This is a genomic window from Thermosyntropha sp. (assembly GCF_017656155.1).
In the GTDB taxonomy this organism is placed as follows: domain Bacteria; phylum Bacillota; class Syntrophomonadia; order Syntrophomonadales; family Syntrophomonadaceae; genus Thermosyntropha.
In genome coordinates this window covers 57672-115342 of the sequence record NZ_JACDOH010000006.1, presented here as the reverse complement: position 1 = coordinate 115342, position 57671 = coordinate 57672, and the positions used below count along the sequence as shown (strand labels likewise).

Below are 57671 nucleotides of genomic sequence, written 5' to 3'. Positions count from 1 at the left end.
TATTTAATCGCAAATACCACAACTTTATATTGCTCACAGCATCAACTACATTGCTGGTTATTTGATCAGAATATTCTGTTAAACTGGGAAGCATACCTGAAATTTCACGGACTACCTTAGTAATGAGCAGTGAAATTATATAAGTAGAACCTCCTACTACCAATATCAAACTTACTATAACAGCCAGGCTCCTCTTTAAACGCAGTTTTTTTTCACAAAAAACCACTACCGGCTCAATCAGAACGGCCAGTATAACAGCAATTATAAAAGGCATAAACAAAACAGGCACATAAGAGAGTATTTTGCCAATTATAGGAAAAACATAGGTAAAAATGAGATAAAAAGCCACCAAACCCATTACAAAAATAGATAATTTAGCTAAAATCTTAAGGTATTTGAGTAATTCCGGCTCCACTTTCTCCCCACCTCATTTATCCTAAAAAATAAAACCAATAATAAACTAAAGGAATAACCAACATAAAGCTATCAAATCTGTCTAATATACCTCCATGTCCCGGAATAATATTGCCAGAATCTTTAACCTGAAAAAACCTTTTTATGCTGGAAGCAAACAAATCCCCAATCTGAGCTATTATACTGGTTGAAAGTCCTAATAAAACAATATATATTATATTAAATTCAAAAATTCCTGTAATCTTAAAAAATGCGAGCACAGCTAAATCAGCTAAAAAAATACCTCCTGCTGCACCTTCCCAGGTTTTTTTAGGACTCAGATTGGGAGCCATTTTATGTCTCCCCCATCTTTTTCCAAAAAAATAACCTCCAATATCAGTAGACCAGGTTAAAATAAAAGCCAAAAGCATTATAGCAAAACTATGTTCAAAATTAAGTATCTTCAAGGCATAGCTTAATAAAAAGCCAACATATAAAGAGGAAAAAATGGTCAATGCAACCGAGTCCAACTTTAAATTATCAAATCTCAACACAGTTTCCAAAATAGCTAAAAATAGCGCTAAAGCTAAAAATAACGTTAGATTAAAAAAATCTAGTCTGTTGCTAAAAAAACATAAAAACATAAAAAAATAACCAGCTGTAAATAAAGGTTTAAATCCGCGCAAACTCATCATTCTATATATTTCAAAAAGCCCTAAAATAGCCAGCAGTAAAAAAAAGCCCTGCCACCATATACCACCCAAATACAATATCCCCAATATAAAAGGAATTCCAATCACTGCACTTAAGACCCGCTCTTTAAGCATTATTATCACCTTCTTTGTCGAGGATTAGTCCTCCAAACCTTCGTTCTCTTCGCTGATAATCTCTTATAGCTTGAAGCAGGTCTTCTTCAGAAAAATCAGGCCACAATTTGTCAGTTATCCACAATTCAGAATAAGCGATCTGCCATAAAAGGAAATTGCTGATTCGCATTTCCCCTGCTGTCCTTATAAGCAAATCAGGATCAGGCATTTCTCTTGTAAACAAAAAATTAGAGAAAAAAGACTCATCAATATCTTTCGGTAAAACCTTTTCTTCTTTTACCAAAACAGCAATTTCGCGGACTGCTTTTATTATTTCGGCCCGAGCCCCATAGTTTAAAGCAATGTTAAAAATCATTCCAGTATTGTTGGTAGTTAAAATTAAAGCTTTATCTATAGCATCCTGACACTGCCGGGGAAGACAATAATAATCTCCCAGTACATTAATACGAATATTTTGCTCATGTAATTCTGTTAATTCTTTATTTACAAATTCCACCAATATTTTCATCAAATAATCAACTTCATCTTTAGGTCTTTTCCAATTTTCAGTAGAAAAAGCAAAAACAGTGAGCACGGGTAAATTTAATTTTACACAAGCCTGGACTATCCTTTTTAAAGCAGACATACCGGCACGATGTCCCATAGTGCGTGGCATCAGCTTCTTTTTGGCCCAGCGTCCGTTACCGTCCATAATTATTGCAATATGTTTTGGCATATTCATATTATTAACGGTTTCGGTTATGTCCTTTTTTTCAATTACCATTGCCCATCTTCCTTTATTATTTTTAAATTAAAAACCCCCATTATCCTGGGGGTTTTTAATTATTATAAACTCATTCTTTCTATTTGTTAATAAAAATCTAAACTTCCATTATATCCTTTTCCTTAGTCTGGAATATAACATCTATTTCTTTTACATACTTATCAGTTAATTTCTGAACTTCATCAATTGCTTTCTTAGCTTCATCCTCTGATATAACTTTATCTTTTTCAGTCGCCTTAATCGTATCATTTGCTTCCCTGCGTATATTGCGCACAGCTACTTTAGCATCTTCTGCTCTTTTCTTGGCGACTTTTACTAATTCTTTTCTTCTTTCCTCAGTAAGCTGAGGAATTGCTACCCTTATTACATTTCCATCATTAGTCGGGTTTACCCCCAGATCTGACTTCAAAATAGCCTTTTCAATTTCAGGGATACAGCTTTTATCCCATGGTTGAACTACAAGCAATCTGGCTTCTGGCACAGTTATATTTGCCAGTTGATTTATGGGAGTAGGTGTACCATAATAGTCTACCATTACCTTATCCAGCATAGCAGGATTAGCCCGACCTGCACGCAGTGATGCCAGATCCTGCTTAAGATGGTCAATGGCTTTTTTCATCCTTTCTTCTGCATCATTAATGATATTTTTTATCATCAACCTTACCTCCCAACATAAGTACCTATCTCTTCACCCATAACTGCCTTAAGAATATTACCGTTTTTGGTTAAATCAAAAACGATAATAGGAATTTTGTTATCCATGCACAATGAAGTAGCTGTAGAATCCATAACCCCTAATCCTTTATTTAAGACTTCTATATATTCTAAATCAGTAAATTTTTTGGCATTGGGATTTGTACGCGGATCAGAGTCATATACTCCATCAACCTTTTTCGCCATTAAAATCACTTCTGCTTCTATTTCAGCTGAACGCAGAGCTGCTGCAGTATCAGTTGAAAAATAAGGATTACCAGTTCCAGCTGCAAATATAACTACCCTTCCTTTTTCAAGGTGCCGAATAGCCCTTCGCCTTATGTAAGGCTCGGCAATTTCTTTCATTTCAATAGCCGACATAACTCTGGTTTCCATTTCAAGGTTCTCCAAAGCATCCTGGAGTGCCAAAGCATTAATAACAGTAGCAAGCATTCCCATATAATCAGCTGTAGCACGATCCATACCGCGTGCACTCCCGGCCACCCCACGCCAGATATTGCCGCCACCAACAACTATAGCTACTTGAACACCCAGCTCTACAACCTCTACTACCTGTTTGGCAATAGAATTTATTATTTCATGGCTAATTCCGTATCCTTCTTCACCAGCAAGAGCTTCTCCGCTCAGCTTTAAAACTATTCTTTTATATTTAGGCTGTTGCAAATGATTACCTCCTAGCCGCGCTTTACTTTATCATTTTTACTTATCTTTACGTATATTTATAACCCATTTAAATTTATTATTCACTTTTAATTTGAGCCATTACCTCAGCTGCAAAATCAACTTCTTCTTTTTGTATACCTTCTCCTACTTCATAGCGTACAAATCTTCTAATATTAATGTTCTCCCCAATTTTAGCTATATGTTCATGCACCAGTTCCTGTACAGTTTTGTCGGGATCTTTTATAAAAGGCTGTTCTAACAGGCACTTTTCTTTAAAAAATTTTTCCATACGTCCTTCAATCATCTTTTCAATAACTTTTTCCGGTTTTCCTTCTTCTAAAGCCTGAGCCTTTAAAACTTCACGCTCACGAGCTACAACATCTTCTGGAACATCTTCTCTTTTTACATATTCAGGATTTGCTGCAGCAATCTGCATAGCAATATCATGTACCAGGTTTTTGAACTCTTCTGTTTTAGCCACAAAATCAGTTTCACAGTTAACTTCTACCAGAACTCCAATTCTGCCTCCAGCATGAATATAAGAATCAACTACACCTTCACTGGCAATTCTACCAGATTTCTTAGCAGCTTTAGCCAATCCTTTTGCACGTAATTCATCTATAGCTTTCTCTATATCACCATTAGTTTCCATTAAAGCCTTTTTACAATCCATCATTCCTGCGCCTGTTCTTTCACGCAGTTCTTTTACCATTGCAGCTGTTATCACTTCTTTTGACCTCCCAGTATTTTTTATATATTCGTAAGAAAAGGGGTGCATAAAAAAACAGTCACCCCTTCAAAAAGGCTAAGCCATAACCTGTTCTCCCTGTTTAGCTTCCAGCACTGCATCTGCAATTTTGGATGTAATAAGCTTAACTGCCCTTATTGCATCATCATTACCAGGAATTACATAATCAATCTCATCCGGATCGCAGTTCGTATCAACTATAGCTACTACCGGAATATTAAGTTTGCGTGCTTCAGCTACAGCAATTTTTTCTTTTCTGGGATCGACTACAAAAAGAGCACCAGGTAGCTTGTCCATATCTTTTATACCACCCAAAAATCTTTCCAGTCTTTCCCTTTCTTTCATCAACTTAGCCACTTCTTTTTTTGTCAAAACCTCAAAAGCGCCTTCTTCTTCCATTCTTTCCAGTTCTTTAAGACGCTGAATCCTTTTTTGAATAGTCTTATAATTGGTAAGCATACCGCCTAACCAGCGCTGGTTAACATAATACATACCACAGCGCAAAGCTTCTTCTTTGATGCTCTCCTGTGCCTGTTTTTTAGTTCCAACAAAAAGAATACCTTTGCCTTCTGCAACTACACTTTTGATGAACTCATAAGCTTCATCAAATTTTTTAACCGTTTGTTGCAAATCAATGATATAGATTCCGTTTCTCTCCATATAAATATATGGAGCCATCTTAGGGTTCCATCTGCGTGTCTGGTGTCCAAAGTGAACTCCTGCTTCCAGGAGCTGTTTCATGGTGATTACTGACACCGACCGCACCTCCTCTCTTCTTGTTTTATTCCTCCGCCAAATTCATCTTTTCTGAAGACTTCATATACGAAGCACCCTTCAGAAAATCATCCAGCGTGTGTAATTACCAAAAGATAATATACCATAAGTATTTAAGTCTTTGCAATATAGAGAACTAATAATTTTAATAATATTTTTCCATCATTTTATTAATATTCTACCCGTTAAAAAGCTTCCTAAACATAAAATAAGGTGAAGAAATTACGCTTTTCTTCACCTTTTTAGCTTTAAACAGCTCTATTTTTATAAGACAGATTCAGTAAAATTTGAATTTCTCCCTGTCCTCTTCCCAAAAGTTTAGCCATTTGCTTTACTGTATACCCTTTTTCATGAAGAAGACGAACCGCTATATAAGGATGGACATTCTTAAGGTCTTCTATCTGATAAAACTCAGTATCAACTACGTTATTTGCCTGTAGATTAGTATTTTCAATCGATGAAGTTGACTTAAGTCTATCTTCGTCATTGCTTTTTTCGTCTAAAATATTTATATTTTCAGTTTTAATCTTTTCCAGTACTGGAATATCAATTGTATTAAGCTGATTATTTACTTTATAATCCATATGTTGCAATACATTAATCAAATCCTTCTCATTAATACCTAAATATTTCTCAACTTCATATACACACACTTTCTTACTATCAGAAGCATTTTCTTCTATCCGCTCTTCAGGTTTAACAAAATATTCGCCTGATAACTTTTTTTCCAGATTTTGATTTATCATTTCGGATATTTTAACCGCATTATCTAACATAATATTTAAATCTTGTTTTACTTTATCAGCTTCGTCAACAAGATTTTCTAAATCCTCAGCATAGTTTTCCCAAAAAGCTCTTTGCCGGCTTAAACTCATAAAAGCCAGCACTAAAAACAGAACAGCTAAAGAAAGTATAAATGTAACTATGCTCAACACCACCTTATATTTTTATGTCAATATTATTTCCTTTATCAGAATTAATTTCATCTTCTTTTTTAGAATCTACAATATTATTGTTCTCTTTTTTCTTCCCTTTATATCTAGACTTATCTTTTCTTTCTTCTCTTTCATGAACGAATTTTTTTTCAGCAGCCAAAGCTTGATGGACTGTCTTGCTGTACTTTTGGGTGTCCTGACTAATCTGCATTATAAAATCCTGTTGACGATTATTGGCATTAGACTGCTCCGCCTGTTTAATCTTCGCTACATCCCCAATCTTCTGAACGAGAACCTGCATATCAATGCTCTTTATGGTCACCGATATCATCTCCTCTCCCTAGGACAGCGGAGCTAAGCGGACTTCCCCATCCTCCAGGACAAAAGCTGAATATTTTATAGGATCATTTACTATATATATAGACTGTCCCAGTGTAATACGAACTCCAGGATAAACTACCTCCCATACCTTAACTTTAGCCTCAGCTACTTTTTGCAATTCTTCATTTAAAAAGGCAAGTCTTTCTTCAATATCCGATATTTCCTTTTTCAACTTCTTAGCTTCCTCAAGCATCTTCAGTAACATTAAGCGCCGGCGTTCATCCAAATTACCAACTGTTCCAATCGACTTCTGAAGAACCCGCAGATTATGGGTTATATTTTCCAAAACATTCCTTTTTTGTGGCAGTTCCTTTAAAAGCTGCTGATATTCCTGACGATACTGCGGATTAACTCCTACTTCAATCACAGTCTGGGTTGCTAGCTGTGATCCTATATATCTAGCTTCAACCTCACAGCAAGCCTGAACAATACCGCCAATGATTGACGCTTTACGATCCGTTACCCGGACACTTCTTCCTGCCCTTACTACTGACTGCATTATAGATTCTCTTACAATTACATCATTTTCTGCCTCAACTCTCGAATTTTCAATAAACCTGGCATATATGTTGCCTTTAGCCTTTATAAAACCGCGGTTTCCAGTCGTAATACCACCTTTTACTACCACATTGCCTCCAGCAACAATTTCGGCACCTTCAACAAATCCTTTAATTTCAACATCCCCTGCAGCATGAACTTTAAAACCCGTATTTACATTTCCTTTTATAACTACACTTCCTACAAAATCTATATCTCCTGTAGAATAGTCAATATCTTCATTAACTTCAAATACAGGAGAAATTACAACCTTGTGGTCAATAATAGTAACATTCCCGTCAATAGCCGCAAAAAGGCGCAGATTATCTTCATCGGGTATGGTATTCTTGCCTTTAGGAAGTGGAAAATCCCGTCCCCTTTTAGGAACAATTTCTTTTCCGGTTATATCATGTCCGGGAACCCCTTCAGTTGCCGGAATCTTTTCCAACAATAAATCCCCCATTTTAACATTATGTATGAGTCCTAAATCATGGAAATTGGCATTACCTTTTTCATCTATCTTGGGGCCTACTCGTTCTGATGGGAACGGGAAATGGTATATAAATTCCGCATCTTTTCCCGCTCTAGCCGCTTCCCCTTGGGCAATTAGAATCCTTTTTCCCCAGTTTTCCGGCTCCAGAGCCTTATTTATATTTTCCCCAATAATTCCATATACTATATTTTTCTGACTCAGAACTTTTTGCACATCATCTAAAGTACATGGTTTGCCATTACCCATAGGGGGAGTTATCTGTAAAAATGCCTGCAGTTTATCTTTAGTTATAAAAACTTCTGCTTCTCCATCCTTATCTATTTGCCCATTCACATTTACACTATCGGTATTTTCTGCCATAACATTCCCCCCAGCCTTTAAACTCAAATAATCTGTTGCTTTTTTTTTCCCAAACTCCCTCTGAGTCTCAATATAGCCTTGGTATGTAGCTGTGAAATTCGGGATTCCGACAGGTTTAAAACAGCTCCTATTTCTTTCAAAGTCAAGCCTTCATAATAATAAAGATATATAACCAGCTTTTCTTTTTCCGGCAATCTGGAAATGGAATGGGCTAATATCTCTTTTGTTTCGGTAAGTTCTAGAATTTCTAAAGCACTCGTTCCATCCTGGTCTTCAATAATCTCTCCAATCCGCTTCTTTTTATCTTCTCCTTCCTCTCCTGAAATAAAATCATCTAATGATATTATCGTTACAGCAGCAGTTTCCTTTAGCAGCTTACCCAGTTTATCGATACTTATCCCTAGTTCCTGAGCTACTTCTTCATCAGTAGCTGCTCTTCCCAATCGGGCTTCAAGTTTTGCATAGGTTTTTTCAAGCTCTTTTGCTTTCTGTCTTACAGAAACAGGAACCCAGTCCATTGCCCTGAGCCCATCAATAATAGCTCCCCTTATTCGGGTAATTGCATAAGTTTCAAACTTTACATTTCGTCTATGATCAAATTTTTCAATAGCATCAATTAATCCTTCAACACCATATGAGTAAAGTTCATCAATCTCGACTAATGAAGATAAGTTTATAGCCAGTCGGTTAGCTACATATTTTACCAATCCCGCATAATTCAGGATAAGTTCATCCCTGGCCGTAGTATCATTTTGCTCTTTATAACGCACCCAGAGCTCATCATAAGAGGGGCTCATTTAAATTATTCTCTCCCCGTGTCCTATAGTTCTAATCAGCAAATCTCCGGTATCCGGATCATAAGTAATCGTTCTTCCATGATTTCCTCCCACATCTTTAGCCAGTATCCTTATTTTATATTTCTGCAGATATTCTTCTACTGCTTCAGCATTACGCTGTCCTATTTTCATAATATCACTTTCCCCAGAAAACTTAAACATTTGAGCTCCGCCTGCAAACTTTGCCTCCAGCCTGGATATATCTGCTCCATTTTTTTTCATTTCCTGAATTAACAATTCTATTGCCGTATCGGCAAATTTAGCCTTGTTCTCAGCATTCCGGGCCTGGGTACTCAAAGGAAGCATAATATGGGCCAAAGCACCCAACCTTTGATCTTTATCCCGAACACATATGCCAATACATGAACCTAGTCCTGCTGTCATAAGTTTGTCCGGGGCTTTTGCCAGTTTAAGATCTGCCATCCCTACCTGGATAATTTTACTCATCATATGCTCACCCCAAGCGATTGTAATATAATCTTAAGTGATCCAGGTTCAGGAAGCAGAATAAAATGTCCTACAATATCTACAGACTCCTTTTTAAAATCTGTTTCCAAAACCAGAACATGGTCAGCCACTTCTCCAAATTGTGCCAGCACAGCATCCATAACTGCCCCAGCCATGTCTATACCCAATGCTGGAACAGAAGGGAGCAGTTTAAGTCCGGTAAAAGCGGCTAAAGCATTAAGATAAGTTGCAGAAATAATATTGCCGAGTTCCATCATCGCTGACATTTCCATGTCTCCAAAACTCTCCATACTGGTAGTTCCTAAAGGCTTGGACATGAGCATATCCACCAACAAACATGCCTGTTTAATTGGAATAACGAATAAAATACTGGATGGTGCTGAACCTTCTATCCGAAGGTAAATACCTACTACATGTTGCTCAGAGCCTCCTACCAATTCCGGCACTTGTGAAAAAAGCAGTATTTTAGCCTGGGGAACACTCATATCTATTTTTGAATTTATCATCTGAGCCAATGCAGTTGCCGCATTACCTGCTCCTATATTTCCAATTTCCCTTAAAGCATCCAACTGCAGGCTGGAGAGTTTATCAAAATCTTCTGCCATAAAATTCACCACCTGTAATATTACACTTCTAAAATCCTAGCAATATCCAAAAGTATCAAAAGGCGATCATCTACTTTAGCTATTCCCTTTATATGGTCAGTGCTTATAGAGCTGTATACTTTAGATGCATCCTCAATATTCTCCCATTTAAGTCTTAACACCTCAGATACTTCATCTACGATAATTCCAGCTTTAGTGTCATCAAACTGAAAAACAATTATCCTCTTATCTTCCACCTCTCCTGACGCTTTAATATTAAATCGTTTATGCAGATTAATAACTGGAATGATATTTCCCCTAAGATTAACTACCCCTTCAATGTAATGAGAGACTCGAGGAACCCGGGTAATATTTAAAAGCCTATTAATTTCCTGAACACTTAAAACATCTACTGCATATTCCTCTTTGCCTAATTTAAAGGCAACTACCTGTATTTCCTCTTCTTCAATATTAGCATTCTGGGTTTTTTCATTTAAAGTTGGCTCCATAATTTCACCTCGCTAAAACAATGTTGCAACATCCAAAATAAGCCGGACATTTCCATCGCCAGCAACAATAGCACCAGCTATTCCTGGTATTCCTGATAAAAGTTTGCCTAACGACTTTATGACTATCTCCTGTTGTCCAATTAAGGTATCAACTACCAGTCCTATTTGTCTGTCAGCCTTTCTCACCACTACTACATACATTTCCTCATCATTTAGAGCTCCTCCAGGAGTTTCTAAAATCTCAGCCAGGCGGAATATAGGGAGAACATTACCCCTGAGCATAATCACTTCCTGTCCCTGTACAATTTTTATATCATTTTTACTTATCATAGTAGTTTCGTCAACCGAACTTAAAGGAATAGCATAAATTTCATCGCGTACTGCAACCATAAGCGCCTGTATAATAGCCAGAGTGAGAGGCAGTTTTATTTTAAATCTCGTTCCTTTATCCGGTTTTGAATCTACTGCAATTTCGCCATTTAAAGCCTCTATTTTGGTTTTAACTACATCAAGCCCTACTCCGCGTCCTGAAATATCACTTACCACACTGGCGGTGCTAAATCCAGGGTAAAACAGAAGCTCAATTGCTTCATCCTTATCCATTTTTTCAGTTTCTTTTTCAGTTATGAGTCCTTTTTCAACTGCTTTTTTCTTGACTTTTTCAACATTAATTCCTGCTCCGTCATCTTCTACTTCAATATAAACATTATTTCCTTCATGTCTGGCTCTAAGCATTAAAGTTCCCGCCGCTGGTTTGCCTTTTTTTATTCTTTCTTCTGCTGGTTCTAATCCGTGATCTACCGCATTGCGCAGCAAATGAACAAGTGGATCTCCTATCTCATCTATAACTGTTCGGTCAAGTTCAGTTTCCTTACCTTCCATAAGGAACTCCACTTCTTTATTAAGCTCTTTGGCTAAATCCCGTACCATGCGTGGAAAACGGTTGAAAACCTGCTCAATTGGTACCATACGCACTTTCATAACTACTGATTGCAAATCTGCAGTTATGCGATCAATCTGTTCAATTGTTTCATTAAGTTCTACCATTTTGGTGGTAGCCCCTATCTGTTCTAAACGCCCTTTGTGCATAACAAGTTCGCCTACTAAATTCATTAAGTTATCCAGGCGTTCAATATCCACCCTTACAGTCTGTTTTACCTTATGGGATTTTTTCTTATCTTCTACATTATTGGCTTTTTGTTCAATATTAGCAGAAACAGAAGAAACCTTTTCATTAAAAACCGGCTTCTCATTAGAAGAAACTATTGCCTCTATTTCAATATCCTCTATATTCAATACAGTTACTTCCGAAATATTATTTATATTATTCACAATCTGCTCTTTGTTTGCTGAAGTAACTAAAAAAATCTCAAAACTATCTTCAAATTTTCCTTCATCCAGTTCCTGAGCTGGAGGATTAGATTTAATGATTTCCCCTTCTTCCTCTAATGCTTTGAAAACCATAAAAGCACGCACTGACTTCATGAGGCATTCCGGAGCAATTCCAACTTTTACATAAAATATTTTCATACCCTTGCTCTTGGCTTCTTTAAAAACTGTTATATCATATTCATTAAAGGAAAAATCCATATTCTTATCAGTATTTGCCGATTTAATGTCATCAATCATTAGCTGATCTGTATGCTCAGATTCATATGCTACAGCTGCTGCTTCTAAAGCACCAGTTTTCACATTATCTAAAACTGCAATAAGGTCACTGTTATCGCTCACCCCGGAACCTGTAGTTTCTATTTGCTCTATTATAGTTTGAATGCGATCCAAACACTGAAAAAGAACATCAACTATCGGTGTACTTATTTCAAGTTTACCTTCCTTCAAATCTGATAAAACATTTTCCATATGATGCGTAAGATCGGCTAAGTCTTCAAATCCCATAGTAGAAGACATACCTTTTAAAGTATGAGCTGCACGAAAAATCTCGTTCAAAGCAGACATATCATCGTGATTCTTTTCCAATTGCAGCAGCTTTTGATTTAGATTTTCTAAATGTTCCTTACTCTCCTCTAAAAAAACATCTAAATACTGGGACATATCCATATTCATACTGACCACCCCTTTAAAGTAATAAATTCTTCCCTCAGAGCATCTTCACTATTTCATCACTTATTTCATAAAGTGGTGCAATTTTATCAACTTTACCAGTCTCTATGGCGGCCTTTGGCATACCATATACTATACAGGTTGATTCATGTTCTGCAATTACTTTAGCTCCTTTTTCTTTGACATAAGATAAACCTGCTGCCCCATCATGCCCCATTCCTGTCATAATAACTACAATAATCTTACCCCAGTAATTTTCGGCAACTGATTCTAATGTTACATCAACTGCTGGTCTGAGTCCCCCACGTGGGGGGATAGATTTATCACTAATAATAAATAATTCTCTATAATTTCCTGTATTATGAGCTTTAACACATAAATGATGGTCTCCTGGAGCTATATAAACACACCCTGGAATAATTTTCTCTCCATCTTCTGCTTCCTTTACTTTTAATTCTGACACAGAATCTAATCTTTCAGCTAATGACTTAGTAAAACCTGGAGGCATGTGCTGAACTACTAATACACCTGCATCGAAGTTACCCGGCAGCTTGGGTATTACCTGATGTAAAGCTTTAGGCCCCCCGGTAGAAGTTCCAATCACTACCAGATTATTTAAATTTTTATCAGGTAAAGTTTCTTTATTTATTGATTTTAAAATTGTCTTTTCTTTTATCTGTACTATATTATTCAATTTCGCCAAATTCCTCTTAGTACCTGCTGCAATTTTTATTTTTCTGACAATATCATCTCTTATTTTATTAATGTCCAGGGATATCTGGCCCGACGGTTTAGTTACAAAATCTACGGCACCCAGCTGTAGAGCTTTCAATGTTAAATCTGCTCCACTTTTGGTAAGGCTGCTCAACATAATAACAGGTACGGGATGTCCGCGCATTATCCTTTCTAAAGCGGAAATACCATCGAGCTCCGGCATTTCAACATCCAAAGTTACTACATCAGGATTAAGCTCTTTTATTTTTGAAATAGCCTCATTGCCGTTTCTTGCCTTATCTACAACCTCTAAATCAGGTTCGCTGTTGATTATGTCCCCGATCACCTTTCGCATAAAAGCAGAATCGTCAACTACCAAAACCTTGATTTTATTCATAAAAAATTTTTACCTCCTTTTTACATCCAAGAGGCCTTTTTTTATCCACTCCCGCTGTTTTTCGAAAATAAAATTAAAAATCTGATCCCTCTGATTTTCACTTATATCCTTAAATTCTACTGCAATCTTGTAATTTCCAGCACCACTTACTTCTGGTGGAATATATCTCTTAACCTCAGCCTGACAAATAATCTTAGGCCTATTAGGCAAGTTTAACTCCAATTCCAGCTTTTGCCCCGGCTCCAGCTTCGACTTTGATAAAAAAAGCGTCCCTCCTGCACTTATATCTACTGTTTGCCCTGGTTCATAATCCTGTCCATCAGGTATAGCTCTATAAAAAACAGGAATAGATACCGGAATCCTTACATATGAACGCCTTTGAATCTTTACAATTTTATCCGGTTTAGAAACTATCAATACTGGTACCGGCTCCCGCTTACGACCTAAAACATTCGCAATAAAAGCATAGGAATTATTTTCCGTGGTAAAACAAACCTTAATCTTTTGGTCAATATGTATAGGAACCAGCTGACCTTTGCGTATAGGAACTGCCAGATGGATATTCTCCTCATTTATCCCTTCTACCCTACTTGGAAGATACTCTACGCCATCCTCTCCTTGATATTCAATCTCAACCAACTGATTAAGCCGGACATCTTCCATAAATCTTTATTCCCCCTGTGTTTTAGTAAAACTCATCAGCTTTTTAAAAAAGTTTTTAATCCCTTTTGGTTTTATTTCTTTTCCTGCTTCTCGTTCACAAGTCTGCAAAACTAATTTTTCTGAGATCTCATATATGTTTCTGGTCGCAACACTCTGAGGAAAAACTTGAATAAATGATTTCTGTCTTTTTATTGCCTCCTGAACCATAGGCTCATTGGTTACATAACCTAAAACCTTTATATCCAGGTTCAAAAATTTCTGACATACCAACCGAAATTTTTCTGCCACCAGAACCCCTTCACGGGAATCAGCTACCCTGTTAACTACCAAAAATAAATTTCCTTTAAAACGATTCTGGCTCAAACCTTTTACGATGCCATAAGCATCAGTAATCGATGTAGGTTCTGGAGTAGCAACTACCAAGACATCATCTGAAGCAAGGAGAAAAGACATTACATTATCAGATATGCCTGCTCCTGTATCAATAATCATAAAATCATATTCTCCATCTAGTGTTCCAAGTTCAATTAATACCCTTTTCAGCTGTTCCTTTGATAAATTGGCCAGTTCACTTATACCAGAACCACCCGGAATAATATCAATACCAGAAGGATGAGATAAAATTATCTCCCGCAAAGTTTTCTTTCCTTGTATCATATGATAGATATTGTACTGTGGAACTATCCCCAGCATAATATCTATATTAGCAAGACCCATATCTGCATCCAGCAAAATTACATTTTTCCCATGCAAGGCTAAAGTAATAGAAATATTAAGAGCCAGAGTGCTTTTACCTGTTCCTCCTTTCCCACTGCTTACCGCTACTACCCGGGTATTTTTAACCATCTTGCTCATTTCGCTCTCAATCTGCTGTTTAACTGTCAATGCTATTTCTCTTAACCTGTCAGCTTGACTCTTCATAATGCTTCATCCTCTCTTAGAAGCATTTTAGCTAAATAAAGAGGGTCAGGAACTTCAATATCGTCCGGAACATTCTGCCCGTTGGTTATATAAGCAATTGGTTTGCGAATTTCATAAATTGCATTTAGAATCTGCCCATAATTTTGTGCTTCATCAATTTTAGTAAATATAACCTTATCAATTTTAAAAAGGCTAAAACGGTTGTATATATTTATAAGCTCATTGCTCTGGGTAGTAACACTTAAAACTAAAATAATTTCATCCGGACATGCTACCTCAATATAAGTTTTAAGTTCTTCTAGCTGTTCGTCATTATATGGACTGCGTCCTGCAGTATCTATAAAAATTACATCTTTATCTTTATATTCCTCTACAGCTTCACACAATTCTACCTGGTCAAAAACTACACTTATAGGAATACCAATAATCTCAGCAAATGTACGAAGCTGTTCAGCAGCTGCAACCCGGTAAGTGTCAAGGGTTATCAGGGCTACATCCTTTTTATCCATAAAAGTAAGGTTAGCCGCCAACTTAGCAATAGTGGTAGTCTTGCCCACCCCGGTAGGTCCAATTAGCATCACAACTGTACCTTTGCAGCTGGAATTTATTTCAATAGGTCTTACTTCCTTTACATATTCCTCTAAGGTGTTAATTATTAAATCTCTTACCCACATTTTGTCATCTGCACGATCACGCGGCAGTCTGTTTTCTACTTTATTAATAATATTTAAAGCGATATCCTTATTTACATTATTTTCCACGAGTAAATCAAAAAATTTCTTAAGCTGTTCAGGCATTCCTTTCATCAGCTCTACTTCATACATCTTACCGCGTATTTCTTCCATCATCATTTTCATGCTAGTCAATTCTTTAAACAGGTTGTCGTTGTAATCGGTTTTCAAATGATTAGCAGGAACATTCTTGCATTCTTCTTTTGCTTCAGGGAAAAGCGGCTGTCTTGTTTTATCAGTTTTAACTTTCAAGGTATCATCTACTGCTACCGTAATTTCAACTCGAGGTGGAGAAAACAAACCAAGGATTCCTTTTTTTTTAATTTTTTCCGTTTGCAAAATTATAGCATCCGGCCCCATTTCTGCCTTGGCCAAGTTAAGTGCAGTCTGATAATCTCTGGCAGAAAACTTTTTTATTTTCATACAGCTATCATCCCCACAACTTCAATATTAACATTGCCGTCTACCTCATTATAAGAAAGAACTGCAAAATTACTGATAAACCTTTCTATCATTCTCTTGAAATAAATTCTGAGAATTGGAGCACATAATATTACAGGGGTTATTCCTCGATTCATCATATCCTGGTAATAAATATTAAGCTTATCTATCAACCTTTGAGCCAATTCAGGGTCCAAAGCAAGATAAGACCCAAATTCGCTTTGCTGCAGGGATTCCCGCATCTTTTCTTCTAAAGCAGGATCAAGAGTTAAGACCTTCATTACACCACTTTCATCTGTATACTGTCTGGTAATCTGTCTTTTTAAAGTTTGCCGCACATATTCAGTCAGGACATCTGTATCCCGCGTTAATTTCGCATAATCAGCTAGAGTTTCAAGAATAGTAAGCATATCGCGAATTGAAACTTGTTCTCTTAAAAGATTAGCCAGAACCTTTTGAATTTCACCTACACTCATAAGGTCAGGTATAAGCTCTTCTACAACAGCAGGATTCTGCTCTTTTATAAAATCAATCATATTCTGAACTTCCTGTCTACCCAAGAGCTCATGAGCATGATTTTTAATAACCGCAGTAAGATGAGTAGCTAAAACAGAAGGAGGATCAACTACCGTATAACCTTTCATTTCAGCTAAATCCTTGTGCTCAGTTAAAATCCACTTTGCCGGGAGCTTAAATGCCGGTTCAATTGTATCAATACCATAAAGCTCAGTATCATTCTCTATGTCTGCACCAATAGCTAAATAATTTTCTAGCATCAACTCACCATTTGCTATTTCCATGCCCTTGATTTTTATAACATAGGTATTAGGCTTAAGCTGCATGTTATCCCTTATACGAACAGGAGGCACAATAAATCCTAGTTCTACTGCACACTGCCTCCTTATCATAACTATACGGTCTAACAAATCCCCCCCTTGTTCAACATCCACCAGGGGAATCAGACCATACCCCAGCTCTATTTCCATTTTTTCAACCTGCAAAAGTTCCATTACATTTTCAGAACGTTTTATTTCCTCTACTTCTTCTACTTCTTCTTTTTCCTCCACTTCGGCGATTTCTAAGGCAGAACGACGAAAAGCAAAAAACAGAAAACCAAATAGTGCTGCCAGTAAATACATTGGAAACTTAGGCAGCCCAATGGTCCCTAAAACTGCAAGTATAACTGCTGCAATACCTAAAGCCCTAGGATGACTGAAAAGCTGAGAGGTTACCTCCCGGCCTAGGCTAAATTTGGAAGCACTTCTGGTCACAACTATCCCAGTTGCAGTAGAAATCAATAAAGCAGGTATTTGAGTTACCAATCCATCTCCAACGGTAAGAATAGTGTAAGTTTGAATAGCTTTGTCGAAAGTAAAACCCTTCTGAGCTAAGCCTATAATTAATCCTCCTATTATATTGATAAGGGTTATTATTATTCCGGCAATAGCATCACCTTTTACAAATTTACTGGCTCCATCCATAGCTCCATAAAAATCTGCTTCACGCTGAATTTTTTGTCTTCTTTCCTTTGCTCCCTGTTCGTCAATAAGCCCTGCATTAAGATCTGCATCTATAGCCATCTGTTTTCCCGGCATAGCATCCAACGTAAAGCGAGCAGCAACTTCTGCTACTCTTTCAGCACCCTTGGTTATAACAATAAACTGAATTACTACCAGTATTAAGAAAATAACCATTCCTACTATCATATTTCCGCCTACTACAAAAGAACCAAAGGTATAAATAACCTGCCCTGCTTCCGCATTTAATAAAATCAACCGAGTAGAAGAAACATTAAGGGCTAGGCGAAATAAAGTCATAATTAAAAGTAGAGAAGGGAAAACCGAAAATTCCAAGGGATCACTATTAAACATGGAAACCATAAGGATTATTAAAGCAAAACTTATATTAAAAGTGAGCATTATATCTAAAAGAGCTGGCTTCATGGGAATCAGCATCATAAGAACAATGCAAACTACTAGAATTGCAATTATTATATCACTTCGCTCCTGCAATAAATTCATCCAACCTGCTCTTGTCTCCATAAAAATAAATCCTCCGGATCTTTATACAATCTTTTTTTGTTTATATACATAAGCTATTATTTCGGCCACTGCCTGGTACATTTCTTCCGGAATCTGTTGTCCTATATCTACCGCAAAAAAAAGAGTTCGCGCTAAAGGCGGATTTTCAACAATTATTACATTATTTTCACTAGCAATTTCTTTAATTTTCAAAGCGATAAAATCCTTCCCCTTGGCAACAACTACGGGAGCTTCCATTTTTTCAGCTTCATATTTTAAAACTACTGCAAAATGAGTAGGGTTTGTTATTACCACATCTGCTTTGGGAACCTCTGCCATCATTCTTTGCATCGCAGCCTGCCGCTGAATCTGGCGCTGCCTCGTTTTTATCTGAGGATCTCCTTCTGTTTCCTTATATTCCTGTTTTATCTCATATTTGCTCATTTTTAAAGATTTTTCATATTCATACCACTGGTAAATATAATCTAACACACCTATAACTATAAAAACTACACCTACTTTTAAGGCGATTTTAAAAATCATACTGCTTAAAACCTTTAGTGCCGGTAAAATATCCATATCAACCATACAGGCAAAAATCTCCAAATCTTTTCTTATTTCACTGTAAACTATGTCCCCTGTTATTATTACTTTTAATAATGACTTTAAAAGCTCTACCAATGCACGCTTGGAAAAAATTCTTTTAAATCCTTCTACTGGATTTAATCTTTCCAGTTTAGGGACAAGAGGCTCTGTGCTGAACACAAAACCAACCTGTAAATAAGTAACTAAAAGAGCAGTAACAAAAGTAGCCAAAAAGATGGAAAAAAGCATTTTTCCCATAACCCATAAAGTCTCAATCCAAAGATCAAGTGCATATTCATTCGTAAAATCCTGCATACTTCGGTCTAATATAAATAAAGCAGTAAAAGCCTTAAAACTCTCCAAAACATGAGGTAATGTCAAAAATATTGCCACTGATCCAACTGTTAAAATAACTGCCGAATTTAAATCATTGCTTTTAAAAACCTGCCCTTTTTTGCGGGCTTCTTCACGCCTGCGCGGAGTTGCCTGTTCTGTTTTTTCCCCTGCATCACCATCAGCAAAAAGCTGAAGGTTGATCAATATAATAGGTTCTTCTGCCATATTCTAAAGCCCCATCACCATGATGACATTATCTAAATAAGCAAAAAAATGCGAAAACAAAATTCCATAAATCCATATATAAACTGGCAGCAAAATTATAAGCATAAACAAACCTAGCAATATTTTCAAAGGCAGTCCAACAATGAAAACATTCATCTGGGGAACAGTTCTAGCAATAAACCCCATAGCAATATCAGCAGTAAGCAAAGCTGCAACAAAAGGCATAGCAATCTTAACAGCAATTACAAACATATATGCGCTTATTGCAACCAGTAAATCCCAAAAATCTTGGTTAAAATGAAAACCTAATACCGGCACAACCTGATAACTTTGAGCTAAGGCCTGTAAAAGATAGTGATGACCATCAATACATAGATATATAAGCAAAGCCAAAGTCTGCGTAAGATTTCCCATTAAGGGTATCTGGGTTCCAGTTTGTGGATCTACCACATTAACAATTCCAAAACCCATTTGCATATCCATAATCTGTCCTGCCAGCTGGATTGCAGCAAAAACCAAATATGCTACAAAACCAATAGTAAACCCTGTTATTATTTCCACTACTATAGCAGCTACAAAATACCCCGGAGTCTCTATGGTAAATGCATACTCAACTGGAACAAAATAGGCCATAGTAGCTGCCAAAACTAAAAGAACAAAAATTTTCACCCTTGCTGGTATTTGCCGGCTGCTAAAAATAGGAGCAATCAGGAATAAACCTGACATTCTTGACAATACTAATAAAAAGCTTTCTAGTGGCATAGGTATAAAACTCCTGAGCCTTCCTTAGAGAGAAATAATTTGGGGAATAGTTGCCCACAGATTATGAGCAAAACCAGTTACAATATTGAGCATCCATGGTCCAAACAGAACTGTAATCAAAAGTACGACTACTATTTTAGGCACAAATACGAGGGTCATTTCCTGCATCTGGGTAGTCGCCTGAAGTATACTAATAAGCAAACCCGTAAGAAGTGCTGCCCCCAGTATAGGAGCAGAAACTAAAAGAGTCGTTACAAGAGCCTGATGAGCAATTCCCAGGACAATATCTTCGTACAAAATTTCGCCTCCTTAAATACTACTTAAAGCTCATAATCAGCGACTGAATCACCAGGTTCCAGCCATCTACCAGAATGAAAAGCAATATCTTAAATGGCAGAGAAATCATCATCGGTGGAAGCATCATCATCCCCATGGACATAAGGGCGCTTGCCACCACCATGTCAATAACCAAAAAAGGAATAAAGATTATAAATCCAATCTGAAAAGCAGTTTTTAGCTCACTTATTACAAATGACGGTATGAGAACATAATTAGGAATATCATTAAAATTATGTGGCCTTTTAATCCCTGACATCTTTACAAAAAGAGCCAGGTCTTTTTCCCTGGTCTGTTTAAACATAAACTCTCGCATAGGATCCATAGCTTTTTTAAAAGCTTCTTCTTGACCTATTTTCCCTTGCAAATAAGGTTGAAGAGCATTCTGATTAACTTCTTGAAAAGTTGGAGCCATAACAAAAAAAGTCAAAAACAAAGCCAGTCCTATTAAAACCTGATTTGGCGGCATTTGCTGGGTTGCCAGAGAAGTTCTTAAAAATGACAATACTACAACTATTCGCGTAAAAGAAGTTAATAAAATAGCTATAGCTGGCGCTAAAGATAATACGGTTAATAATATTATAATCTGTAAAACTGTTGATAAATTCTGAGGATTATCCGTTTCGCCCCCTATCTGCAAATTAACCGGGGGAATAGTTAAAGGTTCGGCACTGACCGGGGCTGAGAAAAATAATACCGCCCATATAACTGAAAAAAATAAAATAAAGATTAAATATTTATTATTCCATATTTTTTTCATTTTTCTCACTTCTCACATGTGATGAACTTTGATTATGCTCATTCGATATATAATATTTGCTTAACTCCTGCTGCTTTATCAATTGTTGTTCCATCAAGCTGGAAAACTTATTTTTTTGTGATATATTCTTTGGCTTTCCTTTTAGTAAACTGATTATTTGATTTCTGATAAATTCATTAAATTTATTATCTTCTTTTAAATATCCAGTATCAGCTTGGCTAACCTCCTCTAAAAGCTTGGGATTAGTCACCTCAAACAAAAGGTTGATATTGTGGTCAGTAATGCCTAATGCATAGAGCTTCTCACCAATTTCACAGAGGACAATACCGCGATTTTGCCCCAGCATAACTTCATCTACAACATTAATCCATGTCCCCTGTGCTCTTATATTCATCTGTTTGCTGAAAATGTGCAAAATAGACCAAGCTGCTCCTATTATTAAACCTAAAGCCAAAATAAGCTTAACAAAACTTAAAAACAGGCTGGGGCTTTCAGTTTTAACTTCTGTCTGCTGTTTATTCAACTCTTTATTTAATTCATTCATATCAGCCGCGTTTAAACTGGCAGTAAAAGCAAATAATAAGGCCAAAATTATAAACAAAATTATATATCTTTTTTCTTTAAAAGATATCATTATAATTCACATCCAGAAGACTACAAATCTAGTCTAGTTAATAGCCTTGTTTACTGCTTCCAATACCCTTTCAGGCTGAAAAGGCTTTACAATAAAGTCTTTAGCTCCTGCCTGTATAGCATCAATAACCATTGACTGCTGCCCCATGGCACTGCACATAATTATTTTAGCATCAGGATCAATTGCTTTTATAGCCTTTACAGCAGCTATGCCATCCATTTCTGGCATAGTTATGTCCATTGTAACTAAATCAGGTTTTAACTCCTGATATTTTTCAACTGCCACCTGCCCATTTTCTGCTTCTCCGACAACCTCATAACCATTTTTTGTAAGAATATCTTTAATCATCATTCTCATAAATGCAGCATCATCAACTATCAAAACTTTCTTACCCATTTTGTTCCTCCCCATTTTAATTAATTATTGTAATTTATTCATACGATCCATCGGACTTATTATAGTAGTAATTCTTATTCCATAATTTTCATCAATGACTACTACTTCACCTTTGGCAATAAGCTTTCCATTTACGAGCAAGTCAACTGGTTCACCAGCCATCTTATCAAGCTGAATTATTGAACCTTGGCTTAACTCTAAAACTTCTTTTATTGTTTTTTTAGTCTTGCCTAATTCTACACTGACCTCAAGAGGGACATCCATTATAAGGCCTATGTTGTTAGGCATCTGGGAACTGTGACTCTCTTTTAAAGGTGCAAATTGAACAGGCTGCACCGTAAAATTTTCTCCTTTCTTGACTCCAGAGGGCATATCAGCATACATATAATCACCCCAGTTATCCTGCGAAGGTGGAGGTGGCGGCACACTATCTCTTATCGGCTCTGCTGCTGCCGGCCTTTCAGATACCTGCTCTTTAGGAGGCGATTCTATTTTGTCTTTCTCTACAATGGCAGCAGCGCTTAATTCTTCTGCAGTATTTCCCATTAAAGTATTAATCATATTTTTAGCCACTTCCAGAGGAATAATCTGGATTATTTCGCTATCTACTAAATCGTCAATCTCCATTTTAAATCTTATAGCAACAATATCATTATAGTCAGTAGATAATTGCAAATTCTCCCGTCCCAAATCCACTATAGTAAGTTTAGGAGGAGCTATATCAATTCGGGTATTGAACATAGAAGATAAGCTGGTAGTAGCTGATCCCATCATTTGATTCATGGCTTCGCCAACTGCACTAAGCCTAATTTCATCTAAAGTTGGATCTGAGATTTTCCCTTCTCCTCCCATCATTAAATCAGCAATCACAGCCGCATCTTCCTGTTTAATAGTTAAAATATTGGTTCCACTTAAGCCTTCAGTATACATGACTTCAGCTATCACATAAGGAAGTGGGTAATCCGACCGTAGTTTTTCCCTGTTCGTTACCACAACATTGGGAGTAGTTATGGAAACCCTCTTTCTGAGCAGGGTAGAAAGTGTAGTCGCAGCTGTCCCCATAGTAATATTTCCTATTTCTCCCAGGGCATCTTTTTCAAAACTGCTTAAACTAGTAGTTTCTTCAGCTGAACTTTTGTCAGAATTAGAAACTCCACTTAAAAGGGCATCTATTTCTTCCTGCGACAAAATGCCGTCATTCATCCTCATTTCCCTCCTTTACCACTTGGGAAACCTGCACCGCATATCGATTATTATAAGTCCCTGGTTTACCTAGAAATTTGGTATGCTGGCCTATCATTACTTCCAAATCGTCAGATATACTCCTTTCTAAAGGTATCACATCGCCCGGGGCTAATTCTAAAAGGTCTTTAACTGTAATCGTGGTTTTTCCTAAAACTGCCTTAACTGTCACATAAGTTCGTTCCAGCCTATGCTGTATAACAGCTATATTCTCCGAAGATGTTTTCTGTCCGAAAGAAGCATAATAATAATGCACACTGAGTTTATCAATTACCGGTTCCAATACTAAAAAAGGAATACCAATATTAATCATCCCTAAAATATCAGCCATCTGAGTTTCTAAAGATATAATTATCATTATCTCACTCGGTGAAACTATTTGTGTAAACTGCGGGTTTGTTTCCACCCGGTCTAACGAAGGTTCAAGTTCAATTATGCTTTCCCACGGCTCTCTAAGATAGTCCAGCATTTTTTGAACTAATCTTTCCATAACTGTTTGTTCAATTTCAGTCAAAGCCCTGGTTTTCTCAGGAACCGTTCCCGGCCCACCTAAAAGCCTGTCGATAAAAGCAAAGCCTAACTTGGGGTTTATCTCTATAACAGAGCTTCCTTCCAGTGGATAGAGGGAAAATATATTCAATATGGTAGGATTAGGAATGGAGCGTATAAACTCCTCATAGGTTGTCTGTTCCACTGAAAGCAGCTCTATCTGCACTGGAGACCTGAGCTGAGCTGAAAGCAAAGTACCTAAAGAGCGGGCATAATTTTCATAGATAACCTGCAGGGTATGTATCTGATCCTTGGAAAATTTATTAGGGCGCCGAAAATCATATACCCGCACCTTTTTTTTGCTTTCTTCTTTTTTTAGTTCATTGGCATCAATAGTTCCACTTGTCAACGCAGCCAAAAGCTGGTCAATTTCATTCTGGGACAGAATTTCACTCATACAGCCATCCCCTTTTTAAAGCCCCTTTATTGCATAATAAAGCTGGTAAAGTATACGTTAAGAATGATTTCTTCGCCCAGTTTTTGGTTAAGCCTATCTTTTATTTCAGCCTTCAACTTTTCACGGTATCTTACATCCAGATCAGTTGCAGTTTTAGAAGATAAAATGCTCAATATGGTATCTTTTATAACCGGCATAAATTTATTGATCTCTTCAACCTTTTTCTTATCTTCTACTTCTATATATACTTCCACCTTCACAAATCTGTTTCCTGCCGGGTCATTGATATTAGTCGTAAATTCTCCGGCAGAAACTAAATTAGCAGTCAATTCCTTGGTTCCCTTTTTCTCCTCTTCAGGCATGAAAGGTGCGATAAGGCTTTTAAGCATAAAATAAGAAGCCCCCATTGCAACAAGGAATATCAAAAGCCCAATTAATATAATTTTAAAGTCAAAACCAGATTTTTCTTTTACTTCATCATTTCTTTCTTCAGGCAAAAAATTCACCCCTTATCAGTTTATTTTTTCAGATTAGTAAATGATGCTTTCTTAAATTTTATAACTTCTTCCCGAATGTTTTCCATAGTTTCTCTTACCACAAATTTACGCCCGGTAGTCAAGGTTACAACCGTATCCGGTGTTTCTTCCATAAATTCTATTAAATCGATATTCACCGCAATTTTTTCACCATTCAGCCTGGTAAGGTAAATCATTCATTCCACCCCAAATTATCCAGCTTAAGGGGGCCAAAAAGCCCCTTTAAGTCTTTTATCGTTTCAGATTAACTAACTCCTGCAGCATTTCGTCAGAAGTAGTTATTACACGTGAATTAGCCTGAAAACCTCTCTGGGTTACAATCATATCTGTAAACTCTTCAGAAAGGTCAACATTGGACATTTCTAGGCTTCCGGGTAAAATACTTCCCATTCCTTGATCCCCTGGAGCTCCAACTAAAGGATCCCCGGAGTTGTTCGAAACCTGGTAAAGATTGCTGCCTGCCTGCAAAAGTCCAGCTGGATTCTGGAAATTGGCCAGGGCAATACGGGCTAAGTTGCGGGTTTCACCATTATCATAAACCCCAGAAATAGTCCCATCTATACCAATAGTGAAGCTTACCAAATTGCCCATCTTGTAGCCATTCTGATGTTCAGCCCAGGCAGTAGATTTTGTTTCCCACTGAGTAAGACGGCTGAAATCCACATCAAATTGAATATCTTTTGCCCCATTGGTCATTACAGCAGTCAACGTCTGCACAGGCGGGAAGGTATAACCTGGATCAGCAATACCAGTTATCTGATATTTTTTCCCATCAACAGAAACAGTCTGTGGATAATTGCCTTCTGTATCAAAAATAATTACATTTTCAATAGTTTGGGTTGTAGTCAAATCACCCGGAGGTCCTCCAGATGGTGCAGGAAAATTAGGATCAAAAGAAACATCACAGTTCCATTTATTTATTGTAATTGCAGTTGTCTGCTCAGTACCAGTATCATCATTGTATTTTACATTAAGGGTTTCATTTTCAGCTACTTTATAAAATCTAAAATAAATTGTATGTTTATTTCCCAGGGAATCATAAATTTCTTTAGAAGTTATAACCACATTATCTGAATCAACCGCCGGATTAGCTACTACCGAAAGATTAGAATTCAGATTGCCGGAAAACTTAACTTCCGTAGTTGCATTCGGTTCAATAGTCTTAAAAGCCGAAATATCTATGGGCTGGGAAGCTTTTACCGTATCTATTTTCCAGTTGCCCTGGGCATCAAACTGAGTTTTATCGGCCATCCAACCATGAACCTTATAACCATTAGAGGTATTTACTAAATTGCCCATTTTATCAAAATCAAAATTGCCAGCCCGGCTGTAAAATATTTGTCCACCGTTTTCCAGTATAAAATAGCCGTTGCCATCAATTGCCAGGTCGGTAGTCTTGTTGGTCGTGGCAGCTGGAGCTGGAGTATGAATCTGGTCAATACTGCTTAATGTCATCCCTAAACCTATTCCCATAGGATTAGTTCCTCCCCTAGCATCAGTAGGACGGGAAGCGCCTCTTATGCTCTGATATAAGGTATCCTTGAAAACTACCCGGCTTTTTTTGTAACCGGTAGTATTAACATTAGCTATATTATTGCCGATTACATCCATCTTGGTCTGGTGATTCTTAAGCCCGGAAACACCAGCATACATGGAGCGCATCATATTAAAACGACCTCCTCTAGAGTTTAAACTTTCGATTTTCTTTAAATACGCATCTATCCGGATGCTTCAGTCATTCCACATCCGAAGGCTTCCTCTAAAGAGGTCCAGCCTTATACTATCACTGCACTGTCAATATTTGTAAAAACATTCTCTTTCAGATTTTCGCCATTTACTGCGGTAATCACTGTGTTATTTTTTATGCTTACCACCAGCGCCAGATCATCCATCAGTATCAAGGAATCACGTGCTCCTTTGCTTCTGGCTTTAGCTACAGCCTCCTCTAAACGGGCTATATCAGTCGGACTTAATTCTATATTACGCGATTTCAACCTCTGCTGCGCATGGCTGGAAAATTTCAGTGGTTCGTTTATTTCTTTCTTCAATACCTGGCTGAAACTGGTTTTCCCGGCATCAGTTTTTAAAGATACATTACTGTTCTTTTTAGGTGATAGCGGAGTTATTGGCTGGGTTTGAAAAAATATTTTATTATTCATTTACTTCACCTTCTTCTGAAGTTGAGGCCTCTAAAATATCTTCTAATTTTCCCAGAATAGATTTTAAAATATCGCTTTCTTCATTCTCAAACCTGCCAAATTCGACTACACTATCCACCTCAACCAGCTCGCCGCTTATATTATAATAAAGCTTGCCTTCCTTAATAACTACGGAATCAACTACCCCCACTAAAACCTGTTCACTCTCTGATTCTTCTGAACTAATATAGGCTACCTTTCTTCCTACGGCTGAGCTTGCCTTCTGCCATTCAATATAAGAACCCAACTGGTTGCTCAGTTTTTCAAAGCTGGTATTCAAGTTTTTCATCTGCTCTAACTCGCTAAAATTAGCCATCTGAGCAATGAATTCCTTGTCATTTACCGGTTCTAAAGGATTCTGGTACCTAAGCTGAGTAATCATGAGCTTTAGAAAATCGTCTTTTCCCAGAACATTTTTGTCACTCTGTTTGCTAGTTTTTTTACTGTCCTCGTTGTTTGTACTGTTCCAGGGAATAAATTTATACTGGCTGTTTACAGCTGTCAATTTTTCACCTCCTGATATTAAATTATTAAATTCATACTGCTGGTTTTATCATAAATTCCATACAAGCCTTCACCAGTAGATTCATATGGTTCGACGACATCAGCCTCAGATTTTTCTTCTCCCTTTAAAATACTGCCTTCAGCAATTCCCATGAAAAATTCTGGTCTCTCCCACATAAACTGTCGGCTGTTTTCGGAGCCATCAAACATTCCTCCATTATTGAGCTGAACGCTTACCTCGGCTTTTTCTACTTTTAATCCCTGGTTTTCCAAAGTCTGTTTCAGAGTATTAAGATTATTTTCCAGTAAATGTTTTACCTGATAATTTTCAGCTATAAATCTGGCTGTAACTGCTCCTTCTTCTACCAAGATCTTTATAGTCATCTTGCCAAGAAACTCAGGTTTAAGCTCAATCTTCATTTCCGACAAGCCCTGCTTTAGCATAAGCTCTGCTTTTTGAACAATTTGTTCAAATACCTCTCTGGTATTCTGCGGCATCCGGCTCAAGAAAGCTGAATTGGAAGCCAAAGTTCCTCTAAAACTGTTAACCAGCTTATCTGACCAGGGGACATTGCTTTTACTTCCTTCAGCATCAAGTGATGAATCAAAATTTTCAGCTTTGACACGCAATGATGATTCTATCTTTTTCCCGGCAAGCTTAAAATACTCAAAATCTGCTATGCTTTTTGTCTCATTTCCTTGTGCTTCAGGAAATAAGACCCTTAAATTTCCCTGCTTAGCCTCTGTAGGCTCATCAGATACATTTCGCATATAATAGTAAAATGCAGATTTCGTTTTTTCTTTCGTAAGCATCGGGAATACATCAGATTTTGTGCCATCATCTTCAGCATTAACAGTTTCTCTTAAAATTGATATCAGCTTATTAAAATCTTCAGGCATTCCTTTGGCTAAAACTGAATCTTTAACTAAAGGAACAAGTTTTTCAGGTAAATTTCCCCTAAAAATCTCTTTCAGTTCTAGATAAACTTTGCTTATTTCCACAGGCTCTTTTTTTAATTCCTGTTCAAAATTGGAATAAAGCCGGGATGCCAATTGCTCAACTTCAAATTTTTCATTGCCATCAGCACAATCCAGTAACTCCTCTAAAATCTGTACCAATAAAAGCAAATTATCCTGAGAAAAAACTATATCTTTTTGCTCAATTCCTGCCTTTTCTTTTACATAACTTTCTGTTTCTTCATTCTGCTGGGCAGAAGAAGTTGCCTTGAGGTCATCAGGTTTAGCACTATCTTCACCATCAGACTCTCCGGAAACTGAAGATATCATGGAATTCGTTTTTTCCCTGTTAAGGCAGTCGCAAAAATCCTTTTTAAAGCTATCAGCTTTAACTTTGCTTTCCCGGGAGTAAGCTGACTTAGAATCTGAAAACGCCTTCATTTCTAGTGAAAATGCATTTTTTCCTTGCACTGCAGCATTTATCACATTTTCACCTCCTTTCTTCTTGTTCAATCTTTATAAATCAGGCGAGGAAAACTGTACTAAACTTTAGCACAATATACCTCGCATCTGACCTTATTGAGGACTCACCACCAGCATTTTTTTTGTTATATCAGCTGCTCTTTCCTTATCCATATTTTGAAGTATTTCAGCAGCCGTTTCATCTTCCATCTGGGTCAAAATCCCTATTATATCTTTATCGTCCAGCCTGCTTATTATATCGGCCGCATCCTTCATCTTCATGTTGCTGAAATAACTAGCCATGTCTTTATAGGCAGCCTCCTGGCTTTTTCTGGTTTTATCGGCCAATTTAAGCTCATCGCTTAACTTTATGAGCTCTTCATCCATTTCAGCCATGGTTTTCTTTTCCTGTTCCAATTCTTTTTTAAGCTTGGCATAATCATTCTTAATCATTTGAATTTCTTCGTTTTTACTCTCTAATTCTTTTTTAAGCCTTTCATTTTCCTCCTTTAATAATTCCACTTGGCTTTTGGGCTCTGTTTTTTCCTTTCCAACCAACTTGCCTATTACAGGAATATCTGTAATAAAACGCGGAGGCTTTATAATATCAAAGAATAATAATCCATAAAATATGCCACATGCTATTATAAGAATCAAAATAACAATTCCTAAAGCTTTAATTTTTCGGCTCATATCTCCACTCCCGGCAGTAAAACATACCTTATTTGAATCGGTTAAAACTTAATTTATTCTTTATTCTTTTGTTTGCGAAAATAACTGTTACCTGCTACCTCATCGATAAACTTTTGTTCTTCCAGGTTTAAATCATGCAAATATCGAAGCCATTCTCTTTCTTTAATTTTCTCTAAAGTTTTAACTTCACGCCTCTTTTCAATTAAATTGCTTTTTAATTTTTCCAATTCTTCTTCTACCCTAGCTAACTTCTGCCTGCACTGGCTAATCTGTTCTTTCAAAATCGGAATATATTCACGGCTCATCAGGATAAGATAGACTGAACCGGCACAATTAACCGCATTGCGGGCAATGTTTTCTACTCGGACAAGCTCTGATTCTAAAAAATTCAATTCAGCCTCAATGCTTTCCTTTTCTCTAATCTTTAATTGAAGCTTTTCCCGGGCTATGGCTTCTTCACGAGAGCTTATATCAAGCTTAACCTGAAGTTTAAATTTAAAAGGTTTCATTTTAATTACCTCTTAACTGCTTCATTGAGCCTTAAAAGAGTATCTTCAAAACTTATTTCTTCATAAATATCCTGCCGAGCAAAATCCCAGCATTTTTCAATTAAAGCAACTGCTTCATCTATTCGAGGGTTAGAACCTTTTTTATAAGCCCCAATCTCTATAAGATCTTTAGCCTCTGCATAAACCGCCAGTATGCTTCGATAGCGATTAGCCAGCTCTAAATGTTCCTTAGATACTATATCAATCATAACCCTGCTGATGCTGTTATTTACATCTATAGCAGGATACATATTCATCGCTGCTAATTTTCGGCTTAAAACAATATGTCCGTCTAAAATCCCGCGAACAGCATCAGTTACCGGTTCGTTCATATCGTCACCTTCAACTAAAACTGTATACATGCCTGTAATAGTACCTTTATGTGAACTGCCTGCCCTTTCCAAAAGCAACGGAAGCTGAGCAAAAACGGACGGAGTATATCCCCGAGTCGCAGGAGGCTCTCCAATGGCCAAACCTACCTCCCTTTGAGCCATGGCAAATCTGGTAAGAGAATCCATCAAAAGCAGGACATCTTTTCCCTGATCACGAAAATATTCGGCAATGCTGGTAGCAACAAAGGCACCTTTAAGCCTTACTAAAGCCGGCTGATCTGAAGTTGCAACTACTACCACCGACTTTTCAAGACCTTTCTCGCCTAAATCCTTCTCTAAAAATTCTCTTACTTCGCGTCCACGCTCACCAATCAAAGCAATTACATTTATATCGGCCGTTGTATTACGGGCTATCATACCCAGCAAAGTGCTTTTGCCCACACCACTTCCCGCCATAATCCCTATTCTTTGACCTTTGCCAATTGTTATGAGACCATCTATGGCTTTTACTCCTACCGGCAAAACTTCAGTTATTCGCCGGCGCTCTAAAGGGTTAGGAGCTTTATTCATAACCGGATAAAAGGCTTCTGTTTTTATACTACCTTTACCGTCGATAGGTTCTCCCAACCCGTTTAATACCCTCCCTATAAGATCAAAGCCAACTTTTACCTCTAGATTTTTACCTGTGGCAATAAGCTCACTCCCTGAGCTTACCCCTTCCATGTCGCCTAAAGGCATAAGAATAATCTTATTTTCTTTAAATCCTACTACCTCAGCAGGCAGCATCTTTTGGCTGTAATTTTTTGTTTGAATATAACATAACTCCCCCAGCCTTACCTTAGGGCCGTATGCTTCTAAAGTTAAACCTATGGCCTGTGATACCTTGCCTTTCAACTTATAGGGCTGTGTATTATTTAGTATTCTGATGTAATTATCCAAATCAAACATACCTCATTCTCCGGAAACTTCATGATTAAATGCCTCTTCAATACTGGTAAGTCTGGTTTCAATCTGGGCATCAACTACCCCTTTTTCACTTTCAATAATAAAACCTCCCTGAGTTATCCTGAAATCAGGCTTTAACTCAACATTTCCGGCTTCATTTTCTATATCGGCAAAATCTCCTTTTTCCATTAATTTATTCAATACTTTCATATCCTCTGGATTAACGCGCAAAGTTATATTTCCCGGCTGATCTAAAAAGCTTATGGCTTCCCTTACCACATCTAAAATAATCGCCGGATTAGATTTAATCTCAGCCATAATAACTTTTTTGGCAACAGCTAAGGCCAAACTTACAATATCCTGTTCTACAGAACGCATAATCTCGAGCTTTAATCTGCTGGCCTCTTCTATTATCTGTTCACTCTCTTCCCGGCTTTTCTCTATTTTTTCTTCCATCTCTTCTAAAGCCCTTTTTATTCCTTCTTCATATCCTTCCTGTTCAGCTTTTTTTCTTAACTCCTGAGCTTCTTCATAAACCTGGGCCCTTATAGTATCAGCCTCTTCCTGTGCCTCTGCAATAATAAGTTTTGCTTCTTCCCGGGCTTTTTGAAGAAGCTCCATAGCCATATCTTCAGTTTCTTTAATTATTTTTTCGCTTTCATTTTTAAGATCTTCTAACTGTAACTCTTCAGGACTTATATCATTTATATCATTATCATTTAGAGGAATAAATTCATCATTTTCTTCTGCAGGAGAGACTTTGATCACATTTATAACCCGAGGAGTTAAATTAACCTTAGAATTTTTAATTATTCTAGACAATTATTTCATCTCCCCCACCGCGTGCAATTACTATTTCTCCAGCCTCTTCAAGTCTTCTTATTATGTTAACAATACGCTGCTGTGCTTCCTCAACATCACGCAAACGCACCGGTCCCATAAATTCTATATCTTCTTTCAACATTTCGGCTGCCCTAGAGGACATATTGGAGAATATCTTTTGAGAAACCTCGGTGCTTGCTCCCTTAAGAGCAAGAGCAAGATCCTGGCTTTCAACTTCACGCAGGACCCTCTGTACCGAACGATTGTCGAGCATAACAATATCTTCGAATACAAACATAAGTTTCTTAATTTCTTCAGCCAGTTCTGGATCCTGCACTTCTAATGCTTCGATAATAGTTTTTTCAGTTCCCCGGTCTACCCGGTTAATAATTTCTACTACTGATTTGACGCCACCTGCCTCAGTCATTTCCTGCGGAGCAATAGAAGAAAGCTTTCGTTCCAAAACCTTTTCTACTTCTTTTACCACTTCAGGAGAAGTAGTATCCATCAAGGCAATTCTTTTAGCTACATCAACCTGCTGCTCAGGCGGCAAAGCAGATAATATGCTGGCTGCTTTTTCCGGATCTAAATAAGCCAGAACTAAAGCAATAGTCTGAGGATGTTCAGACTGGATAAAATTCAAAAGCTGTGCTGGCTCAGTCTTACGCACAAAGTCAAAAGGACGCACTTGCAGAGAAGCAGAAATACGGCTTATTATCTCTATAGTCTTCTCCGGACCATAAGCCTTTTCCAAAACTTCCTTGGCATAAACTATGCCACCTTGCCCAATATACTGACTGGCCAAACACATTTCAAAAAATTCACGATATATATCATCCATCTTCTCCGGAGTTACCTGTCGGACGTTAGCAATTTCCAAAGTCAGCTGTTCTACTTCTTCTTCATTCATATGTTTTAAAATCTTAGCCGATTTTTCCGGTCCTATAAAAATCAAAAAATTAGCTGCCTTTTGTTTACCGCTCAATGCCTTTTTAGCCATTTATCTGTCACCTCTCATCCTCGGCCAACCAGGCTCTAATTACCTGAGCTGCATCTTCAGGATGTTCATCAATTAGTTTTTCAACCTCATGTCTGACTTTCTGCTTTTCCTTTTCTTCAGGGGTAAGATTTTTATCGATAAGGTCCTCTAACTTAATTTCTTCTTCAACTACTGCCTCAAATCCAGCTTTTTCTTCTTCAAGCGAAGGCATTTCTTCAACTGCTCTGCTCCTACGCATAATTACAAAAGCTACAAGCACAATTAACAAAGCAGTAATAGCTAAAAGCCAAGGAAGATAAGGTTGCTGCATCATATTTTGAACAAAAGAGCCCTTCTCAGGTTCTGGTTCTGGTTCAGTGTAAAAATCAATAAAAGCAACCGATATACTGTCAGCCAAATCTATATTGGAATTTTCCGGGTCTTCCTTTAAACCACAGGCAGTAGCAACTATACCTCTTATCTTCTCTATTCTTTCTTCCTCAGTTTCACCCAAATTTACTTCGTCAACTATAGCATTGTTAATTAAAACAGAAACAGTTAGATGTTCATATTTCACATCCCCTTTAGAAAACCTGGTAACTGTTTCTGTTTTATTCAATTCATAATTCCGGGTCTTTTCACTCTCATCATAGCTGGAAGCGGGTGAACCTGCATTATTTTGAGCATACTGTGGAATATTAGCATCTGTTCCTGGCACTCCTGCTGCTGCAGTTTCCGTGCTGGTTCCTGATTTCTTTACAATTTTTTCACTGCGGACAAAAGGCCCTTCAGGGTCATGGGTATATTTCTCGTCAACCTGTTGTTTGTCATCAAAATTCAATTCTGCATTAACCCGCACCACTGCATTATCTTTGCCTAAAGTCTTATCAAGCATAGTTTGAATAGCTGCTTCTTTTTCTTTTTCATACTGGCGCTTTATAGCCAGCTGCATCTTTACCTCATCAGTGGTATCAATATATCCTGCAGCTACATTATCTGAAACCAGATTCCCATTTTGATCAACTATAACTACATTTTCAGGGGGCAACCTTTCTACACTGTTGGCAACCAGATTAACAATACTGCGAACCTCTTTAGAAGTTAAAGGATCATCATCCTCAGTACGGATAACTACCGAAGCTTTAGGCAATTCTTCATATTCAGAAAATAAGGACGGCTCGGGTAAAGCTAAATTCACCTTTGCAGCCTTCACCTTGTCTAAACTTTGAATAGTCCGTGCCAATTCGCCCTGAAGAGCTCTTTGATACTTAACTTTTTTATCCGTCTGGGTTTCTCCAAAATTGCTCTCCTGAAACAATTCAAAACCTGCCTCACCGTGTGGGAGATTATCTGCCGCAAGATTAAGCCTTATTTTATATTTCTGATCGGAAGGAACGAGGATAGTGTTTCCTTGTTCTTCTAATTGATAGTTAACTTTATACTCATCTAACTTAGCTACAATTTCAGCCGCATCTTTTTCACTGAGGCCTGAATATAAAACTTCATATCCTTTTTTGCTATTCGTTCCTGAAATCAGAAAAAATAGGGCTATCAAAAGAAGAAGAGAAGCCCCCCCAATAAGGACTTTCTGGTTAAGATTAAGCTTAGACCAGACTTCACCAGTTCCTTTTAAAAATTTTCTTATCCTCTCTAATATGTTCTGCATCTCCTAACTCCCCAAATCTACATCTGCATACGCATTAATTCATGATATGCTTCAATAATTTTATTTCTAACCTCAACTGTAAGCTGTAAAGCTAGACTTGCCTTTTCATATGCAATCATTACATTATGCAAATATTCTTCTTCTCCTGTAATAAGTCTCATCGCACTCTGAGAGGCATTTTTCTGCAGTCTGTCCACTTCATTTAAAGCTTGGTTAAGAAGGTCAATAAAACTCGTTTCATTAGAAAGAGATTCATTTTTGTTTGATGATTTCACTGTATCAGTATTAAGCAAAACTGAATCTAAAGCAACCGGCTTCATCTTTTATCCTCCCACTATTTTCCTATATCTAAAGCCCGCATAGCCATACTTTTAGTGGCTTCAATTACCTTGGCATTAGCTTCATAAGACCTGGTAGCAGAAATCATGTTGACCATTTCTTCTACAATATTTACATTAGGGTAATTCACATAACCATTCGCATCTGCATCGGGATGAGAGGGATCATAAACTTTTCTAAAAGGAGCTTCATTTTCATCTAATTCGCGAATTTCTTTTACTCTGACTCCGCTTCCTAAATTTGAACTTTTAGAGTCTAAAATACTGCGAAAACTTGTCTTGCTATTTTTAGTACTTCTTGCTTCTAAAACTACTACCTGTCTTCTATAGGGGCCTCCTTTTTCAGTGCGCGTAGTGTCAACATTAGCCATATTATTGGCAATGGTATCCATGCGCAAACGCTGGGCTGTGAGCCCGGAAGCACTTATGTTTATGGTGTCAAGAAAACCCATTTTTCTTTACCTCCTGCCACTGATAGCTATGCGCAAAAGTCTTAATTCATTGGTCATGCTCTGAGCAAGTGCATCATATAATATTTTATTTTTGCTCATCTCGGCTGTTTCCACATCAATATCAACATTATTTCCATCGTTTCTAAAAGTTCTACCATTTAAAATCTTTATTTCCGGCTCTACATTTTTCAGGCTTACTGCTGCGTTTACATTTATATGCCGAGAGTTTGTAGTTTTTAAGGGTAAACTTCCACTATTTTTTTCTTCTAAAGCTTGACGCAGTTTTTGTTCAAAAATTACTTCTCTTCTTTTAAATCCAGGGGTATCAACATTGGCAATATTGTCAGCTATTACCTTTTGCCTTAATTCTGCAACATCAAGTGAACGATTAAGTATATTAATTACTGGTGAAGAAAAAATCCTCTCAACCACATAATCACCCCAAACCAAATTCGCAAAATTATGTCATTTATTCTATGGTATCCGGCATAATTCCTGCTTTTTTGTGAAAAAAACCAAAAAAGGCTAACCATATATGACGAAGGTCAGCCTTAATTATTATATTATACATTTTAAAAATTGGAACTACTTTTTATTAAGTTCATCAAACAAATAATCGTTGAGAACTTTAATATAAGTACCTTTCATCCCTAAAGAACGCGAGTCTATAACTCCTGCACTTTCAAATTTGCGCAGAGCACTAACAATAACTGAACGGGTTATACCTACTTTATCGGCAATCCGACTGGCAACTAAAAGTCCCTCTTTGCCATTAAGTTCATCAATAATATGTTCAATTGCTTCCCTCTCCGAATAGGAAAGAGTTGCTAAAGCAATCTGTACAGCTGCTTTTTTGCGGGCTTCTTCTTCTATTCGCTCTGAACGCATGCGCATAACTTCATTAGCTACCACAATAGCACCATATTCAGCTAAAACAATTTCTTCATCACTAAATTCCTGGTTTTCTCTCATCATTATAAGAGTACCTATCCTCTTTCCCCCACCAAATACTGGAGTAATTGACCATATCCGGCTGGAACAGTCGCAGGCAACATTTTCCGGATTAAATATACATTTTCTTCCTTCACTCAAGCGAATATTAGCAGCAGTTTCGGTTATATTTAATAATTCCTGATTAAAACTCTCCGGAAACCTTTCCGCATGACTTAAAAGCTCTTTGATTCCTATGCATGAAGCACCTGTGGTAAACGCATATCCGCCTATTTGTCCCCTGCGTCCCACAACAAACACACTACATTCGAGATTATCAGATAAAACTCTGGCAGCTTCAAAAAAGTCTACCGGTTGCCCCCCAATTTTCTGCAGCATCTTCCCTATGTTCCTTGATTTCTCCAATAATGTTTTTTCCACATGCCCAACCCCCTATAATACATATCTGCTTAGATCCTCATCTTCCACAATCTTCTTAAGCCTTGCTGATACATAATCAGCATCAATAAGCACTTCTTCCCCACTCATATCAGGCGCATCAAACAGTAAATCTTCCAAGACTTTTTCCATAACCGTATGCAATCTTCTCGCCCCTATATTTTCCGTTTTAGCATTAACTTCATAAGCCATTTGCGCAATATAATCGATGGCCTCTTCAGTGAAAGTTATCTTCACATCTTCAGTTTTTAAAAGTTCTGTATACTGTTTAATTAAAGCATTATTTGGTTCAACCAGTATACGTTTCAAATCCTCTTTGGTCAGGCTTTCAAGCTCAACCCTTATTGGAAATCTGCCCTGCAGCTCAGGAATAAGGTCTGAAGGTTTACTTACATGAAAAGCACCTGCAGCAATAAACAGAATGTGGTCAGTCCTAACCGGACCATATTTAGTCATAATAGTACTTCCTTCAACAATAGGAAGAATGTCTCGCTGAACCCCTTCTCTGGAAACATCAGGACCTGTGCTGTTATTTTTGCCAGCAATCTTGTCAATTTCATCCAAAAAGACTATCCCATCTTCTTCCACTCTTTTAATCGCTTCTCTGTAAACCTCATCCATATCGATAAGCTGCTGAGCTTCTTCGTGGGTTAAAATCTCTTTAGCCTCTTTTACCGTAACCCTGCGTTTTTTCCTATTTTTAGGTATAAAATTGCCCAGAACATCTTGCAAATTAACACCCATCTCTTCTACTCCGGAACCTGAGAATATCTCCAAAAAAGGAGGATTTTTTTCTTCAACTTCTATTTCGATAATTTCATCTTCCAGTTCATAGCGCAGAAGCTTTTGCCTTATTATTTCTCTTTGTGCTTCAATCTCTTTAAGCCTATTTTCAAACTCCTCGTCTCTGGCATATTCTTCAGATGCCTGATTAAAAAGAAAATCAAAAGGGTTTTTTGCAGGTTTGCTTTTTCTCCTGGGCAAAGGCATAATATAATCCACTATGCGTTCATAAGCCAGTTGCCTCCCCCTTTCCTCCACCTCTTCTAATTTTTCCTGTTTAACCATACGAACCGCCGTTTCCACTAAATCCCGTATCATTGAATCCACATCACGCCCTACATAGCCAACTTCCGTAAATTTGCTGGCTTCTACCTTTATAAAAGGAGCCTTTACCATTTTGGCAAGCCTCCGTGCTATTTCAGTTTTACCTACTCCTGTAGACCCAATCATAATAATATTTTTGGGATATATTTCATCCTTCAATTCCTCGGGAACCAGTTTTCTCCGGTATCTGTTTCTAAGGGCAATGGCTACCGCCTTTTTGGCATTCTTCTGGCCAATAATATGTTTATCTAATTCTTCGACTATTTGCCTTGGAGTAAGTCCATACATGATAATGTGCCTCCTTATTCAATAACTTCTAGGGTTATGTGGTCATTAGTATATACACATATCTCAGAGGCAATCTTAAGTGCTTCATAAGCAATATCTTTGGCCGCCATATCGGTAAACTTATATAACGCTTTCGCAGCCGCCAAGGCATAGGCTCCTCCCGATCCAATAGCAGCTACTCCTTCATCAGGTTCAATGAGTTCGCCGTTGCCTGAAATAACGAACATCTTTTCTTTATTAGCCACTACCAAAAGGGCTTCCAATCTTCTCAAGATTTTATCTGAACGCCACTCTTTAGCCAGTTCGACTGCAGCTCTAGTTAAATTTCCTCCTGTTCCTTTAAGCTTTTCTTCAAATTTGCCGAATAAAGTAAAAGCATCGGCTACTGCACCGGCAAAACCTGCCACTACCCTGCCATCATAAAGCCTGCGCACTTTAGTAGCCGTATGCTTCATAATCGTATTCTGACCAAAAGTAACCTGTCCATCTCCGGCAATCGCTGTTTGGCCATCCTTTTTTACTACTACAATAGTTGTTGCTGTAAACATTTTTTACCTCCGTGGATGTGTATTTTCATATACAGCTTTAATATTTTCACGGGTCAAATGGGTATATATCTGGGTAGTAGAAAGCTTCACATGTCCTAACATTTCCTGTACCGAACGCAAATCTGCACCATTATTAAGCAGATGAGTAGCAAAAGTATGCCGCAAAGTATGTGGACTTATCTTTAAATTACACGAAACTTCACTTATATACTTGTCGATGATACCTCTTACCCCACGATCTGAAAGCCTAGATCCAAATCTATTCAAAAAAATCGCTTCTTCGCAACTTTCTTTCAAAAGCTCATTTCTGCCCTTTTCAATATAAATACCTAACGCCTCACGCGCCTTGCTTCCCAAAGGCACCAGCCTTTCTTTATCTCCTTTTCCCCTGACTTTTATGAAATCATCATGCAAGGAAAAATCTTTTATATTGAGGCTAACCAGTTCACCAACCCTTATGCCTGAAGCATATAAAGTCTCTAAAATAGCCTTATCGCGTTGACCAAAAGGAGTATTTACATCAGGAGCGTTTATCAATGCCTCCACTTCAGAAGGATAAAGGAATTTAGGCAATCTTTTATCCTGCTTAGGTGTAGAGAGAGCTGCTAAAGGATTATCATCCAGTATATTTTCCCGGCACAAATACCGAACCAGCGAACGCAAAGACGCTAATTTTCTAGCTGATGAAGAAGGCTTCAGCCCTTTTTCTTTAAGATATATGAGATAATCCCGTACCTCTTTATGATTCAAAAAATCTAGACCTATCTCATTTTTCTCAATCTCGTATTTCTCAGAAATAAAATCAATGAACTGTTCCAAATCAATTTTGTAGTTTTGAATAGTTAAAGGAGAGGCATTTTTTTCTATATAAAGGTAATCTAAAAAATAAAAAATTTGATCAGTCAGCATCATTATTTTCCTTAATATGAGGTAATAAAATTTTTTATTATTAAATAATGCTAACATAATAAAAGATAATTTACAACCGTTTTAAAAACAATTCTGAATATTCCTTGAGTTTTTCCAAAGAACGATTTAAATATGCTTTATTCCTAATGTTCTTATCTTTTATATTTTTCGGAAGAGAAGGAAGCAAACCAAAATTAGCATTGATAGGTTGAAAATTTTTATTGTTTGATGAAGTTATAAAATCCAACAAAGCACCAATCATAGTTACCTTTTCTGGCACAAACAAAGATTCCCCTTTAACAATTTTTATTGCATTTATGCCGGCAATAATGCCAGTAGCCGCTGATTCCATATACCCTTCTACTCCGGTTATTTGTCCAGCAAATAATAAATAAGGGTTTTTTCTATACTGCAAAGTCGGATACAAAAGAGAAGGACTGTTTATATAGGTGTTGCGGTGCATAACCCCGTAGCGGACGAATTCTGCATTTTCAAGTCCGGGAATAAGCCGAAATATACGATCCTGTTCTCCCCAGCGGAGCCTGGTTTGAAAACCTACAAGCCCCCATATCTTGCCTTCCTTATCTTCCTGCCTTAATTGAACTACCGCATAAGCATTCTCCCCCGTACGCGGATCCTTAAGCCCCACCGGCCGCATTGGTCCATAGCGCAAAGTATCTATGCCTCTCCTTGCCATAACTTCAATAGGCATACAGGCATTAAAAAAAAGGCTTTTATCAATCTCATGTCCTTCTTTTATATCTGCATTTACCAGTTCATAATAAAATCTTTCATATTCCTCCTTATTCATAGGACAGTTATAGTAATCATCGGTTCCTTTTCCATAACGCGAGGCTTTAAAAATGCGGGTTAAATCAAGGCTTTCCAAGGCAACACTTGGAGCAACCGCATCGTAAAAATACAAGTTTTCTTCACCCGTTATTCTTTGCAAAAATCTAGCCAGATTATCCGAAGTCAAAGGCCCAGTTGCTACTATAGTTACAGCATCATCTGGTAAAGATTTAACTTCCTGACGAATTATTTCGATGTTATGATTTCTCCGTATCCTATCGGTAACGATCTCTGAAAAAAGCTCTCTGTCTACAGCCAATGCCGAACCAGCAGGTACCCTCGCTTCATCAGCACAGCTCAATATTAAAGATCCTAAAAGGCGCATTTCTTTTTTAAGCATTCCCTGAGCAGTAGTTTCATCTTCAGATTTAAGAGAATTGCTGCACACCAACTCGGCAAAGTTACCGGTCTGGTGCACAGCTGTCATCTTTTCTGGGCGCATTTCCCAGAGCTTTACTTTTATTCCTGCTGAAGCTAGGCGAAAAGCCGCTTCGCTACCAGCTAATCCACCACCTATAACATTCACATATGGCTGCAACTTAATCCCCCACTTCTTTGCTGTAATTACAATTTGCACCTTGGCATATTATCTTAGTTTTATTTCCTTTAGCAGTTTTTTCTACTATAGGTTCCCCACATTCAGGACATTTTTCTCCCGTAGGTTTATTCCATGATCTGAATTCACACTGCGGATAATTGCTGCACCCATAAAACTTTCGCCCCTTTTTGCTTCTAAGGGCTACTATATTCCCTCCACACAAAGGACATTTAATACCTGTATCTTCATTTATAGATTCAGTATGGCGACATTCGGGAAAACCAGAACAAGCTATAAACTTACCAAAACGGCCGTATTTTATAACCATAGGCCTGCCGCATTCTGGACATTCTTTGCCTGCGTCTTCTTCCTTTAATTGGACTTTCTCAATAACCAGATTAGCCTTTTCCAACTCTTCTTTAAAAGGAATATAAAAATCATGCACTACCTTTTTCCAGTCCAGCTTGCCTTCTTCAATAAGGTCGAGCTCTTCTTCCATACGGGCAGTAAATTCAACATCAATTATATCTGAAAAATACTCCTTCAAAAGTTCAACCACAATAAAACCCAACTCAGTAGGCACAAACTGCTTGTTCTGCCTTTCCACATAATTTCTCTTAAGTATAGTTTCAATTATCGGCGCATAAGTTGATGGCCTTCCTATATTCTCCTCTTCTAATGTTTTTACCAAACTGGCCTCGGTAAATCGTGGTGGAGGTTGAGTAAAATGCTGTTCAGGATTTAAGTCTACGAGTTTTAAGCTTTGCCCTTCCTTTAAAACAGGAATAGGGTTTTTTACCTCTTCTTCTTCAATATCATTGTATACTTTTTTATAACCCATAAATTTAATCTGTGAAGAAGTAGCTCTAAGATTATATTCTCCTGCTTCAATATCTACTGCTAAAGTATCATAAAGCGCCGGCGACATTTGACTGGCCACAAATCTTTCCCAGATCAATTTGTAAAGCTTATACTGATCACGGGTAAGATACTCTTTTATGCTTTCAGGAGTGCGGCTCACCGAAGTTGGGCGAATAGCCTCATGCGCATCTTGGGAAGTTTTTTTCGTTTTATATTCGTTGGGAACCTCAGGTACAAACTCTTTCCCGTATTCTTCAACAATAAATTCCAGCGCTTCCTTCTGGGCAACATCTGCAATGCGGGTAGAATCAGTTCGTAAATAAGTGATTAAACCTACAATTCCTTCTTTTCCTATTTCTAATCCTTCATATAATTCCTGAGCCACCCTCATAGTCCTCTGGGCATAAAAATTTAACCTTTTAGACGCTTCCTGTTGAAGAGTACTGGTAGTAAAAGGAGGATTTGGCCTTTTACGCCTTTCCTTTCTCTCAATCTTACGCACCGAAAAAGATGCGGATTTAAGGTCATTTACTATCTTTTCTTTTTGCTCGGCATCCTTTATTTGAACCTTTTCACCCTTATAGCTGACGAGTTTAGCCTCAAAACTATGTCCTTTCTCGTCAGATATAAAAGCATCTATAGTCCAGTATTCTTCCGGAACAAAGTTGCGTATTTCTTCTTCCCGTTCGCAAATAAGCCTTACCGCAACCGACTGCACTCTTCCAGCACTGAGGCCTTTGCGCACTTTATTCCATAAAAGAGGACTTAAATTATAACCTACCAGTCTATCTAAAACCCTGCGTGCCTGCTGTGCATTTACCCTATTCATATCTACTGGACGCGGATTGGCTATAGCCCTTTTTACAGCATCTTTAGTAATTTCATGAAATTCTATACGACAATCAGATTCCGGAGGTAAATTAATAACGCTCTGCAAATGCCAAGCAATAGCTTCTCCTTCCCGATCAGGGTCAGTAGCTAAAAACACTCTTGAAACCTTTTGTGCTTCATCTTTTATCTCTTTTAATATAGAGCCCTTTCCCCTGATAGTAATATATTGGGGTTCAAAATTATTATCTATATCTATACCTAGTTTACTCTTGGGTAAATCCTTAACATGTCCAATCGAAGCCTTCACTTTATAATTTTTGCCCAAAAATTTGCTTAAAGTTTTTGCTTTAGCCGCCGACTCTACAATGATCAAAGTAGATCCTGCCAAAAAAACATCACCTCTTTTGAAAAAATCGCAAATATTTTAATTCCTTAAATAGTAATTACCAGGCATAGCTTTTATTAAACCTTTAAGCTCCAATTGAAGCAAAATCATACTTAAATTTCCCACATCCAAACCTATCATATTAACCAAATCATCAATATGGCAAGGTTCATATCCCATATATTGTAGTATCAAAATTTCATCACTGTCCAGCAGTAATAAATCTTCCTCACTTAAGTTTTTAGCTTTTTGAGGCTTGTAAACAAAAGAATACTCTTCTAAAATATCTTCCACACAAGTAGTCAACTTAGCCCCCTGTTTTATAAGATTATGACATCCTTCACTCATTTTAGAAGTTATGGGACCTGGGACAGAAAAAACATCTCTTCCCTGTTCCAAAGCAAGATCAGCTGTAATAAGTGCACCACTCCTGATTTTTGCCTCTACTATCAAAACTCCATGGCTCATCCCTGATATAACACGATTGCGCTGAGGAAAATTACCTGAATCAGGCGGTGTGTTTAAAGGAAATTCACTTATTATAAGGCCCTTTTTTATTAACTTTTTAAAAATTTCCCGGTTTTCCCTGGGATAAATTATATTAATCCCGCTTCCCAAAACAGCTATTGTTTCTCCTCCGGCTTCCAATACTCCTAAATGAGCTTCAGCATCTATTCCCCGCGCCATCCCACTTACAATTACTATCCCTCTTTTGCTAAGTTCACCGGCAAAGTTTCGCGCTATCTTTCTTCCATAAGGAGTAGCATTTCTAGCTCCTACTATGGCCAGGGCAAACTTACTCATTAGCTCAGTTTTTCCCAGACAGTATAAAATATAAGGTGGATTAGATATGTTCAAAAGCATAGGCGAATATAATTCTTCCTCTACCGTTATTATCTTAATGCCCTGGGCATCCAAATACTCAAGATATTTGCAGGGATTACTATTTCTTAAAGAAACAATTTCATCAATTAATTCATTCCTTAAAAAAGAATTATAAAGAATTCTCTTATCTGCTGTCCAGAAAGCTCTAAAACTGCCAAACTCTTTTTTTATTCTCCATAATGAAGCATTTCCTAAACCTTTTATGGCGTGAAGCCTGCACAAAACAGCCTTTTCATGATAATCCATAATTTTGCCCCTCAATAAAATTAATATTTTTAAATATTTCTATTCATGTATTTTGTTTCCTCCTTCTATGGCATAAATTGTTCTTCTAAAATCCCTATCAGAGGGAAAAATATAAATACTCAAAGAATATAAATAAATCTTTACGAAAGGAGGAATAATTATTTTATTATCAAGCTTAATAGATTACAGAAACTCAGTATTAAAGAAAATGCTGCACCAGGATAAAGTAGATCCAGGAACCTTCAGTTTCTTAGAATCAGGTTGGTGGGCACTACATGCCGCCGCTATTACTGGCATATTTATGTTAGGCCATCAAATGGCAAAAAACAATAACAGACGATAAAATCATCTAAGACAGGAGAGGACTTATGCGTATATACAGTGCAGAACCTTTAAGCTACCGTAAAAAAAGAGTAAAAATTCCCCTGCGCGGGGAAGATATAAGAGATGAAAACGCATATGATGAAATATGGCTTTTCGGAGATGATAAAGAAGGAGATATTTACAATCTTATAGAACAAAATCGTTTAAAAAAATATTAATCTGAATAAAGATAAAATACCATAGGCTCAAAGCCAAGCCTATGGTATTCTTTCTATGAGCGTTGCACTATCACCAAAAACATCATGAATCCTTATTGCTATTTTACCCGATTTGTTATCTGAAATATCTATAAATGAAGATAAATTTATATTTTCATCAAAAACTGCTCTTTTCCGGTATATCTGAACTTTAGAAGAAAATAACTTTCCATTATAATCGGGATCAATTTCCCAAAAATTTATTAAAGAGGCAAACGAAACATCAAAAGAAATTTTTTCTTTATTTTTTTTATCCGGTATATAATTTTCCAGTTCTATTTTCAGTAAATAATTCCTATCTTCTTTTTTTATAACTTCAGGCTTTTTAATAACTATTACATTATCTGCTGAATACCGTGATTCCAACCCAGATAAATACTGCACTTTAAAAGGACTGAAGCTACCTTCTATCATCCTTCTCATACAGGTCTGCAGAGCAATGGGACTCAAATCACATCCAATCCATTTTCTCCCTAACTCTTCACATGCCTGTATAGTTGTTCCCGACCCGGCATAAAAATCACCCACTATACTTTCCGGTAAAGAGGCGGTTTTCACCAATCGTTTAAGCAATTCTACTGGTTTTTGGGTAGGAAATTTTAAATTTTCCCGGGCAGTAGGACTCAAAATCTTATTTATATCCGTCCACCAGTCTTGCATCATGGCACCATCATCATTAAGTTTATATTTATCTCCTTTTACTCTAGTTAATCCTCTCTGCCTGGTTTTTTCCGTATAGGGACGATACTGCGGATTAAAAATATAATCTTTTCCCTTACTATACCACAAAATAGTATCATGCTTGCGATGGAAATGTCTCCTACCTGCACTTCCTCCCCCGTAGCACCATACTATTTCATTTATAAAATTATCAGGGGAAAAAATCTCATCTAAAATAACTTTCACATAATGACTTGCATGCCAGTCAAGATGAACGAATATGCTACCTCTGTCTGACAGGAGCTCTTTCATTAAAGAAAGAACAGCATATATATGAGTTAGATAATTATCCAAATTTTGCTCCCAGGTATCCTCAAAAATCTCTTGGCTCAGCACATACTTTTTGCCTTTGCTGTATACCTCTATCCGCGAAAAATATTTGCTTTTGCTCAAGTAGGGGGGATCAATATAAATCAAATCCAGTTTATTTTTATATCCTGCATTTAACAGCAAAGATATGACTTCACGGTTATTACCCTGTATTAAAGTATTGACTGGTTCTTTTTCTTCGCCAAGGTTTAAAAAATTTGGATATACATATTCAAAATCAATCAGTTTATAATCAGCACTAATACCAGGATTTACTGTATCTTTCCCTGCCCAAACCAATTTTACTGTATTACTCTCAGCCATTACAAAACTTCTCCCCTATCTTAGCTGCTATCATTTAAAACTTACCCTTAATCTGTTTGATTATAAAATATCTTAGCATAATTTAAAATACAGCTGATGAATATAAAACAGCCGCCGATTATAAGTGACAACTCTAAAATCTTTATCTATAAACTATATCCATCTTAACCAAATTATCCGGGGTAAATGCCTTTTCTACAGTTAAAATATCTGCAGTCAGAGGAATTAATAAAACTAAAATAACGGCAATTAAAATAATTATCAATAAATCTCTATACATAAAATCTCCTCCTTTAACCTGGAGCTATATATTTTTTCTCAGTTGTTTTAAAGCTGCCTTTTCTAAACGTGAAACCTGAGCTTGCGATATCCCTATTTCTTCGGCAACTTCCATTTGAGTTTTTCCGCCAAAAAATCTTAAGGCAACAATATGTCTTTCACGATCATTCAATTTTTTCATAGCTTCCTTTATTGCTATTTCTTCCAACCATGTATCATCAGTATTTTTTTCATCACTGATCTGATCCATAACTAAGATAGGATCGCCACCATCATTATAAATAGGTTCAAATAATGATACCGGCTCTTGAATAGCATCTAAAGCAAATACCACTTCTTCACGCGGAATTTTAAGTTCTTCCGCTATCTGAGCAATAGTTGGTTCAGATGAATTATCACAAACCAGCTTTTCCCTTACCTGTAAAGCTTTATATGCTATGTCTCTCAACGAGCGTGAAACCCTTACCGGATTATTATCCCGCAAATATCTTCTTATTTCTCCTATAATCATAGGTACAGCATATGTTGAAAACCTGACATTCTGGTTTAAATCAAAATTATCTATAGCTTTAATTAATCCTATACATCCTACCTGAAAAAGATCGTCTACATACTCTCCCCGATTACTGAACCTTTGAATAACACTTAAAACCAACCTTAAATTACCTTGTATAAGTTTATCTCTGGCTTCTTTATTACCTTCACGCATAGATTTGAAGAGGCTTTTCATTTCTTCATTTTTCAATACCGGCAATTTTGAGGTATTGACTCCACAGATTTCAACTTTATTTAACAATGTTTCACCCCTTCATCTTTATTCACTTTTTTAAATTATTCTCCAGTAAATAAAACATTATTCTTACCAAATAAAAAAAATCAGATTAAAAAAATCTGATTTTTTAAGCTAATTTTTGTTATTCTATTTTGCGTATTTCTTTTTGTAATCGTTTCAATATGCGTTTTTCTAGTCTAGAAATATAAGACTGTGAAATACCAAGGGCATCTGCAACTTCTTTTTGGGTTTTTTCTTCTCCTCCATTAAGTCCAAACCTTAAAGTAATAATAGTTTTTTCTCGGGGACTTAATTTATCCATAGCCTGCCATAAAATATATTTTTCTATCTCCCCTTCCAGCCTCTTGTATATTAAATCGCCTTCCGTTCCCAAAACATCCGAAAGTAAAAGTTCGTTTCCATCCCAGTCAACATTCAAAGGTTCATCTAAAGATATTTCTCCACGAGATTTCAAGCTTTTTCTTAAATACATTAAAATTTCATTTTCGATACAGCGTGATGCATAAGTAGCCAGTTTAATATTCTTTTTTGGTTCAAATGTATCTACTGCCTTTATAAGTCCAATAGTCCCAATCGATATGAGATCTTCGATACATACACCGGTATTTTCAAATTTTTTAGCTATGTAGACTACAAGGCGAAGATTATGTTCTATCAGAAGAGTCTTCGCTTTGCTATCTCCTCTTTCCAGCCTTGATATTACTTCAGTCTCTTCTTCTTCGCTTAAAGGAGGCGGAAGAACTTCACTAGAACCTATATAATGCACAGCAGGTGGCAATTTTCTGCGCAGATAAAGATTAAGCAGGTACAATTTCCATCTTCTGAAAAACATAAAAATATGCATATAATACCCTCCTTATCAAGCTCCTTGAAGCATTTCTACAGGTATGAGCATTTTATAATTCCCCTCCAAATTTAGACTATCCCTATAAATTCCTACTACCATATCTTTATATGATAAAAATTCTTTTCCGACATCAACGGCAATCTCATCTACCCTTATACCGATCAAAATTCCTTTTTTCTTTCCAATAGATGTAAAAGGAATCAAGCGAAGGCGATTAGCCAAGCTTGAATTTATAAGTTTTTCCAGCATTAAATCCTCATCAATATCAGATTCTATAATACTTCGAAAGTCATCCGGCAAATAATCTTTTATTAAATCATACTCAGCAACTAAAACCGGCTTATTAGTCAAAGGATCACGCAGGCTATTTCCCGTATCAAGAAATCCTTCAGAAAAACAACATTCCTTATCAAATCTGAGTTTAACCGGAAACCCTAAAAGCTTAGGAATTATCCTTTTGCTTAGATAAATGCTTCCGTACTTACCCGCAAGCAAAATACATAATATACCGCCTAAAAGGCATAAATATGAAAAAGGCTGAACAGATGGACTTCCTACTCTTAAATACGAAAAAGCCATACTAGCTCCTGCTGCCATAAAGCTTATGCCATAAAAATATAAAAATGTCTTTTTAAACTGACCAAAATCTTTAATTTCAAGACCTAAAATCAATAATAAACAGGAAAATAATATCTTAGCATAAACGCTGTAAAAAACTGACATAGAAGGGAATAAATAACCTACACCATAAATCCCCCCCAGAAATGCACCTGTCAATAAGCGGGAATAAACTATCCTGGCTCCTACCAGCTTGGCTGTAGCCCAAAGTATAAAAAAATCCATTACAAAATTAACTATAAAAGTTATATCAGCATAAACATAATTCATCGTCCATTTTTCACCTTACCTATGTACGTATAGCAGCATTACTTAATAACTATGTTAAGTTTAAACCCCACATTCATTCCAAATTATACCATAGACATTATGCATAATTTGTTGTAATTACGGAAATTTTTTCGCTAAATAAAAAAACAGCTAGACAATTACGTCTAGCTGTAGTATTAATCCATTACTTCAAAAATTATTTTCGGCGAAGGAACGGAGGGATTTCCAGATCAGCTTTATCCAGAAAAGTCGATGATGTATCAACTAGTCTTGGCCTTTCCTTACTTATTTCAGGATTTATAGTTTTAGGTTTAGGAGTATTAAATCCTGTAGCAATAACAGTCACTCTAACTTCATCCTGCAAGCTTTCATCTATATTAGCTCCAAAAATAATATTAGCTTCTACATCAGCAGCCGCATGAATAATCTCTGCTGCTTCATTAATTTCATATAGAGTAAGGTCATTTCCCCCTGTTATATTGAATAAAACTCCTTTCGCCCCTTCAATAGAAGTTTCTAAAAGAGGACTAGAAATAGCCATCCTTGCTGCTTCAGCAGCCCTATTTTCTCCAGAAGCCTTGCCTATACCCATTAAAGCTGAACCAGTATTTTTCATAACTGTCTGCACATCAGCAAAGTCACAATTTATAATTCCTGGCACGGCAATTAAATCCGAAATACCCTGTACTCCCTGACGCAAAATATCGTCGGCAATTCTAAACGCATCATTAAAAGCTGTATGCTTATCAACTACTTGCAAAAGTCTGTCATTGGGTATAGTTATAAGGCTGTCCACCTCTCCCCTTAAGGCTTCAATGCCTTTTTCCGCCTGTGCACCTCTCTTACGTCCCTCAAAAGTAAAAGGCTTGGTTACTACTCCAACAGTTAAAGCACCTAATTCCCTAGCAATCTTTGCAATCACAGGAGCCGCTCCGGTACCAGTTCCTCCTCCCATGCCGGCAGTTACAAAAACCATATCTGCACCTTGTAAGTTACGCTTAATCTCATCTACACTTTCTTCAGCAGCCTTCATACCTATCTCTGGATTAGCTCCTGCACCTAATCCTTTGGTGAGTTTTTCACCTATTTGAATCTTCTTGTCTGCCTTTGATAAAAATAAGGCCTGAGCGTCTGTATTAACCGCAATAAATTCTACCCCTTTAAGTCCAGCTTCCACCATTCGATTTATTGCGTTATTACCTCCACCACCTACGCCTATCACCTTGATATTTGCAAATTGCTGCATCTCTACGTCAAACTCTAACGGCATTCAAATACCTCCTCTGCCCTCAACTAAATAAATCCTTAACAAAATAACCTAATTTATCAAATAATCTGTTAAACCTGGCATAATTATTGCCATCATGCGCTAAAAGCATATTTTTAGCAGCCCATGCTACTGCCCCAACTGCTGACGCATTTTGAGGTACTGAAAAATCTCCTGATATACCTCTTACATTTTCAGGAATTCCTATCCGCACAGGAAAGCCCAAACACTCTTCTATCACTTCCACCATACCTGGAAGCAAAGCTTCTCCCCCAACTATCACAATACCTCCAGGAATTTTACACATTAAACCCAGGCTTTCCATTTGTGCTTGTATAAGTTCCATAATTTCTAAAATCCTTGCCTGTATTATTTCAGCAATAGTTCTGACTGAAACCTCGCGGGTTCCATTTCCTTGTATATTCTTTATTTTTACCGTTATTCCTTCTTCTACAAAAAAAGGACTTGCAACTCCATACTGCTCTTTTATGCGTAAAGCCTCATCAAATGAAGTCTTAAGTATTATAGCTAAATCCCTTGTTATATATTCTCCACCAACAGGCAGAACTACAGTATGCACAAAGCTGCCTTTTTCAAAAAAGCTTATTTTGGTGGTCCCTCCTCCTATATCAATCAAGAGTACACCAATCTCTTTTTCAGCAGGTAAAAGCACAGTTTCAGCTGCCAACAGTTGATTATAAATACACCTATCAATACGCAAATTTATTCGTTCAGCACTGCGATATAAATTTTGAACAGCAGCAGTCTTAGCTACGATAACTGACACTTCAGCTTCCAGGCGGCTTCCTATCATGCCTATCGGATCTTTGACCCCTTCATAGCCATCAACTATATACTGTTTCTCCACTTTCTGCACAACAATTTTATCTGGGGGCAGAGGTATATTTTGAGCCGACTTTAGCACCCTTTCTTTATCTTCAGGAAGGATCTCGCTACCGGGATTACCCACTGCAATTACAGCCCGGTTATTAATCGATAATATATCTGCACTGGAAAATCCAACAACTGCATTATATACCTCTACTCCTGTCAATCTTTGCAGTTCATGCAAACACTCGGCTATTGAATTAGCAGTATTTTCAATATCAATTATGTTACCCCGGCGCAATCCGGTAGAAGAAGCCTGACACACACCTAAAATATTTACTTCTTGTCCATATGTAATTTCGCCTAGAGCTGCTTTAATGGAAGTAGTCCCAATATCCAGTCCTACTGCCAAACCATGTCTTCTAATAATTATCCGCCCCTTTTTAATACTCTAAATTACAAATACCACAAAAGGACGGATATTCCTTTTTATTACACCTGATTTTATTTAGTATTTTTTCAATAGATATCGACGTATGATTCCCAAATTCTGGAATATGCGCACGCCAAAAACGACAACTGCCGCTAGATAAAGCTCTACACCCAGCTTGTCTCCTAAATAGGCAAGACCTGCTGCCAGCAATGTGTTGGCGACAAAACCGCTTATAAAAACTAGATTATCAAATGTATCCTCCATATAAGCCCTTATACCGCCAAAAACCGAGTCTAATGCGGCTAAAACAGCTATTGACATATATTTAGCATAAAGTACCGGAAGAAGAGGCATATTAAAACCAATTATAATTCCTAATATCAAACAAAAAATAGCTAATAACCACATAATATCTATTCCGCCTTTTCCTCTTTATATTCTACCGGTGTGCTGTATTTAAACTTTAGCTTTCCATTATAAGCGGGGATACTTATCTTTTCCATTTTTTGTATATTCACCTGCATCCCCCCTACCTTTAACATTTCCACTATGCCCCCTCTTATCATCAGCCCACTTTCCAGCATATCAGGATTCCCTATAGCCCTTATTTCAAAAGGAGGAGAAATCTTATTCCAGTTTACCAAAATCATAGTTCCAGCACATCTGATTTCCGTCATGGCGGTAATTCTTTCTCCATTTATCGATATAGCTTCAGCTCCAGATGCTTTTAATTCATTGATCAGCATTAAAATGTCTATATCATGAATTAATAAATTATTTGGATTTTCCCCTGGTTGAAGAATACGTTTGCTGTCATCTAGAATAACTATTATTCCTGGCCCTTCAACTGGCAACATACATGCTGCCATACTCGCCCTTTGCAGTTCTTCCTGTAAATCCAACATAGCTTGATCATAATCACGGCTGTTTTTAAGTTTTTCCCTTAAAATTAAAACCTCTTCGGCTAGTGCGTCACGCTCTTCTGTAACCGTATTTAGCTGCTGGGACAGTTCATTTATTCGCGCTGGAAGCGTAGCCTGCTGATAACTCTGGGTAGTTTTAAACTGAATAGCAAGCATCATCCCCAAAACTAAACAAACAGCGGCTATTGATATAAAGGTCGATTTTTTTTCCATAATCTATCACCAACTATCATTCTTTTGTTTTTACCACAGGTTGTCCCTTAAAGCGCAAATCGATATATTCAATAACTTCAGTCCCTTTTTTGTTAAAATCCTCCTCTAAAGCTAAAGCTTTTTCCAAAAAATCTACCTTTTCATCCAATCTGTCCGTAGAACCAAACTTTATTTCAGTCCCAACAGCCGTATACATTACCACTTCTTTCTTGCTATTTATATAGTGAAAATCTGATATCTTTTTTCTCATATCTGGCTTAAGATTATTCCAAATCTGATATATCATATTTATACCATAAGGCTCAACCTTCTGCCCCAGATTTACCTTTTCCGGAAACTTTTCCATAGTTATTATAGGATAATCCCCTGAAGGAAAATAAAGCCTGCGATCTATACATACCCCTTCCTCATCTATACAAAGCACCAAATCATGCAAAGGCACAACTGCCCATATTTTTCTTTCTTCCACTCTTATCTCTATTGTTCGGGGAAGATGTCTTATAACTTGAGCCTTTTTAATCATAGGATGCAGTTCAATTGCTTTAGAACAAATACGATTATTTACCTCAAATATGTTACCCCCTGAAGAAATACCTGAAATATCCAAAATTTCCTGCTCTGATACTTCTTTGTTTCCAGTAACATATATCTTTTCCACATTAAAAAAAGAACTGTGCATAAAAAGATAAAAGCAAATTAAAACTGCTATACCGAGCAAAGCAAAAGTTACCACTTTGCGCATAAACTCATAAACTCCCCCACATACTAACTGAATCGATTATAGCAAATAAATAACATAAAATCATTATAATTATTGATACAAAAAAAAAAGCTTGAGATAATCTCTCAAAGCATTTATTCAATTCTTTCGATATCTGCTCCTAAATTTTTCAATTTTATGTGTAATTTTTCATATCCGCGATCAATATGATAAACACCTGTTATTTCCGATTCCCCAACTGCAGACAATGCTGCTAAAACTAATGCTGCGCCTGCTCTCAAATCAGTAGCTTCAACTGAAGCACCTTCTAAATATTTTTTGCCTTTTATTATAGCCACTCTTCCTTCTACTTTTATATCTGCCCCCATCCTTCTCAGTTCCTGAACATGCATAAATCGGTTGTCAAATATAGTTTCTACTACTACACTGGTTCCTTTTACCGTTGACAATAAAGCCATAATCTGCGGCTGCATATCAGTAGGAAAACCAGGATAAGGCATAGTTTTTATATCTGCAGCCCTTAAATTTCGACTACCTGTTACCCTTATTCCTGCATTACAGTTATATATCTCTGCTCCTATTTCCTTAAGTTTCGCTACCACAGGTTGAACATGTTCTACTATAACATTGTTTAAACATACCTCTCCTCTGGTTATAACTGCCGCCACCATAAAAGTCCCGGCCTCAATACGATCAGGAATTACCGTATGCTGAACTCCCTCCAGGTATTTTACCCCTTCAATCCGTATAGTATCTAATCCTGCTCCTTTCACCTTAGCTCCCATGCGATTAAGAAAATTTTGCAGATCAACTATTTCCGGCTCACGGGCTGCATTACGGATTATAGTAGTTCCCGGAACCATGCTGGCTGCCATCATAATATTTTCAGTGGCACCCACACTGGGAAAATCCAACATTATTTCAGTTCCCTTAATATTAACTGCTTTTCCTTCCATAAATCCTGCCTCAGCATTTACTTTATAACCAAGGCTTTCAAATCCTTTTAAATGTAAATCTACAGGACGACTGCCGATGTTACACCCTCCAGGATAAGCTACCTTTGCTTCTCTGAAGCGGGCTAAAAGCGCACCCATAACTAAATTAGATGCTCTCATCTTTCGAGAAATATTTTCCGGAATTTCATAACTTGATATGCTCCTGCTGTCAATAATCAAAACATCATCTTCCCTTTTTATTCTAGCTCCTAGCGTTGTAAGTGCTTCTGCCATTACATTTATATCTTCCAAATCAGGTACTCCAGTAAGTACCACTTCCTCATTCGACATTATGCTTGCCGCCATTATAGGAAGAATAGAATTTTTCGAACCACTGATCGTAATCTGCCCTTTTAGAGGCATATTACCACGAACTATTAACTTGCCCAAAAAAACACCTCCGCTAGGATATGCCCCTAACCACGCGGGCTTCAAGTTCACTTAAAAACTCTTCTCCTATTTTCCAAATATCACCTGCACCTATAGTAATAATCAGATCTCCCTTTTTTGTATTTTCTAATAAATAATTTTTTATCTTAACAAAAGAATCCAAATATACTGCATTGCAGCCTGCAGCCAAAGCCGATTCATACACTACTTTTCCATCAATTCCTGGAATAGGTTTTTCCCCTGCTGCATATACTTCAGTAAAAAGAGCTAAATCACAATCTGAAAAAGCTTCTCCCAGCTCTTTGCCCAATTTTTCTGTCCGGGTATAACGATGGGGTTGAAAAACCGCTATTACTCTACCACGCTGCAAATTTAAAGCTGTGCGTAAAGTAGCCTTTATTTCAGTAGGATGATGGGCATAATCATCAACTACCAGAATACCCATTTTTTCACCTTTAATTTGAAATCGTCTTTTAGCACCATGGAAAGTCTTAATGGCTTTTGCCACCTCTTCAAAATTCAACCCTATTTCTAAGGTTACAGCTATAGCGGCAGCAGCATTTAAAGCATTATGTTTTCCTGGAACAGATAATTCTACTTTTCCCAAATACCACTTACTTTTATAAATGTCAAATACTGAACCTGTATCCTTCTGTTCCCAATTTCTAATATAATAATCATTATCAGGTCTTTCGCCATAAGTTATAGTTTTTACTTTTGTATCCTCCCTTATTTCGGAAATATACTGGTCTTCACCATATAAAACTACAAAGCCATCAGGTTTTATCTGGTTAATAAACTGAGCAAAGGCTTTTTTGATATTTTCCAACGATTTATAATAATCCAAATGATCATCTTCAATATTAGTAACCACAGCAATATAAGGTAAAATCTCTAAAAATGAAGCATCACTTTCATCGGCTTCCACTATAAAATACTCGCCCTTTCCCAGTTTGGCATTCATATGATTATCTTGAAGCTCTCCCCCTACTATAAAGGTAGGATCTAATCCACATTTATTTAAAATCCAATAAATCATGGAAGTAGTAGTAGTTTTTCCATGAGCTCCAGCCACCGCAATTCCTTTTTGCTTATTAACAAGAGAAGCCAGCATTTGACCGCGTTTTAAAACTGGAATATTTCGTTTTAAAGCCATCTGAACTTCAGAATTATCCTGTGGGACAGCTGAAGAAATTACTAAAAGATCAACTCCTTCCTTAAGGTTTACTGAAGAATGACCTTGAAAAACCTCTATTCCCATTTCTTTTAACCGTGTAACAGTGCCATTGACCTGTAAATCCGAGCCAGTAACTTTAAATCCTTGTTCAAACAGTATTTGTGCTATGCCACTCATACCTGCTCCGCCTATACCTACCATATGGATCCATTGCCCTGGTGTAGTGGCCATTTTTTCATCTCCTTCTCTTTCAAAAGTTACACCTTATAGTATGCAGAACTAATAAAAGTGGTTACATACCACCAATATAAATAGTAGTAAAATTTCCAAATCAACCCTTTATAATAACTTCAACAATATCCTGCAAAGCATATAAATGTGCTTCTTTTTTCAGGTTATTTTTCATTTCTTTAAGCCTGTGTGGATTTTTCCTCAACTCTTCAACTTTTTTATAAAGAGTATCTCCATCCAAATATTCATCAATAACCATTTCCACCGCTTTTTTTTCTTTAAGGACACGGGCATTTTTCTCCTGATGTCCTTCTGCTGCATAAGGATAAGGAACCAATATTGCAGGAAGACCTAACACGGCCAGCTCACATAAAGTACTGGCTCCTGCCCGGCAGACAGCCAAATCAGCCGCTGCCAATGCCTCTTCAATATTATACATATAGGGGAATAACCTTAAGGTAAGTTTCATCTTATCCAAATCAATTTTCTCCTTAAGTTTATTCAATATTTCTTCATATCTTGTGTTTCCTGTAATCCATATTATCTGGACATCCTCATTCTTATATTTTTCCACCAAATCAATCATTGCTTTATTTATGCTCATAGCTCCCCGGCTGCCTCCAAAAGCAACCAGAGTAAACTTGTCCTCAAGTCCTAAATTTCTCATTGCCACATCTTTTTGGACTTCCACAATCTCTTTGCGCACAGGGAGCCCGGTTACCTTAATATTTTTAGCTTTTAAATATTTTTTAGTTTCTTCAAAAGTAAGCAATACATAGTCTACCCTTGAAGCGAGATTGCGATTTGCCAAACCAGGAAAAACATTTTGTTCATGAATTATTGTCTTACAATTAAAAAAAGTACCCGCCAAAACTACTGGGAAAGATACATATCCGCCAGTTCCGAGGACCACATCAGGCTTAAAATTTTTAATTATATTAAAGGCTTGAATAAAACTCTTGGGAAATTTAATTAAAGATTTAGAAGCTTTTAACATTGAAGAGCGGTCTATTCCAGATATATCTATTGATTTAAAGGGATAACCTGCCTTTTTTACTATATCTTTTTCCATACCCTTTTCAGTTCCCACATAAATTATTTCTACATCTGGGATAATCTCTCTAACTCCCTTTGCAACAGCCAAGGCCGGATATATATGACCACCTGTTCCGCCGCCGCTCAAAATAAGGCGCATACAAACTATCCTCCTATCTTTCCGAACTATATCTTGAAATATTAAGCAAAATACCTGCTCCTATCATAGTAAAAAGTAATGATGACCCTCCATAACTTATAAAAGGCAAAGTTATCCCCGTAACCGGTAA

Annotated in this window: 65 protein-coding genes (2 of these 65 cut by a window edge); 1 reads left to right on the top strand and 64 read right to left on the bottom strand. The window is 37.1% G+C overall.

Annotation, left to right across the window (positions count from 1 at the left end; translation table 11 throughout):
* The 50 genes from ytvI to dprA form a co-directional block, all read right to left on the bottom strand.
* Positions 1–415, bottom strand: the start of a protein-coding gene (gene ytvI, locus H0Z36_RS07470) for a sporulation integral membrane protein YtvI (protein ID WP_296865064.1). Its footprint begins 701 nt before the window's first position; 415 of the gene's 1116 nt are visible here — the first part of the coding sequence; it begins with the start codon at positions 413–415; its stop codon lies beyond the left edge, outside the window.
* A 16-nt stretch (positions 416–431) separates the two neighbouring features.
* Positions 432–1220, bottom strand: coding sequence for a phosphatidate cytidylyltransferase (locus H0Z36_RS07465; RefSeq protein WP_296865062.1), 789 nt, complete (start codon positions 1218–1220; stop codon positions 432–434).
* A complete protein-coding gene (locus H0Z36_RS07460; RefSeq protein WP_296865060.1) occupies positions 1213–1983 on the bottom strand; it encodes an isoprenyl transferase in 771 nt (256 codons plus the stop codon). The genes H0Z36_RS07465 and H0Z36_RS07460 overlap by 8 nt, the downstream gene beginning before the upstream one ends.
* A 97-nt stretch (positions 1984–2080) precedes the next feature.
* A complete protein-coding gene (gene frr / locus H0Z36_RS07455; protein WP_296865059.1) occupies positions 2081–2638 on the bottom strand; it encodes a ribosome recycling factor in 558 nt (185 codons plus the stop codon).
* A 5-nt stretch (positions 2639–2643) separates the two neighbouring features.
* Positions 2644–3360, bottom strand: a complete 717-nt coding sequence (gene pyrH / locus H0Z36_RS07450) for a UMP kinase (protein ID WP_296865057.1) — start codon at positions 3358–3360, stop codon at positions 2644–2646.
* A gap of 76 nt (positions 3361–3436) precedes the next feature.
* Entirely contained in the window at positions 3437–4138 is a 702-nt protein-coding gene (gene tsf, locus H0Z36_RS07445) for a translation elongation factor Ts (protein ID WP_296865054.1), read from the bottom strand.
* A gap of 27 nt (positions 4139–4165) precedes the next feature.
* Positions 4166–4864 (bottom strand): 30S ribosomal protein S2, encoded by a 699-nt coding sequence (gene rpsB / locus H0Z36_RS07440; protein WP_296865052.1) that lies wholly within the window; start codon positions 4862–4864, stop codon positions 4166–4168.
* Between the two features lie 266 nt (positions 4865–5130).
* On the bottom strand, positions 5131–5814 hold the full coding sequence (locus H0Z36_RS07435) for a hypothetical protein (RefSeq protein ID WP_296865050.1): 684 nt from the start codon (positions 5812–5814) through the stop codon (positions 5131–5133).
* 7 nt (positions 5815–5821) lie between these two features.
* Entirely contained in the window at positions 5822–6139 is a 318-nt protein-coding gene (locus tag H0Z36_RS07430; RefSeq protein ID WP_296865048.1) for a hypothetical protein, read from the bottom strand.
* A gap of 18 nt (positions 6140–6157) precedes the next feature.
* Complete coding sequence (locus H0Z36_RS07425; protein ID WP_296865046.1) at positions 6158–7588, bottom strand: FapA family protein; 1431 nt, start codon at positions 7586–7588, stop codon at positions 6158–6160.
* Positions 7589–7611: 23 nt separating this feature from the next.
* The gene (locus H0Z36_RS07420) at positions 7612–8385 is read right to left on the bottom strand and encodes a FliA/WhiG family RNA polymerase sigma factor (RefSeq protein ID WP_296865045.1); all 774 of its coding nucleotides are present in this window, start codon (positions 8383–8385) and stop codon (positions 7612–7614) included.
* Positions 8386–8871: a chemotaxis protein CheD gene (locus tag H0Z36_RS07415; protein ID WP_296865096.1), complete on the bottom strand. Its 486-nt coding sequence runs from the start codon at positions 8869–8871 to the stop codon at positions 8386–8388.
* Positions 8871–9497, bottom strand: coding sequence for a chemotaxis protein CheC (locus tag H0Z36_RS07410; RefSeq protein WP_296865043.1), 627 nt, complete (start codon positions 9495–9497; stop codon positions 8871–8873). The genes H0Z36_RS07415 and H0Z36_RS07410 overlap by 1 nt, the downstream gene beginning before the upstream one ends.
* Positions 9498–9517: 20 nt before the next feature.
* Complete coding sequence (locus H0Z36_RS07405) at positions 9518–9985, bottom strand: chemotaxis protein CheW (protein ID WP_296865041.1); 468 nt, start codon at positions 9983–9985, stop codon at positions 9518–9520.
* Positions 9986–9997: 12 nt separating this feature from the next.
* Positions 9998–12049 carry a chemotaxis protein CheA gene (locus H0Z36_RS07400; RefSeq protein WP_366508877.1) on the bottom strand — a complete coding sequence of 684 codons (2052 nt, stop codon included), beginning with the start codon at positions 12047–12049 and terminating at the stop codon, positions 9998–10000.
* Positions 12050–12083: 34 nt separating this feature from the next.
* Entirely contained in the window at positions 12084–13157 is a 1074-nt protein-coding gene (locus H0Z36_RS07395; protein ID WP_296865039.1) for a chemotaxis response regulator protein-glutamate methylesterase, read from the bottom strand.
* A gap of 9 nt (positions 13158–13166) precedes the next feature.
* Complete coding sequence (locus tag H0Z36_RS07390; protein ID WP_296865036.1) at positions 13167–13820, bottom strand: flagellar brake domain-containing protein; 654 nt, start codon at positions 13818–13820, stop codon at positions 13167–13169.
* A 6-nt stretch (positions 13821–13826) separates the two neighbouring features.
* Entirely contained in the window at positions 13827–14741 is a 915-nt protein-coding gene (locus H0Z36_RS07385; protein ID WP_296865034.1) for a MinD/ParA family protein, read from the bottom strand.
* Entirely contained in the window at positions 14738–15895 is a 1158-nt protein-coding gene (gene flhF, locus H0Z36_RS07380) for a flagellar biosynthesis protein FlhF (RefSeq protein ID WP_296865032.1), read from the bottom strand. The genes H0Z36_RS07385 and flhF overlap by 4 nt, the downstream gene beginning before the upstream one ends.
* A complete protein-coding gene (gene flhA, locus H0Z36_RS07375) occupies positions 15892–17955 on the bottom strand; it encodes a flagellar biosynthesis protein FlhA (RefSeq protein WP_296865030.1) in 2064 nt (687 codons plus the stop codon). Before flhA ends, flhF begins: the two co-directional genes overlap by 4 nt.
* Positions 17956–17976: 21 nt before the next feature.
* The gene (gene flhB, locus H0Z36_RS07370) at positions 17977–19080 is read right to left on the bottom strand and encodes a flagellar biosynthesis protein FlhB (protein ID WP_296865028.1); all 1104 of its coding nucleotides are present in this window, start codon (positions 19078–19080) and stop codon (positions 17977–17979) included.
* 3 nt (positions 19081–19083) lie between these two features.
* Entirely contained in the window at positions 19084–19842 is a 759-nt protein-coding gene (fliR, locus tag H0Z36_RS07365; protein ID WP_296865026.1) for a flagellar biosynthetic protein FliR, read from the bottom strand.
* A gap of 24 nt (positions 19843–19866) precedes the next feature.
* Positions 19867–20139, bottom strand: a complete 273-nt coding sequence (gene fliQ / locus H0Z36_RS07360) for a flagellar biosynthesis protein FliQ (RefSeq protein WP_296865024.1) — start codon at positions 20137–20139, stop codon at positions 19867–19869.
* 19 nt (positions 20140–20158) lie between these two features.
* Positions 20159–20938 (bottom strand): flagellar type III secretion system pore protein FliP, encoded by a 780-nt coding sequence (gene fliP / locus H0Z36_RS07355; protein WP_296865022.1) that lies wholly within the window; start codon positions 20936–20938, stop codon positions 20159–20161.
* Positions 20919–21572 (bottom strand): flagellar biosynthetic protein FliO, encoded by a 654-nt coding sequence (gene fliO / locus H0Z36_RS07350; protein ID WP_296865020.1) that lies wholly within the window; start codon positions 21570–21572, stop codon positions 20919–20921. The genes fliP and fliO overlap by 20 nt, the downstream gene beginning before the upstream one ends.
* A 33-nt stretch (positions 21573–21605) precedes the next feature.
* On the bottom strand, positions 21606–21968 hold the full coding sequence (locus H0Z36_RS07345) for a response regulator (protein WP_296865017.1): 363 nt from the start codon (positions 21966–21968) through the stop codon (positions 21606–21608).
* Between the two features lie 24 nt (positions 21969–21992).
* Positions 21993–23171: a flagellar motor switch phosphatase FliY gene (gene fliY / locus H0Z36_RS07340; protein ID WP_296865015.1), complete on the bottom strand. Its 1179-nt coding sequence runs from the start codon at positions 23169–23171 to the stop codon at positions 21993–21995.
* Positions 23164–24156: a flagellar motor switch protein FliM gene (gene fliM / locus H0Z36_RS07335; protein ID WP_296865013.1), complete on the bottom strand. Its 993-nt coding sequence runs from the start codon at positions 24154–24156 to the stop codon at positions 23164–23166. Before fliM ends, fliY begins: the two co-directional genes overlap by 8 nt.
* 26 nt (positions 24157–24182) lie before the next feature.
* Positions 24183–24662, bottom strand: coding sequence for a flagellar basal body-associated FliL family protein (locus tag H0Z36_RS07330; protein ID WP_296865011.1), 480 nt, complete (start codon positions 24660–24662; stop codon positions 24183–24185).
* A gap of 11 nt (positions 24663–24673) precedes the next feature.
* A complete protein-coding gene (locus H0Z36_RS07325; protein ID WP_296865009.1) occupies positions 24674–24868 on the bottom strand; it encodes a flagellar FlbD family protein in 195 nt (64 codons plus the stop codon).
* Between the two features lie 55 nt (positions 24869–24923).
* On the bottom strand, positions 24924–26357 hold the full coding sequence (locus H0Z36_RS07320; protein WP_296865006.1) for a flagellar hook protein FlgE: 1434 nt from the start codon (positions 26355–26357) through the stop codon (positions 24924–24926).
* A gap of 110 nt (positions 26358–26467) precedes the next feature.
* Entirely contained in the window at positions 26468–26851 is a 384-nt protein-coding gene (locus tag H0Z36_RS07315) for a TIGR02530 family flagellar biosynthesis protein (RefSeq protein ID WP_296865004.1), read from the bottom strand.
* A complete protein-coding gene (locus H0Z36_RS07310; RefSeq protein WP_296865002.1) occupies positions 26844–27395 on the bottom strand; it encodes a flagellar hook capping FlgD N-terminal domain-containing protein in 552 nt (183 codons plus the stop codon). Before H0Z36_RS07310 ends, H0Z36_RS07315 begins: the two co-directional genes overlap by 8 nt.
* 17 nt (positions 27396–27412) lie before the next feature.
* The gene (locus H0Z36_RS07305; RefSeq protein ID WP_296865000.1) at positions 27413–28837 is read right to left on the bottom strand and encodes a flagellar hook-length control protein FliK; all 1425 of its coding nucleotides are present in this window, start codon (positions 28835–28837) and stop codon (positions 27413–27415) included.
* A 90-nt stretch (positions 28838–28927) separates the two neighbouring features.
* On the bottom strand, positions 28928–29506 hold the full coding sequence (locus H0Z36_RS07300) for a hypothetical protein (RefSeq protein ID WP_296864998.1): 579 nt from the start codon (positions 29504–29506) through the stop codon (positions 28928–28930).
* 53 nt (positions 29507–29559) lie between these two features.
* Complete coding sequence (gene fliJ / locus H0Z36_RS07295; protein WP_296864996.1) at positions 29560–30015, bottom strand: flagellar export protein FliJ; 456 nt, start codon at positions 30013–30015, stop codon at positions 29560–29562.
* A gap of 5 nt (positions 30016–30020) precedes the next feature.
* Positions 30021–31334 carry a flagellar protein export ATPase FliI gene (fliI, locus tag H0Z36_RS07290; protein ID WP_296864993.1) on the bottom strand — a complete coding sequence of 438 codons (1314 nt, stop codon included), beginning with the start codon at positions 31332–31334 and terminating at the stop codon, positions 30021–30023.
* A 3-nt stretch (positions 31335–31337) separates the two neighbouring features.
* Positions 31338–32153, bottom strand: a complete 816-nt coding sequence (locus H0Z36_RS07285; protein ID WP_296864991.1) for a FliH/SctL family protein — start codon at positions 32151–32153, stop codon at positions 31338–31340.
* Positions 32146–33153 (bottom strand): flagellar motor switch protein FliG, encoded by a 1008-nt coding sequence (gene fliG, locus H0Z36_RS07280; protein ID WP_296864989.1) that lies wholly within the window; start codon positions 33151–33153, stop codon positions 32146–32148. Before fliG ends, H0Z36_RS07285 begins: the two co-directional genes overlap by 8 nt.
* Before the next feature lie 7 nt (positions 33154–33160).
* Positions 33161–34798 carry a flagellar basal-body MS-ring/collar protein FliF gene (gene fliF / locus H0Z36_RS07275; RefSeq protein ID WP_296864987.1) on the bottom strand — a complete coding sequence of 546 codons (1638 nt, stop codon included), beginning with the start codon at positions 34796–34798 and terminating at the stop codon, positions 33161–33163.
* Positions 34799–34815: 17 nt separating this feature from the next.
* Positions 34816–35118, bottom strand: coding sequence for a flagellar hook-basal body complex protein FliE (fliE, locus tag H0Z36_RS07270; protein ID WP_296864985.1), 303 nt, complete (start codon positions 35116–35118; stop codon positions 34816–34818).
* A 14-nt stretch (positions 35119–35132) separates the two neighbouring features.
* Entirely contained in the window at positions 35133–35588 is a 456-nt protein-coding gene (gene flgC, locus H0Z36_RS07265; protein ID WP_296864983.1) for a flagellar basal body rod protein FlgC, read from the bottom strand.
* A 6-nt stretch (positions 35589–35594) separates the two neighbouring features.
* A complete protein-coding gene (flgB, locus tag H0Z36_RS07260) occupies positions 35595–36020 on the bottom strand; it encodes a flagellar basal body rod protein FlgB (protein WP_296864981.1) in 426 nt (141 codons plus the stop codon).
* Between the two features lie 153 nt (positions 36021–36173).
* Positions 36174–36959 carry a GTP-sensing pleiotropic transcriptional regulator CodY gene (gene codY / locus H0Z36_RS07255; protein WP_296864979.1) on the bottom strand — a complete coding sequence of 262 codons (786 nt, stop codon included), beginning with the start codon at positions 36957–36959 and terminating at the stop codon, positions 36174–36176.
* A gap of 12 nt (positions 36960–36971) precedes the next feature.
* Entirely contained in the window at positions 36972–38372 is a 1401-nt protein-coding gene (gene hslU, locus H0Z36_RS07250; protein WP_296864977.1) for an ATP-dependent protease ATPase subunit HslU, read from the bottom strand.
* 14 nt (positions 38373–38386) lie between these two features.
* Positions 38387–38920 (bottom strand): ATP-dependent protease subunit HslV, encoded by a 534-nt coding sequence (gene hslV / locus H0Z36_RS07245; RefSeq protein WP_296864975.1) that lies wholly within the window; start codon positions 38918–38920, stop codon positions 38387–38389.
* Between the two features lie 3 nt (positions 38921–38923).
* Positions 38924–39832, bottom strand: coding sequence for a tyrosine recombinase XerC (gene xerC, locus H0Z36_RS07240; RefSeq protein WP_296864973.1), 909 nt, complete (start codon positions 39830–39832; stop codon positions 38924–38926).
* A 67-nt stretch (positions 39833–39899) separates the two neighbouring features.
* Positions 39900–41219 (bottom strand): methylenetetrahydrofolate--tRNA-(uracil(54)-C(5))-methyltransferase (FADH(2)-oxidizing) TrmFO, encoded by a 1320-nt coding sequence (gene trmFO, locus H0Z36_RS07235; RefSeq protein WP_296864971.1) that lies wholly within the window; start codon positions 41217–41219, stop codon positions 39900–39902.
* Position 41220: 1 nt separating this feature from the next.
* Positions 41221–43299 carry a type I DNA topoisomerase gene (gene topA / locus H0Z36_RS07230; protein WP_296864969.1) on the bottom strand — a complete coding sequence of 693 codons (2079 nt, stop codon included), beginning with the start codon at positions 43297–43299 and terminating at the stop codon, positions 41221–41223.
* Positions 43300–43335: 36 nt separating this feature from the next.
* A complete protein-coding gene (dprA, locus tag H0Z36_RS07225; RefSeq protein ID WP_296864966.1) occupies positions 43336–44427 on the bottom strand; it encodes a DNA-processing protein DprA in 1092 nt (363 codons plus the stop codon).
* Between the two features lie 368 nt (positions 44428–44795).
* Between dprA and H0Z36_RS07220 the strand changes: the two genes are divergently transcribed.
* On the top strand, positions 44796–44969 hold the full coding sequence (locus H0Z36_RS07220; protein ID WP_296864964.1) for a hypothetical protein: 174 nt from the start codon (positions 44796–44798) through the stop codon (positions 44967–44969).
* 39 nt (positions 44970–45008) lie between these two features.
* Here the strand turns inward: H0Z36_RS07220 and H0Z36_RS07215 are convergent, their stop codons facing one another.
* From H0Z36_RS07215 to ftsW, 14 genes are all read right to left on the bottom strand, one after another.
* Complete coding sequence (locus H0Z36_RS07215) at positions 45009–46361, bottom strand: site-specific DNA-methyltransferase (RefSeq protein WP_296864962.1); 1353 nt, start codon at positions 46359–46361, stop codon at positions 45009–45011.
* Positions 46362–46503: 142 nt separating this feature from the next.
* Positions 46504–46641, bottom strand: coding sequence for a hypothetical protein (locus tag H0Z36_RS07210; protein WP_296864960.1), 138 nt, complete (start codon positions 46639–46641; stop codon positions 46504–46506).
* Between the two features lie 24 nt (positions 46642–46665).
* Positions 46666–47436 (bottom strand): RNA polymerase sporulation sigma factor SigG, encoded by a 771-nt coding sequence (sigG, locus tag H0Z36_RS07205; RefSeq protein ID WP_296864958.1) that lies wholly within the window; start codon positions 47434–47436, stop codon positions 46666–46668.
* Between the two features lie 118 nt (positions 47437–47554).
* Positions 47555–48277, bottom strand: a complete 723-nt coding sequence (sigE, locus tag H0Z36_RS07200; RefSeq protein WP_296864956.1) for an RNA polymerase sporulation sigma factor SigE — start codon at positions 48275–48277, stop codon at positions 47555–47557.
* A gap of 15 nt (positions 48278–48292) precedes the next feature.
* Positions 48293–49168, bottom strand: coding sequence for a sigma-E processing peptidase SpoIIGA (locus tag H0Z36_RS07195; RefSeq protein WP_296864954.1), 876 nt, complete (start codon positions 49166–49168; stop codon positions 48293–48295).
* A gap of 196 nt (positions 49169–49364) precedes the next feature.
* Positions 49365–50438, bottom strand: a complete 1074-nt coding sequence (gene ftsZ, locus H0Z36_RS07190; protein WP_296864952.1) for a cell division protein FtsZ — start codon at positions 50436–50438, stop codon at positions 49365–49367.
* A 19-nt stretch (positions 50439–50457) separates the two neighbouring features.
* Positions 50458–51675, bottom strand: coding sequence for a cell division protein FtsA (gene ftsA, locus H0Z36_RS07185; RefSeq protein ID WP_296864950.1), 1218 nt, complete (start codon positions 51673–51675; stop codon positions 50458–50460).
* A 96-nt stretch (positions 51676–51771) separates the two neighbouring features.
* On the bottom strand, positions 51772–52104 hold the full coding sequence (locus tag H0Z36_RS07180) for a small basic family protein (RefSeq protein WP_296864948.1): 333 nt from the start codon (positions 52102–52104) through the stop codon (positions 51772–51774).
* Positions 52105–52109: 5 nt separating this feature from the next.
* Positions 52110–52832 carry a DUF881 domain-containing protein gene (locus tag H0Z36_RS07175; protein WP_296864946.1) on the bottom strand — a complete coding sequence of 241 codons (723 nt, stop codon included), beginning with the start codon at positions 52830–52832 and terminating at the stop codon, positions 52110–52112.
* A gap of 16 nt (positions 52833–52848) precedes the next feature.
* Entirely contained in the window at positions 52849–53574 is a 726-nt protein-coding gene (locus H0Z36_RS07170) for an FtsQ-type POTRA domain-containing protein (RefSeq protein ID WP_296864944.1), read from the bottom strand.
* A 113-nt stretch (positions 53575–53687) separates the two neighbouring features.
* Complete coding sequence (gene murA, locus H0Z36_RS07165; RefSeq protein WP_296864942.1) at positions 53688–54938, bottom strand: UDP-N-acetylglucosamine 1-carboxyvinyltransferase; 1251 nt, start codon at positions 54936–54938, stop codon at positions 53688–53690.
* A 13-nt stretch (positions 54939–54951) separates the two neighbouring features.
* Positions 54952–56346, bottom strand: a complete 1395-nt coding sequence (gene murC / locus H0Z36_RS07160) for a UDP-N-acetylmuramate--L-alanine ligase (RefSeq protein ID WP_296864939.1) — start codon at positions 56344–56346, stop codon at positions 54952–54954.
* 100 nt (positions 56347–56446) lie between these two features.
* A complete protein-coding gene (gene murG, locus H0Z36_RS07155) occupies positions 56447–57541 on the bottom strand; it encodes an undecaprenyldiphospho-muramoylpentapeptide beta-N-acetylglucosaminyltransferase (RefSeq protein ID WP_296864937.1) in 1095 nt (364 codons plus the stop codon).
* Between the two features lie 13 nt (positions 57542–57554).
* On the bottom strand, positions 57555–57671 hold the 3' portion of the coding sequence (gene ftsW / locus H0Z36_RS07150; RefSeq protein ID WP_296864935.1) for a putative lipid II flippase FtsW. The gene runs 984 nt beyond the window's last position; the window shows 117 of its 1101 coding nt (coding positions 985–1101); its start codon lies beyond the right edge, outside the window; the stop codon is at positions 57555–57557.

What these genes read in the sequence shown, in the direction of transcription:
- H0Z36_RS07180 (WP_296864948.1), bottom strand. Translation starts at nt 52,104, where the DNA reads ATGTGGTTATTAGCTATTTTTTGTTTGATATTAGGAATTATAATTGGT.
- fliR (WP_296865026.1), bottom strand. Translation starts at nt 19,842, where the DNA reads ATGCCACTAGAAAGCTTTTTATTAGTATTGTCAAGAATGTCAGGTTTA.
- fliE (WP_296864985.1), bottom strand. Translation starts at nt 35,118, where the DNA reads ATGAAGCCGGTTGCTTTAGATTCAGTTTTGCTTAATACTGATACAGTG.
- H0Z36_RS07415 (WP_296865096.1), bottom strand. Translation starts at nt 8,871, where the DNA reads ATGAGTAAAATTATCCAGGTAGGGATGGCAGATCTTAAACTGGCAAAA.
- flhF (WP_296865032.1), bottom strand. Translation starts at nt 15,895, where the DNA reads ATGAAAATAAAAAAGTTTTCTGCCAGAGATTATCAGACTGCACTTAAC.
- tsf (WP_296865054.1), bottom strand. Translation starts at nt 4,138, where the DNA reads ATGCACCCCTTTTCTTACGAATATATAAAAAATACTGGGAGGTCAAAA.
- flhA (WP_296865030.1), bottom strand. Translation starts at nt 17,955, where the DNA reads ATGGAGACAAGAGCAGGTTGGATGAATTTATTGCAGGAGCGAAGTGAT.
- fliG (WP_296864989.1), bottom strand. Translation starts at nt 33,153, where the DNA reads ATGGCTAAAAAGGCATTGAGCGGTAAACAAAAGGCAGCTAATTTTTTG.
- ftsZ (WP_296864952.1), bottom strand. Translation starts at nt 50,438, where the DNA reads ATGCCGTTAGAGTTTGACGTAGAGATGCAGCAATTTGCAAATATCAAG.
- H0Z36_RS07405 (WP_296865041.1), bottom strand. Translation starts at nt 9,985, where the DNA reads ATGGAGCCAACTTTAAATGAAAAAACCCAGAATGCTAATATTGAAGAA.
- H0Z36_RS07460 (WP_296865060.1), bottom strand. Translation starts at nt 1,983, where the DNA reads ATGGTAATTGAAAAAAAGGACATAACCGAAACCGTTAATAATATGAAT.
- H0Z36_RS07400 (WP_366508877.1), bottom strand. Translation starts at nt 12,049, where the DNA reads ATGAATATGGATATGTCCCAGTATTTAGATGTTTTTTTAGAGGAGAGT.
- H0Z36_RS07220 (WP_296864964.1), top strand. Translation starts at nt 44,796, where the DNA reads ATGCGTATATACAGTGCAGAACCTTTAAGCTACCGTAAAAAAAGAGTA.
- H0Z36_RS07315 (WP_296865004.1), bottom strand. Translation starts at nt 26,851, where the DNA reads ATGAATAATAAAATATTTTTTCAAACCCAGCCAATAACTCCGCTATCA.
- fliF (WP_296864987.1), bottom strand. Translation starts at nt 34,798, where the DNA reads ATGCAGAACATATTAGAGAGGATAAGAAAATTTTTAAAAGGAACTGGT.
- H0Z36_RS07345 (WP_296865017.1), bottom strand. Translation starts at nt 21,968, where the DNA reads ATGGGTAAGAAAGTTTTGATAGTTGATGATGCTGCATTTATGAGAATG.
- fliJ (WP_296864996.1), bottom strand. Translation starts at nt 30,015, where the DNA reads ATGAAACCTTTTAAATTTAAACTTCAGGTTAAGCTTGATATAAGCTCT.
- flhB (WP_296865028.1), bottom strand. Translation starts at nt 19,080, where the DNA reads ATGGCAGAAGAACCTATTATATTGATCAACCTTCAGCTTTTTGCTGAT.
- H0Z36_RS07210 (WP_296864960.1), bottom strand. Translation starts at nt 46,641, where the DNA reads ATGTATAGAGATTTATTGATAATTATTTTAATTGCCGTTATTTTAGTT.
- dprA (WP_296864966.1), bottom strand. Translation starts at nt 44,427, where the DNA reads ATGGATTATCATGAAAAGGCTGTTTTGTGCAGGCTTCACGCCATAAAA.
- fliO (WP_296865020.1), bottom strand. Translation starts at nt 21,572, where the DNA reads ATGATATCTTTTAAAGAAAAAAGATATATAATTTTGTTTATAATTTTG.
- H0Z36_RS07195 (WP_296864954.1), bottom strand. Translation starts at nt 49,168, where the DNA reads ATGAATTATGTTTATGCTGATATAACTTTTATAGTTAATTTTGTAATG.
- H0Z36_RS07390 (WP_296865036.1), bottom strand. Translation starts at nt 13,820, where the DNA reads ATGGAAGATGTCCGGCTTAATCAGTTGGTTGAGATTGAATATCAAGGA.
- H0Z36_RS07325 (WP_296865009.1), bottom strand. Translation starts at nt 24,868, where the DNA reads ATGATTTACCTTACCAGGCTGAATGGTGAAAAAATTGCGGTGAATATC.
- sigE (WP_296864956.1), bottom strand. Translation starts at nt 48,277, where the DNA reads ATGCATATTTTTATGTTTTTCAGAAGATGGAAATTGTACCTGCTTAAT.
- H0Z36_RS07385 (WP_296865034.1), bottom strand. Translation starts at nt 14,741, where the DNA reads ATGAAGAGTCAAGCTGACAGGTTAAGAGAAATAGCATTGACAGTTAAA.
- H0Z36_RS07410 (WP_296865043.1), bottom strand. Translation starts at nt 9,497, where the DNA reads ATGGCAGAAGATTTTGATAAACTCTCCAGCCTGCAGTTGGATGCTTTA.
- H0Z36_RS07465 (WP_296865062.1), bottom strand. Translation starts at nt 1,220, where the DNA reads ATGCTTAAAGAGCGGGTCTTAAGTGCAGTGATTGGAATTCCTTTTATA.
- fliM (WP_296865013.1), bottom strand. Translation starts at nt 24,156, where the DNA reads ATGAGTGAAATTCTGTCCCAGAATGAAATTGACCAGCTTTTGGCTGCG.
- H0Z36_RS07300 (WP_296864998.1), bottom strand. Translation starts at nt 29,506, where the DNA reads ATGAGCCGAAAAATTAAAGCTTTAGGAATTGTTATTTTGATTCTTATA.
- frr (WP_296865059.1), bottom strand. Translation starts at nt 2,638, where the DNA reads ATGATAAAAAATATCATTAATGATGCAGAAGAAAGGATGAAAAAAGCC.
- fliY (WP_296865015.1), bottom strand. Translation starts at nt 23,171, where the DNA reads ATGAATGACGGCATTTTGTCGCAGGAAGAAATAGATGCCCTTTTAAGT.
- murG (WP_296864937.1), bottom strand. Translation starts at nt 57,541, where the DNA reads ATGCGCCTTATTTTGAGCGGCGGCGGAACAGGTGGTCATATATATCCG.
- fliP (WP_296865022.1), bottom strand. Translation starts at nt 20,938, where the DNA reads ATGAAAAAAATATGGAATAATAAATATTTAATCTTTATTTTATTTTTT.
- hslU (WP_296864977.1), bottom strand. Translation starts at nt 38,372, where the DNA reads ATGTATGGACTTACTCCAAGGCAAATAGTCGAAGAATTAGATAAACAT.
- H0Z36_RS07215 (WP_296864962.1), bottom strand. Translation starts at nt 46,361, where the DNA reads ATGGCTGAGAGTAATACAGTAAAATTGGTTTGGGCAGGGAAAGATACA.
- H0Z36_RS07320 (WP_296865006.1), bottom strand. Translation starts at nt 26,357, where the DNA reads ATGATGCGCTCCATGTATGCTGGTGTTTCCGGGCTTAAGAATCACCAG.
- xerC (WP_296864973.1), bottom strand. Translation starts at nt 39,832, where the DNA reads ATGATGCTGACTGATCAAATTTTTTATTTTTTAGATTACCTTTATATA.
- murC (WP_296864939.1), bottom strand. Translation starts at nt 56,346, where the DNA reads ATGGCCACTACACCAGGGCAATGGATCCATATGGTAGGTATAGGCGGA.
- fliI (WP_296864993.1), bottom strand. Translation starts at nt 31,334, where the DNA reads ATGTTTGATTTGGATAATTACATCAGAATACTAAATAATACACAGCCC.
- H0Z36_RS07425 (WP_296865046.1), bottom strand. Translation starts at nt 7,588, where the DNA reads ATGGCAGAAAATACCGATAGTGTAAATGTGAATGGGCAAATAGATAAG.
- flgC (WP_296864983.1), bottom strand. Translation starts at nt 35,588, where the DNA reads ATGGGTTTTCTTGACACCATAAACATAAGTGCTTCCGGGCTCACAGCC.
- H0Z36_RS07175 (WP_296864946.1), bottom strand. Translation starts at nt 52,832, where the DNA reads ATGGAAAAAAAATCGACCTTTATATCAATAGCCGCTGTTTGTTTAGTT.
- H0Z36_RS07170 (WP_296864944.1), bottom strand. Translation starts at nt 53,574, where the DNA reads ATGCGCAAAGTGGTAACTTTTGCTTTGCTCGGTATAGCAGTTTTAATT.
- hslV (WP_296864975.1), bottom strand. Translation starts at nt 38,920, where the DNA reads ATGTTTACAGCAACAACTATTGTAGTAGTAAAAAAGGATGGCCAAACA.
- H0Z36_RS07420 (WP_296865045.1), bottom strand. Translation starts at nt 8,385, where the DNA reads ATGAGCCCCTCTTATGATGAGCTCTGGGTGCGTTATAAAGAGCAAAAT.
- H0Z36_RS07395 (WP_296865039.1), bottom strand. Translation starts at nt 13,157, where the DNA reads ATGAATAAAATCAAGGTTTTGGTAGTTGACGATTCTGCTTTTATGCGA.